A 55,089-nucleotide genomic window follows, 5' to 3' on the forward strand; every position below is an offset into this window, starting at 1 on the left:
AGGTGGTCGGTGAGGTACTCCTCGTTGTTCTCCCACAGCCCGCGCGCGAGGTGCGTGCGCACGATGCCGGGCGCGACGGCGTTGACGCGCACGGCCGGTGCGAGCTCGGCGGCCATTTGCCGGGTCAGGTGGATGACCGCGGCCTTGGTGGCGTTGTAGTACCCGATCCCCGGCTCGGTGAGCAGCCCGCCGACCGACGCCACGTTCACGATCGCGCCGCCCCGGGCCGACATCGACGCCTTCCAGACCAGCTGGCTCCACAGTACGACGCCGAACTGGTTGAGCCGGACCGTCTTGTCGGCGCGGACCGGGTCGATCTCCATGAGCGGGCCGAAGTACGGGTTGGTGCCGGCGTTGTTCACCAGGACGTCGACGGCGCCGAAGCGCTCCACGGCGGCCTCGACGACCGCGGCGGCCTGCTCGGGCTCGGCGGCGTGGGCCGCGTGGGCGAGCACACCGGCAGCCGGGTGCGCCGCGGTGATCTCGGCGGCGACCTCCTCCAGCGACTCGATCTTGCGGGAGGTCAGCACGACGTTGCAGCCTTCGGCGGCGAAGGCGAGGGCGGTCGCCTTGCCGATGCCCCGGGAGGCGCCGGTGACGATGACGGTGCGGGCGTTGGTCATGCCCGCACGTTACTAGCCGGTACGAGCGGCGCTGGCCTCAGACCGCGCGGACGATCGCCGCGATCCGCTCGGCGGCCTCGCGGGCCGTCTCCTGCGTGCCGGCCTCGACCATCACCCGGACGAGCTGCTCGGTGCCCGAGGGCCGCAGCAGCACCCGGCCGGTGCCGCCGAGCTCGGCCTCGACCTGCTTGGCGGCGTCGAGGACCTGCGGCGACCGGGCGGCGGCCGCGCGGTCGGTGACGGGCACGTTGATCATCACCTGAGGCAGCCGGTGTACCACGGAGGCCAGGTCCTTCAGGCCCCGTCCCGTGGTCGTCATGCGTCCCATGAGGTGCAGCGCGGTCAGCACGCCGTCGCCGGTGGTGGCGTAGGCCGGCATGACGATGTGCCCGCTCTGCTCGCCGCCGAGCGCGAGTCCCTTGGCCCGCAGCTCCTCCAGCACGTACCGGTCGCCGACCTTGGTCTCCAGCAGCCGGATGCCGGCCTCGGCCATGGCGAGCTTCAGGCCCAGGTTGCTCATGACGGTCGCGACCAGGGTGTCCTCGGTGAGGCTGCCGGACTCGCGCATCGCCACGGCCAGGATCGCCATGATCTGGTCGCCGTCGACCTCGGTGCCGTCGGCCGCGACCGCGATGCAGCGGTCGGCGTCGCCGTCGTGGGCGATGCCCAGGTCGGCGCCGTGCTCGACGACGGCGGCGCGCAGCTGCTCCAGGTGGTTGGAGCCGCAGTCCTCGTTGATGTTGAGCCCGTCGGGGTCGGCGTTGATCGCGACGACGGCGGCGCCGGCCCGGCGGTAGGCCTCGGGGGCGGCCGAGGAGGCGGCGCCGTTGGCGCAGTCGACGACGACCTTGAGCTCGGCGAGCGGGCTGGGCAGCGAGGTCAGCAGGTGCCGCACGTAGCGGTCCTCGCCCTCGGCGTAGTCGGTGACCCGGCCGATCCCGGCGCCGGTGGGGCGGGTCTGGCTGCCGCCCGCCATCAGCCGCTCGATCTCGTCCTCGACCTCGTCGGGCAGCTTGTGCCCGCCGGCGGCGAAGAGCTTGATCCCGTTGTCGGGCATGGGGTTGTGCGAGGCCGACAGCATCACGCCGATGTCGGCGCCGAGCACGCCGGTGAGGTACGCCACGGCCGGGGTCGGCAGCACACCGACCCGCACGACGTTGGCGCCGGCGCTGGTCAGGCCGGCCACGACGGCCGCCTCCAGCATCTCGCCGCTCGCCCGCGGGTCGCGGCCGACGACGGCGACCGGCGCGTGGGAGTGGTCGTGTTCGAACAGCGCCTGCGCGGCCGCGATGGCGACGGCCATCGCGAGCTCGGGAGTCAGGTCGGCGTTCGCCCGTCCGCGCACCCCGTCGGTGCCGAAGAGTCGCCCCATTGCGTACCTCCCATGGTCGCACTTCCGCGCAGGCAAAATCGGCCGGGCGCGCACCTCCCAGGGTGGCACCCGGCCGACAGGCGTGGTTAGCGCTTCGAGTACTGCGGAGCCTTGCGGGCCTTCTTCAGACCGTACTTCTTGCGCTCGGTCGCACGGGCGTCACGAGTCAGGAAGCCGGCCTTCTTGAGCGCGCCGCGGTCGTCGGCGTCGTTCTCGACGAGCGCGCGGGCGATGGCGAGCCGCAGCGCACCGGCCTGGCCGGTGGTGCCGCCGCCGCGGAGGTTGGCGTAGACGTCGAACGCCTCGGCCTTCTCCACGATCACCAGCGGCTCGCGGACCGACTGCTGGTGGACCTTGCTCGGGAAGTAGCTCTCCAGCTCGCGGCCGTTGAGCTGGAACTTGCCCGTGCCGGGCACCAGGCGGACCCGGACGATGGCCTCCTTGCGGCGGCCCACGGTCTGGATCGGCTGGCCGGCGCGGCGGGCCCGGGTGGGGGCGGTCGCCGTGGCGGTGGCAGCAGCGGGCGGCGCCGGGGTCTCGACGGTCGCGACAGCGGCCGGCGTCGGGGCGTCGATGGTCTCGTCGGTCACGCTCTGTCCTTCGTCCGCGCTCACTGCGCGATCTGCTTGATCTCGAACGGCTGGGGCAGCTGAGCGGCGTGCGGGTGCTCGGCGCCCGCGTAGACCTTCAGCTTGCGGATCTGGCGCGCGCCGAGGCGGTTGTGCGGGAGCATGCCCTTGACGGCCAGCTCGATCGCCCGCTCGGGGTGCTTGGTCAGCAGCTCTTCGTAACCGACCGCCTTGAGACCACCCGGGTAGCCGGAGTGGCGGTAGGCGACCTTGGTCTGCCGCTTGTTGCCGGTCAGCGCCACCTTGCCGGCGTTGATCACGATGACGAAGTCGCCGGTGTCCACGTGCGGGGCGAACGTCGGCTTGTGCTTGCCGCGCAGCAGCGTCGCAGCGTGCGTGGCCAGGCGGCCGAGCACGATGTCGGTGGCGTCGATGACGTGCCACGTGCGCTCGATCTCACCCGGCTTCGGGCTGTACGTACCCACAGGTCTACCTTGTCTTCCACGTCGTCGGTCTGGGGTGCGCTCTCGATGGCGGCGCTATGCGCGCACGACCACCCAGCGTACCCGAACGATGGGGACGCCTTGTCATCGCACAACAGCAGTCCACGATACTCGGCGTCCCCCCACGGGACAAAATCGGGGTTACACCCCGGCCAGGCGGCCCGGGCGATGGCGCAGATAGACCACCCAGGTGACGGCGAAGCAGATCGCGTAGAACGCCAGGAATGCGAGGTATGCCCCGTCGCCGGTCTTGTAGGCGAGGAACGACTCGCGGAACGCGAGGTTCACCAGCACGCCACCGGCCGCGCCGATCGCCCCGGCGACCCCGATGAGCGCCGTCGCCAGCCGCCGGGCCTCGTTCTCGTCCTGCGCGTACTTGGCCTTGAAGATCGCCGGGATCATCTTGTACGTCGATCCGTTGCCGATCCCGCTGAAGACGAACAGGAACACGAACCCGGTCACGAACAGCGGCAGCGAGTGCTGCCGCGAGGCGACGAGGACGGTCGTCGCCCCGGCCGCCATCGCGACGAAGTTCCAGAACGTGATCCTGGCCCCGCCGTAGCGGTCGGCGAGCAGGCCGCCGACGGGCCGGATGAGCGAGCCGAGCAGCGGCCCGATGAAGGTGAGGTAGGCCGCCTTCACCGGCGTGTCGAACTCGGCCTTGAACTGCACCTGCAGGACCTGCCCGAACGCGAAGCCGAAGCCGATGAAGGAGCCGAAGGTCCCGATGTACAGCAGGGACATGATCCAGGCGTGCCGGTCCTTGATGACGTCCCGCATGGCGTGCCTGTCGTTGGACGCGTGCCGGAGGTTGTCCATGTACAGCGCGGCGAGCACGGCGGCGACGACGATGAGCGGCAGGTAGATCAGCACGATGAGCCGCGGGTGGGCGGCGCCGGCGGTGGCCAGCACCAGCAGCCCGACGAGCTGCACGGCCGGCACGCCGATGTTCCCGCCGCCGGCGTTGATGCCCAGGGCCCAGCCCTTGAGCCGCTGCGGGTAGAAGGCGTTGATGTTCGCCATGGAGCTGGCGAAGTTGCCGCCGCCGACGCCCGCGATCGAGGCGACGACGAGCAGCGTGGTGAAGCTGACGCCCGGCTCCAGCACGAGGCCGGCGGCGACGGTGGGCACGAGCAGCATCAGCGCGCTGAAGATCGTCCAGTTCCGACCGCCGAACGTCGCCACCGCGAACGTGTAGGGCAGCCGCAGCGCCGCCCCGACCAGGGTGGGCGCGCTGGTGAGCAGGAACTTCTGGGCGGCGTCGAACCCGTACTGCGGCCCGAGGAACAGCACGAAGACCGACCACAGGCTCCAGATCGAGAACCCGATGTGCTCGGACAGGATGGACACGATGAGGTTGCGCCGGGCGATCTTCGCCCCGGCCTGCTCCCAGAAGCCGGTCTCCTCCGGGCGCCAGTCGTCGATCCAGCGCCCGCTGCTGCGAGCCGGCGCCTCTTCCACGGCGATCGTCATGGTGCGGGACGCTATGGACGCGTCGTTACCGCGGCCCGCACCGTTTGTTGTCGCCGCTGCAACGTCTTCCCCGCCTTTGCTCCCGGCGGTGTTGTGAGATCCCGCCGTCGCCCGGCGGCCGTCCATGATCGAGGGAACCTCGTGGTTGCCGGGGCAGCCGGCTCCTTCCCTCGATCACGGACGCGGCGCCGACCGCGCGCCTGCCCTCCCCGCGGAGGCGCCCGCCCGAGGACGGGGCGCCCGCCGTGCGGAGAGAGCAGGGAACAGCGGTCAGGACTTGGTGAACGTCCAGGTGCCGGTGTCGGCGCCACCCTGCGGCGGGGAGAGCTTCAGGGTGTTGCCGCTGCAGTCGTACTGGCTCTTCTTGAGCACCGGCTGGGCGTCCACCGCGCCGCCGGTGTCGGCGGTGCCGGTGCCCGTGAACTCGCTGATCGGCATCTTGTCGGCCACCCGCACGGCGGCCGGGGCGGACAGGTCCACCGTCACCGTCAGGCTCGAGAAGTCGACCGTGCCCGTGGGCTCCAGGGTGCCGGTGCTGGTCGTCGGGGTCTTCACCGTGCCGTTGACCTTGCCGCCGTAGGCGAAGGTGCCCTTCACCTCGTTGCCGGAGACGGAGAACGTGAAGGTCACCGGCTGCATCGGGCCGAAGTCGACCTGCGTCTTGCCGGCCGCGTCGATGGTCAGCAGGGTGCCGCCGCCGCCCGTGAACGTGCCGTTCACCGGGCCGCTCAGCTTGCCCGTCAGGTTGCTCGCCTTCCACGTGCCGACCAGGCACGAGGCCGCGGCCCCGGTGGCGTCGGTGCCGCCGGCGCCGCCGCTGGCGGAGGCGCTGCCCGAGGGGGCCCCCGCCGACGGTCCGCCCGACGCACCCGCCGAGGTCGACGAGCCCGGCGTCGCTCCGTTGCCACTGCATCCGGCGAGCCCGATGCCGAACACCGCAACAGCCGCCAGGGCGGCCTTGCCGGTCGTGCGCATCTGCTTCCTCCTCGCTGTTCCATAGGGGTCCGTGCTCCTGTTACCCCGCTGCGGACCGTCGCCACCCTACCGTGGGACGATCTGGCACATTCGTCCATCGACCGGGGCCGCATCGACCTGGAGCGACCCACGCTCGACCGCGATCGGCAGCGATCGACAGCGATTGCGCCACGGTTCGGTAACGTCCTGCTCAAGTGCCGTGTGAGGCGCTCTTAGCAGGTAGGAAACATTCGGGACTTTGGAGCGAAACCGCCCCCGGGCAGCCTCTTGGCCATGTCCGAAGCGGTCGCCCTGTGCCGTCCCGCCACCCCGCGTGCGGTCGGGGTCGCGCTCCGCAGCCGCGCCACCGGGGGGCGAGCATGAACGATGCGATGCACGTGATCGTCGTCGGCCACGGGATGGTCGGCCACCGCTTCGTCGAGGCGTTACGGGCGCGGGACACCGAGGGCCGCTGGCGGGTGACCGTCCTCGCGGAGGAGGGCCGCCCCGCCTACGACCGGGTGCGGCTGTCGGCGTTCTTCGACGGCGCCACCGCCGAGGACCTGACCTACGCCGTGCCGGACGGCGTCGACCTGCGGCTCGGCGAGCCGGCGCTGTCGATCGACCGGCACGCCCGGAAGGTGACCACCGCGCGGGGCGTCCACGAGTACGACGCGCTGGTCCTGGCCACCGGGTCGTCGGCGTTCGTGCCGCCGATCAGCGGCGTCGACGCGCCGGGTGTCTTCGTGTACCGCACCCTCGACGACCTGGAGGCGATCCGCGCCCACGCGCGGGGCAAGGAGGTCGGCGCGGTCATCGGCGGCGGGCTGCTCGGCCTGGAGGCCGCCAACGCGCTGCGCCTGCTCGGCCTGCGCACGCACGTGATCGAGTTCGCGCCGCGGCTCATGCCGGCGCAGGTGGACGAGGCCGGCGGCGCCGTGCTCCGGCGGTACGTGGAGGAGCTCGGGGTCCGCGTGCACCTCGGCGCGGGCACGACCGCGATCCGCCAGACGTCCTCCGCCGGCCGGCTCGGCCTCACGCTGTCCGACGGCGCCCACGTGCCGGCCGACATCGTGGTGGTGGCCGCCGGCATCCGGCCGCGCGACGAGCTGGCCCGCACGATGGGCCTGGCGACGGGGGCGCGCGGCGGGGTGGTCGTCGACCGCGGCTGCCGGACCGAGGACCCGGCCGTCTACGCGGTCGGCGAGTGCGCCGAGATCGACGGGCGCTGCTACGGCCTGGTGGCGCCCGGCTACGCGATGGCCGAGGTCGTCGCGGACCGGCTGCTCGGCGGGGCGGCCGAGTTCCCCGGCGCCGACACGTCGACGAAGCTGAAGCTGCTCGGCGTCGACGTGGCCAGCTTCGGCGACGCGCTGCGGGACGACCTGCTCGACGTGGTGTACCTGGACCCGGCGAACGGGCGGTACGCGAAGCTCGTCCTCTCCGACGACGCGCAGACGCTGCTCGGCGGCATCCTGGTCGGCGACGCCGGCGCCTACCCGACGCTGCGGGCCAGCGTCGGCGGCCCGCTGCCCGGCCACCCGCTGAGCCTGCTGGCCCCGCCGGCCGACGGGGAGAGCCGGGCGGTGCTGCCCGACGGCGCCCAGGTGTGCTCCTGCAACGCCGTCACCAAGGGCCAGGTCAAGGCCGCGATCGCCGACGGCTGCGGCGACATCGCCGAGCTCAAGGCGTGCACCCGGGCCGGGACCAGCTGCGGCTCGTGCGTGCCGCTGCTCAAGCAGCTCCTCGCGGAGAACGGGGTGGCGGCGAGCAGGGCGCTGTGCGAGCACTTCACGTACTCGCGGGCCGAGCTGTTCGACATCGTCAAGGTCCGGAACATCCGCACGTTCTCGCAGCTGGTGACCGAGCACGGCAGCGGACGCGGGTGCGACGTCTGCAAGCCGACGGTGGCCTCGATCCTGGCGTCGCTGCACAACGACTACGTCCTCGACGGCGAGCAGGCCTCACTGCAGGACACCAACGACCACTTCCTCGCCAACATCCAGCGCAACGGCACGTACTCCGTCGTCCCGCGCATCCCGGGCGGCGAGATCACGCCGGAGAAGCTCATCGTCATCGGCGAGGTCGCCCGGGACTTCAACCTCTACACGAAGATCACCGGCGGGCAGCGCATCGACCTGCTCGGCGCCCGCGTGGAGCAGCTGCCGGCGATCTGGGGCCGGCTGGTCGCGGCCGGGTTCGAGTCCGGGCACGCCTACGGCAAGGCGCTGCGCACGGTGAAGTCGTGCGTCGGGTCGACCTGGTGCCGCTACGGCGTGCAGGACTCCGTCGGGCTCGCCGTGGAGCTCGAGCTGCGGTACCGCGGACTCCGCGCCCCACACAAGATCAAGTCGGCGGTGTCCGGCTGCGCCCGGGAATGCGCCGAGGCCAAGGGCAAGGACTTCGGGATCATCGCCACCGACAAGGGCTGGAACCTCTACGTCGGCGGCAACGGCGGCTTCCGCCCCCGCCACGCCGACCTGCTGGCCGGCGACCTGTCGACGGAGGAGCTGATCCGCGTCGTCGACCGGTTCCTCATGTTCTACATCCGCACCGCCGACCGGCTGCAGCGCACGTCGGCCTGGATCGAGGCGATGGACGGCGGCCTGGAGTACCTCCGGGGCGTCCTCGTCGACGACACGCTGGGCATCGCCGGGGAGCTCGAGGCGATGATGGCCGCCAACATCTCGGCCTACGTCGACGAGTGGAAGGCCACCGTCGACGACCCCGAGCGGCTGGCCCGGTTCGTGTCGTTCGTGAACGCCCCCGACACCCCCGACCCGACGATCTCCTTCGTATCCGAGCGCGGACAGCCCGTGCCCGTCGTCCTGGGAGCCCGCCCATGAAATGGACCGTCGTCTGCCCCTACCCTCGGCTGGAGCCCGAGCGCGGCGTCGCGGCCCTGGTCGACGGGGCACAGATCGCCGTGTTCCGGGTCTTCGACGGCGGCGTGCACGCCATCGGCAACCTCGACCCGATCAGCGGCGCGGCCGTGCTCTCCCGGGGCATCGTCGGCAGCCGCGGCGACGTGCCGGTCGTCGCCTCCCCGATGCACAAGCAGGCGTTCGACCTGCGCAACGGCGAGTGCCTCGACGCGCCCGGCGTGCGGGTGCCGGTGTACCCGGTCCGGATCCGCGACGGGCTGGTCGAAGTGGCGGTCGAGACGTGAGCGCGAGCAGCACGCTGGAAGCGCGCCCCGACTCCGGCGAGGACCTGCCCCTCGCGGGCTTCACCGTCGCCGTCACCGCCGACCGCCGCCGTGACGAACTGAGCGCCCTGCTGGAACGGCGGGGCGCTCGCGTCGTGCTCGCCCCCGCGCTGCGGATCGTGCCGGTCGCCGACGACACCGAGCTCAAGGCCGCGACGATCTCCTGCGTCGACATCGCGCCCGACATCGTCGTCGCCACCACCGGCATCGGGCTGCGCGGCTGGATCGAGGCGGCCGAGGGCTGGGGCCTCGGCGAGGCGCTGCGCTCGCGGCTCGGCGAGTCGTACCTCATCGCCCGCGGCCCGAAGGCCAAGGGCGCCGTCCGCGCCGCCGGCATGCTGGAGGCCTGGTCGCCCGACACCGAGAGCTGCGACGAGGTCCTCGACTACCTGCTCGGCGGCGGGTTGCCGGGCGGCATCGCCGGCCGCCGCATCGCCGTACAGTTGCACGGCGAGCCGCACCCGGAGTTCACGTCCGCGATGCGCGACGCCGGCGCGATCGTGGTGGAGATCCCGGTGTACCGCTGGGCGCCCCCGGTCGACCCCGCACCCCTACGCCGCCTGGTCGACCTCGTCTGCTCCCGCCTCGTCGACTCGGTGACGTTCACGTCGGCACCGGCCGTCGGATCGTTGCTGCGGGTCGCCGGCGCCGAGGCCCCCGACGTGCTGGAGGCACTGCGCACCGACGTGCTGGCGGCCTGCGTCGGCCCCGTCACGGCGGCGCCGCTGAAGCGCCTCGGCGTGCCGGTCGCCGCCCCGGCCCGGGCCCGGCTCGGCGCCCTGGTCCGGATCCTCGTCGACGAACTGCCGAAGCGGGCCCCCACCCTGCACGTGGCCGGCGCCGCGGTCACCCTCCGGGGGCACGCCGCGATCATCGACGGCACGCTCAAGCCGCTGGCGCCGGGTCCCATGGCGGTCCTGCGGGCGCTCGCCGCCTCCCCCGGCCGGGTCCTCTCCCGGGCGGCGCTGCTGCGCGAGCTGCCCCGCGGGGCCGACGAGCACGCCGTGGAGATGGCGGTGGCCCGGCTGCGGGCGGCGCTGGGCGGCTCGGCGTTCGTCCAGACGGTGGTGAAGCGCGGCTACCGCCTCCGCGTCGACTGACCCCGCACTCCAGAGCCCCACCGCGGCGCACCGCGCCGCACCGCGCCGCCCCCACCGCGTCGATCTTGCAGTTGTGGTGCCTGCCAAACCCGGACATCCTGGGAGTGTCGCGGCACCACAAGTGCAAGATCGACGCGGCGCACGGGCGGCGGGGAAGCGCGGTGCGCAACGGGGGTTACTGGAGGTAGTGCTCGACCTCGTCGATCGAGTGCGCCTCGACCTCGTCCGGGGCGACGCCCTGCAGCTTCGCCGCCCGGCGCCGGCGCATCAGGTCCCACAGCTGGTCGAGCTGCTCCTCGATCGCCCGGAGCCGGTCGTGCTCCTCCTGCTCGGTGATCTTGCCCTGCTGCAGCTGCGTGCGCAGCTTGTGCTCGTCGTCGACCAGCGTCGAGATCTGGTGGATCAACGTCTTCTCGTCCATGCCATGCATCATCCACCAGAGCCGGGTGATCGCGGTGTGGTCACCGCAACGTCAGCGCCGACCAGCCGAACTGGTCGATCGGGCCGGCGCCCGAGCCGATCCGCCACTCGGCGGCGTCGCCGATCGCCCGCCCCACGAACCCCTTCGCCCACGCCACCGCGTCCGGCGGCGGGTCCCCGGCGGCGAGCCGGGCCGCGATCGCCGTCGCGAACGTCGGGCCGCTGCCGTCGATGTTCCGGCTGGTGATCCGCGGGCTGTGCAGCATCCGGGCCGCCCCGTCGGCCCACAGCACGTCGATCGCCTCGCCGCCGGCGACGAAGTCACCGCCGGTGACCACCACGTACTGCGCCCCGCCCGCCGCCAGTTGGGCCGCCGCGCCGGCCATGTCGGCCGGGGTCACCACCTCCCAGCCGAGCAGGGCCGACGCCTCCTCGCGGTCCGGCGTGACGACCACGGCGTGCGGCAGGAGCCGCTCGAACGCCGCGATCAGCCCCCGCCTGGAGCCGCTCCTCGTGGTGAGGACCGGGTCGACGACCAGGTTCGGCAGCGCACCGGTGCGGGCCCGGGCGGCGACCGCGACCACCGCCTCGGCGGTCGGGAACATGCCCGTCTTGACCGCGGCGACCGGCAGGTCCTCCAGCACGCTGCCGAGCTGGGCGGCGACGACCGTGGTGGGCTGCGCGTACACGTCGCTGGTGCCGCGCGTGTTGCGGGACAGCACCGCCGTCACCACACACGCGGCGTGCATCCGCAAGGCCGCAAGGGTCCGCATGTCGGCCTGGAGCGCGGAGCCGCCGGACGAGTCCGTCGCGCCGATGGTGAGCACCACAGTCGGTTCCACGGTGCCGAGCTGACCACGCCTCGTGACCGGCGCGCCGCACATTTCGTCCGCCAGGCCCCCGGCTAACCCCGCCCCTCCCAGACCGGCTCGGGCACCTCGACGACCTCGCCGTCGGCGCGGAACAGCAGGAACCGGTCGAACGAGCGGCTGAACCAGCGGTCGTGCGTCACCGCGATCACCGTGCCGTCGAAGCTGCGCAGCCCCTCCTCCAGGGCCTCGGCGCTGGCCAGGTCGAGGTTGTCGGTCGGCTCGTCGAGCAGCAGCAGCGTGGCACCCGACAGCTCCAGCAGCAGCACCAGGAACCGGGCCTGCTGGCCGCCCGACAGGGTGCCGAACCGCTGGTCGGCCTGGGCCGCCAGCTCGTACCGCGACAGCGCCGGCATCGCCTGCGGCCGCGGCAGCCCGGTCCGCCAGTCGTCACCCCGCCACAGGATCTCGGCGAGCGTCCTGTCCAGCAGCTCCGGCCGGTCGTGCGTCTGCGAGAAGTGGCCGGGCCGCACCCGCGCGCCGAGCCGCACCACGCCGTCGTGCAGGACCGGCGCCAGCTGCGCCCCGATCGGCGTCTCCACCGGATCGGTGCCGCCGCGGGCCAGCAGCCGCAGGAAGTGCGACTTGCCGGTGCCGTTGCCGCCGAGAACCGCCAGGCGGTCGCCGTACCAGAGCTCGAGGTCGAACGGGTAGGTGAGCCCGTCGAGCTCCAGCTGCTCGCACACGACGGCGCGCTTGCCGGTCCGCCCGCCCGCGAGCCGCATGCGGATGTCCTGGTCCTTCGGTGGCGCCGGCGGCGGGCCGGCCTCCTCGAACTTGCGCAGCCGGGTCTGGGCCGCCTGATACCGCGACGCGAGGCCGTCGTTGTAGGCGGCTTTCGTCTTGTACATCAGGACGAGCGCCTTGAGCTTCTCGTGCTCCTCGTCCCAGCGGCGGCGCAGCTCGTCGAGCCGCTCGTGGCGGGCCGCCCGCGCCTCGTGCCAGGACGCGAAGCCGCCGGGATGGACCCACGCCGAGCCGCCCTCGACGGCCACCACCCGGTCGGCGGACTGGGCCAGCAGCTCACGGTCGTGCGAGACGTACAGGACGCTCTTCGGCGACTCCCGCAGCCGCTCCTCCAGCCAGCGCTTCCCGGGCACGTCGAGGAAGTTGTCGGGCTCGTCGAGCAGCAGTACCTCGTCCTCCCCGCGCAGCAGCAGCTCCAGCGCGAAGCGTTTCTGCTGCCCGCCCGAGAGGGTCCGCACGGGCCGGTCCCGCGACTCGTCCCACGACAGGCCCAGCGCGGCCACGCTCGCGGTGTCGAACAGCACCTCCGCGTCGTAGCCGCCGGCCTCGCCCCAGGCGGCGAGCGCGTTGGCGTACCGCAGCTGGGCCTTCTCGGCCTGCTGGCCGTCGGCCTGGTGCATGACCTGCTCGGCCTTGCCCAGCCGCTCGCCCGCGGCCTGCAGCGCCGGCGGCGACAGCTCCAGGGCCAGGTCGTGCAGCGTGCGGTCGTCACCGATCATGCCGATGAACTGCCGCATCACGCCGAGGCCGCCGGAGCGCGCCACCGCGCCCGTGTGCACCGGCAGGTCACCGGCCACCATCTTCAGCAGCGTCGTCTTGCCGGCCCCGTTCGGCCCGACGAGCGCCACCTTCGCGCCCTCACCGACCCGGAACGAGACCTCGGAGAACAGCTCCCGGCCGTCCGGCAGCGTGTGCCCGACCCCTGCCACGTCGACGTATCCCACGGTCAGGCATTCAACGCGACGGCGGTACCGGAGTCGCTCCGTTTTTTCTGCACTTTGAAGATCCGGAATCCCTTGTGGTTGGCGTGGCGCTCGGCCGTGAAGCCCTGCTCGACGAGCCAGCGCTGCAGCGAGTCGGCACCCAGGTTCTTGGCCACGACCAGCCACGCCACGCCGTCGTCGGCGAGCCGCGGCAGCCACCGCAGGAGCAGCGCGTGCAGCTCGGGCTTGCCGACGCGGATCGGCGGGTTGGACCAGATCTGCGCAAACCTGACACTCGGCGGTACCTCGTCCGGCGTGACCGCCACCACGTTCTTCCCGGCGGTGTTCTCCCTCGTCAGGTCCAGCGCCCGCTGGTTCACGTCGACGGCGTAGATCGTGGCCCGCGGCGCGGCGGCGGCCAGCACGGCGGTGATCGGCCCGTACCCACAGCCCAGGTCGAGCAGCGCCCCGGTGGCCTCCCGGTCCGGCAGCGGCGCCTCTCTCAGCAGTACCGCGGTGCCCGGGTCGAGGCCGCGCCAGGAGAACACGCCGGAGGCCGTGGCCAGGCGGAACTCCCGATCGGCCACGGTGAACACGACCTCGTGCCGCTCGTGGGCGACCGCGGGGTCGGCCGTGAAGTAGTGCTCGCCGGACACCATGTCACGCATTGTCCCCGCCCAGGTGACGGCCACTCCGTAGGGCCACCCGTTCGGATTGTGCGAAAGATTGCCGATACGCCACCACATGCGGGTGTCGGCTACCCTGTGCGACATGACTTCTGGGAACGAGCAGCGCCGGAAGCGGCGCTCCGACTCGTTCCGCCGGGACGAGGCGGACGAAGCCGACAACTGGCTGGCGGGGCTTCGCGGCAGCGGCAGGGGCGAGCCGGACCCGTTCGCGGCGCCGCCGCCGCCCGAGCCGGCGCCGTTCGAGCACCCGGCGTTCGACGCTCCGCCGCGGGGCGGCCGGCGCCGTCCGCGCGAGGACGCCGACGACTCGCCCAGCGGTGTTTTCAGCCCGGCCATGCTGCCCCCGGCGCCGCCGCCGTCGCGGCCGCCGGCGATCGACCCGACGCAGGCCATGGGCCGCCGCCGGCGCGACGACTCCGGAGAGTCGCCGAGCGGTTCGTTCCGCAGCGCTCCTCCCGCGGATCCCGGCTCGTTCCGGCAGCCTCCCGCCGCGCCGGACACCTTCCGGCAGGCTCCTGATGCTTTCCGGCAGCCGCCGGCTGCTCCTGACGCTTTCCGGCAGGCTCCGGCCGCGCCGGACACCTTCCGGCAGCCGCCGGCTGCTCCCGACGCTTTCCGGCAGCCGCCGGCGGCCGAGCCCGGCTCCGGTGGGCGGCGGCGGGCGCGTGAGATCGAGCCGGCCGGTCGCCCGTCGGAGTCCTACGACCACGGGCCGGAGCTGACCCCGATCATCAAGCCGCTGGCCGACTACACCCCGGCGCAGCCCTCGACCGAGCCGCCGCCGCTCGTCCCGATCTTCCCGTCGATGCGCCCCGACGCGTCCCCGACCACGGGCGTCCCGTCCGGCCGCCGGGGCCGCCGCGCCGCCGAGGAGGCGGACGAGCCGGGCGGCCGGCGACCGGCGCGCGACCAGGAGCCGGGCGGCCGCCGCCGGGCTCGCGAGGACGCGGGCGGCCGCTTCGCCGAGCCGGCCACGGGCGACGTGGGCCGGCGCTTTCCTGAACCGGCCACCGGTGACGTGGCCCGCCGCTTCGGCGAGCCGGCCACCGGTGACGTGGGGCGGCGTCTCGGCGAGCCGTCGACCGGTGACGTGGGGCGGCGCTTCGGCGAGCCGGCGACCGGCGACGTGGGTGGCCGTCGGCGCCGTGACGGCACCGGCGAGTTCCCGGGCGAGTTCGGCGGCCCTCGGGGCCGGGCGGACGAGACGACGGCGTTCCGCCGGCAGCGGCCGGGCGAGTTCGGCGACCCCCGCCGGCCCGGCGACTTCGACGGCCCCAGCACCGGCAACGGCCACCGCGGGCGGACGGCCTCGGCCGGCTTCGCCGCGAGTGCCCCGCCGGAGGTCGACGCCCCCCGGCGCCGCCCGTCCTTCGAGTCGTTCGACGACCCGCCGCACCAGCGCCGCGCCCTGGACGACGCGATGCCCGGCCGCGGGCACGACGACCCGTCGGGCGCGCGCCGCCGCGGTACCGGCGAATTCACCGGATCGGGCGCGCGGGCCTTGCGCGAACGCCCCGGCGGACCTGGCGGGCCCGGCCGGCCGCCCGGTCGCCCGGGCCGGGGCGGCACCGGCTCCCACCCCCGGGCAGCGGTCATCGAGTCCGGCCGCCCGGAGCACCGCCCGCACCGCTGGGTGGCGTTGCTGAGCGCGGTCGCGGTGCTGGTGGTGCTGGCCGCGTGCGGCATCGGCACGTGGTTCATCTTCCGCGACGAGCGCGACGGTCCGGAGTCGGCCCGATCGAGCACGACGGCGGGCCCGAAGAAGCGCGACATCAGCAGCCGCAAGGTGGACCCGAACCCGCTGACCGAGGCGGAGGTCTTCCCGAGCAACAACATCGTGGCCGCCCCGAACGAGCCGCCGTACGTCATCCTGTCGACGAAGGCCTCACCGGACTGCAAGACCGCGGCGACGGACGACCTGGCGGCGCTGCTCATGAACGCGGGCTGCAGCGAGGTCGTGCGGGCGACGATGAAGTCGCCGAACGAGGAGTACCTGATCACGGCCGGCCTGTTCAACCTGGACACGGAGGAGGCCGCGGCGAAGGCCTTCGACTCGGTGAAGCCGATCGTCGACGGCCAGAAGGGCCGCTTCTCGGGCATGAGCGTGGGCGCCGGCACGGGCACGGACGCCCTGGTTCGCGCCCCGACCCAGCTGGGCTGGAACTACAAGGGCCACTTCATCGCGTACTGCGTGATCGCCCGGGTGGACGGCAACGCGTTCGCCCCGGACGACCCGTACCCGAACCAGATCACGTTCGACATCGTCGAGACGTACCTGGAGAACGGCATCATCGGCAACCGCGCGATCATCCAGCCGGACGCGACACCGGCGGCGTCGTTGCCGGCAGCACCGGGCTCCCAGCCCCCGGCAAGCTGACGCTACGTCGGAAAAACGCCGGGCGGCGGGCGCGGGGAACCCCCTCTCCCGGCGATCACCTGGTGTCGCGGCGGCGTCAGGCGGGCACGTCCCGGCGCCGCCGGGTGCGTTCGGCCCGCTCACGAAGGGCGGCCACGTCGGCCGGGTACAGCACCTCGACCAGCGTCAGCCCATGCGCGGGCACCACAGCCACCTCGTCGGCCCGCACGGTGCGGCTGAGGAGGCTCCCCGGCCACGACGGCGGCCGCCGCCCGTCCCCCACCGGCAGCTGCGCCCCCACCAGGCTGCGCACCATCGACCAGCAGAACGCGTCCGCCTGCACCGTCGCGACCAGGACGCCGTCGGGGTCGCGGCGCCAGGACAGGTTGCTCACGGCGCGGATCGTGGAGGCGTGCTCCTTGCGGCGGCAGAACGCCGCGAAGTCGTGCTCGCCCACCAGCCCCGCGGCCGCGGCGTTCAGCAGCGCGAGGTCCAGGGGCCGGGGCCAGGCCAGGGTGTCGCGGCGGCGCAGGGGCGAGGCGCCGTACGGGGTGTCCGCGACGCGGTACTCGTAGCGGCGGGACAGCGCCGAGAAGCGGGCGTCGAACTCCGGGGGTGCGACCGTGGCGGCCAGGACACGGACGTCGGGTGGGAGCAGGCCGGCCAGGCGGCGGACCAGGGAGTCGCCGAACGCATCCCAGCGGTCGGTGGGAACGTCGACGTGGCACACCTGGCCCGTCGCGTGCACGCCCGCGTCCGTGCGGCCGGCGACCGTCAGACCCTCGACCGAGCCGAACAGGCGCTCCAGGACGGCCAGCAGCTCGCCGGCCACGGTGCGGCGTCCGGGTTGGACGGCCCAGCCTGAGAAGTCGGTGCCGTCATAGGCCACGTCGACGCGGATTCGTTTGCTCATCAACGTACACCCTCCAACCAAACGGCCCGACACCTCCATTACGGAGAGTGTCGGGCCGTCCGAGATAGGGCCCTGATCAGGCCTTGGCCTCGTCGTCCTTCGAGTCGTCGTCGGAGGCGTCGGAGGAGTCGGAGGACGAGGAGGGCGCGGAGGACGAGGAAGCGGCGGTGGGAGCCGACGACGGCGTCTCGTCCTCGTCACCCGCCAGGACCGCGATCGAGTCGGCCTTCGCGGCCTTGCGAGCGGCGGCCTTGCGCGGCGTCGTCGTCGCGACGACCTCCAGCTCCTCGACCAGCTCGATGATCGCCATGGGGGCGGCGTCGCCCTTGCGCGGGCCGGTCTTCACGATCCGGGTGTAGCCACCCTGACGGTTGCTGAAGCGCGGCGCGATCTGGTCGAACAGCGTGTACACCACGTCCTTGTCCCGCACCACGGAGAGCGCTTGACGGCGCGCGTGCAGATCGCCGCGCTTGGCCTTGGTGATGAGCTGCTCGGCGAGCGGGCGCAGGCGCTTGGCCTTGGTCTCGGTGGTCGTGATGCGCCCGTGCTTGAACAGCGAGGTGGCGAGGTTCGCCAGCATCAGCCGCTCATGCGCGGGGCTACCGCCGAGGCGGGGACCTCTGGTGGGCGTGGGCATGGTTGGGACTCCTCTAGTACAACAGCTCGCTCAGAGCTGTTCGGTCTCGCGGTAGTCGTCGGTGTCGTAGTCCACGTCGCCGAACGCGTCCACGACGTGGGCCGGGTCGAACGTCGGGGCGGAGTCCTTCAGACCCAGACCCATCCCGGCGAGCTTCATCTTGACCTCGTCGATCGACTTCTGACCGAAATTCCGTATGTCGAGGAGGTCGGCCTCCGTGCGGCTGATCAGCTCGCCGACGGAGTTGATGCCCTCGCGCTTGAGGCAGTTGTACGAGCGGACGGTGAGGTCCAGCTCCTCGATCGGCAGCGCCAGGTCGGCCGCGAGCTGTGCGTCCTGCGGCGACGGGCCGATGTCGATGCCCTCGGCGGTCTCGTCGAGCTCGCGCGCCAGGCCGAACAGCTCCACCAGCGTCGAGCCGGCCGAGGCCAGCGCGGTGCGCGGGGTCAGCGACGCCTTGGTCTCGACGTCGATGATGAGCCGGTCGAAGTCGGTGCGCTGCTCGACGCGGGTCGCCTCGACGCGGTACGTGACCTTGAGCACCGGGGAGTAGATGGAGTCGACCGGGATGCGGCCGATCTCCTGGCCCTGCTGCTTGTTCTGGTTGGCGGTCACGTAGCCCCGCCCACGCTCGACGGTCAGCTCCATGTCGAGCCGGCCCTTGCCGTTGAGGGTGGCCAGCTTGAGGTCGGGGTTGTGCACGGAGACGCCGGCCGGGGGCTGGATGTCGCCCGCCGTGACGTCGCCGGGGCCCTGCTTGCGCAGGTACATCGAGACCGGCTCGTCGTGCTCGGAGCTGACGCACAGCTCCTTGATGTTCATGACGAGCTCGACCACGTCCTCCTTGACGCCGGGGATGGTGGTGAACTCGTGCAGCACGCCGTCGATCTTGATGCTGGTCACCGCCGCGCCCGGGATGGAGCTCAGCAGGGTGCGCCGCAGCGAGTTGCCGAGCGTGTAGCCGAAGCCCGGCTCGAGCGGCTCGATGGTGAACTTTGACCGGACCTCGCTGATGGACTCTTCGGCGAGACTCGGCCGCTGGGAGATGAGCACTTTCGTTTCCTCCGATTCGTTGCGCGCCCGCTATATGACGCGCTCCGAAGGCGGGGCCGGGCCGGCCCCGCCCGTACTGCTTACTTGCTGTAGAGCTCGACGATGAGCTGCTCCTGGACCTGGGTGTCGATGACCTGCCGTGCGGGCAGGCTGTGCACCAGGACCTTGAACTCGCTCGGGATGAACTCCAGCCACGCCGGGACGGTCTTGCTGCCCGCGAGGCCCTGGGCGATCTGGAACGGCGTCAGCTCCCGCGACTTCTCGCGCACCTGCACGATGTCGTGCTCGCGCACGCGGTACGACGGGATGTCGACCTTCTTGCCGTTGACCTGGATGTGCCCGTGGCCGACCAGCTGGCGGGCGGCGTCGCGCGAGGTGGCGAGGCCGGCCCGGTAGATCACGTTGTCGAGGCGCGACTCGAGGATCCTCAGCAGCTCCTCACCGGTCTTGCCCGGCTTGGCCACGGCCTCGTCGAAGTAGCCCTCGAACTGCCGCTCCAGCACGCCGTAGATGCGGCGGGCCTTCTGCTTCTCGCGCAGCTGCAGGAGGTACTCGGTCTCCTTCGGCCGGCCACGGCCGTGCTGGCCGGGCGGGAAGGGACGCGACTCGAACGGGCACTTCGGCCCGTCGCACTTGCTGCCCTTGAGGAACAGCTTCATCTTCTCGCGCCGGCAGCGACGGCAGTCGGCACCTGTGTAACGAGCCATGTGTCAGTCTCTTCCCTTAGACCCGGCGGCGCTTCGGCGGACGGCAACCGTTGTGCGGCTGCGGCGTGACGTCGGAGATCTGCCCGACCTCCAGGCCGACGGCCTGCAGCGAGCGGATCGCGGTCTCGCGGCCGGAGCCGGGACCCTTGACGAACACGTCGACCTTGCGCATGCCGTGCTCCATCGCGCGGCGGGCAGCCGCCTCGGCGGCCAGCTGCGCGGCGAACGGGGTCGACTTGCGCGAGCCCTTGAAGCCCACCTGCCCGGCGGACGCCCACGAGATCACGGCGCCGGTCGGGTCGGTGATCGACACGATGGTGTTGTTGAACGTGCTCTTGATGTGCGCCTGCCCGTGGGCGACGTTCTTGCGTTCCTTGCGCCGGACCTTCTTGACAGCGGTCGCGCCGGCGCGAGCCTTCGGCGGCATTCTCTATGCGCTCCTAGTTACGTTTGCGGATCTCGGACCGGCTACTACTTCTTGCCCGGCTTCTTCTTGCCGGCGACCGTGCGCTTCGGACCCTTGCGGGTGCGCGCGTTGGTCCGGGTGCGCTGACCGCGCACCGGCAGGCCCTTGCGGTGCCGGATGCCCTCGTAGCAGCCGATCTCGACCTTGCGGCGGATGTCCGCGGCGACCTCGCGGCGCAGGTCGCCTTCAACCTTGTAGTTGGCCTCGATGTAGTCGCGCAGCTGCACGATCTCTTCATCGGTCAGGTCACGAGCCCGCTTGTTCGGGTCGATGCCGGTGGCGGCCAGGGTCTCGACGGCCCGGGTGCGCCCGATGCCGTAGATGTAGGTGAGTGCGATCTCGGTGCGCTTCTCGCGCGGGAGATCGACACCAACGAGACGTGCCATAAGTGGGCTGACTCCTCAGATGTGCGGAGGTCTGTGCCCGCTCCGCCCCCGTCTGCCCACAGACGGGCCCCGGCCTCCGACCGGGGGTGTGTCCACGCGCGCCGCTGTTCGCGGCGGCCCGTGGCTGGAACGGGCTGTAACAAAAGGCGCGGTGCCGGGGACTCAGCCCTGGCGCTGCTTGTGGCGCGGGTCAGTGCTGCAGATGACCATGACCCGGCCATGCCGCCGGATGACCCGGCAGTTGTTGCAGATCCGCTTGACGCTCGGCTTGACCTTCACGGTGTGCCTAACTCTCGCTGCGCGCCCACATTGGGGCCGCAGGCCCGACCGTTACCTGAAACCGAACCCGATTACTTGTAGCGGTAGACGATGCGCCCGCGAGTGAGGTCGTAGGGCGAAAGCTCCACGACAACACGGTCCTCGGGCAGGATGCGGATGTAGTGCTGTCGCATCTTCCCGCTGATGTGCGCCAAGACCTTGTGGCCATTGGCGAGCTCAACCCGGAACATCGCATTCGGGAGTGGCTCGATCACTCGGCCCTCGATCTCGATGGCCCCATCTTTCTTCGGCATGTCCTCCGCTACCTGACATCGGGTCTGGTGGGTGACGCTTGCATCCGTTTCACGAGGTCACCGACGTGTGCCGGAGATCTCGAGCCAGCCGCGGCTCCGAACATGCCACTAGAAGCGCGTGGAGGCATGCCGGAGTGGACGCTTTGCGCCAATGCGCAAGTCTACGCACGAAAGCGCGTTGCTCCAAATCGGGGTCAGCTGTCGCGGTACCGCTTCTGCTGGCGAGGCGGCTCGTTGCCGAGCACCTTCATGCTGAACGTCGTCGCGAGCAGCACCGCACCCCACGGGCCGGCGACCCACATGGGCCAGAAATAGACGGCCTCACCATTGGAGATGCTGACCAGGATCCAGATCACGATGTTGACCGAGACCGCCACCAGCCAGGCGCTCCACACGCCGATCAGCCAGCGCGGGTTACGCGGCTCATCGGGCGACTCCTCGTCGTCGGCCGCCGGGCGGATCGACTCGGTCCGCGCCACCTGCGACTGCGACCCCGGGTGGAAGCCCGGAAGGTCCTTGAGGATCTTGTCGAGGTCGCCGTACGTCCGGGCCGCGTAGGCCTCCTTGAGGCGGTCGTCATACTCGCCCAGGGACAACCGGCCCTCGTCGAGCGCCGCCTTCAGGCGCTCCGCCACGAACTGCCGGTCGACGTCGGCCGCACGCAGATCTTCCCGACGGTCTGCCACTGCTCCCCCTTCACCCCGCGTTCGGGTGCAGACAGCATCCCATCCGCACGTCGCCGGTTCCACCCCGGGACCGGGCCCTGTTGCACAACTCGGGGCCGGGCTGCGGCGGACCAGTTCCTCCTGGCGGCAGGGCCTAGGCGCCGCTGACCGCCGGCTCCCGCGCCGTCACGAGATCGCCCAGGCGGGACCGCCCGCCGTCCTCGGCCGTGAGCACCCACACACCGTCGTCGCAGATCGCCATCGTGTGCTCGACGTGCGCGGCGACGGAGCCGTCGACGGTCACGACGGTCCAGCCGTCGTCGAGCTCGGCGACCTTCGGCCGGCCACGCGTGATCATCGGCTCGATCGCGAGCGCCATGCCGGGCCGCAGCATCGGGCCCTTGCCCGGCCGGCCCTTGTTCTCGACGAACGGGTCCTGGTGCATGGCACTGCCGATGCCGTGCCCTCCGTAGCCTTCCACGATCCCGTACCGCCCCGCCTTGCGGACCGACGACTGGATCGCGAACGAGATGTCGGTGAGCCGGCCCTTGCCCGAGCGCGCGCCCCGGGCGGCCGCCGCGATGCCCGACCACATCGCATCCTCGGCGACGCGGATCAGCCGGCGCTGGTCGGCGTGGACCTCGCCGACCCCGACCGTGATCGCGGCGTCGCCGTGCCAGCCGTCGAGCTCGGCCCCGCAGTCGATGGAGATCAGGTCGCCCTCGCGCAGGACCTGCCGCGGGCTGGGGATGGCGTGCACCACCTGGTCGTTCACCGACGAGCAGATCGACGCCGGATACCCGTGGTACCCCTTGAACGAAGGAATGGCGCCGGCCGCCCGGATGGTCTCCTCGGCGATGCGGTCGAGGTCGGCGGTGGACACCCCGGGCACGACCGCGGCCCGCATCCGGGCCAGGGCGTCCGCGACGACGAGCCCCGCGCGGCGCATCAAGCCGATCTGTTCCGGGGTCTTGAGCTCGATCTCGACCTGGTGGGCCATGTGGAGCTTTCAGCCGCCGTACGAGCGGAGGGCGTCGATCGCGCGGACGGTGACGTCCTCGACCGGCCCCGTGGCGTCGATGCCGACCAGCTTGCCCTGCGCGCCGAAGTAGTCGACCAGGGGCGAGGTGTCGCGCGCGTAGACCTTGAGGCGCTCGGCGATCGTCTCGGCCTTGTCGTCGTCGCGCTGGAACAGCTCCCCGCCGCAGCGGTCGCACACCCCGTCGTGGGTGGGCGCGTCGAACTCGACGTGCCAGATCTTGCCGCAACCGCGACAGGTCCGGCGGCCGGAAAGCCGCCGGATGACCTCTTCGTTCTCCACGACCAGCTCGAGCACGATGTCGAGCCCGGTGCCCAGGTCGGCGAGCAGCTTGTCGAGCGCGTTGGCTTGCGGCACGGTGCGCGGGAACCCGTCGAGCAGGAACCCGTCGGCCGCGTCGCCCTCGGCGAGCCGGTCGGACACCATGTTGATGGTGACCTCGTCCGGCACCAGCTGACCGGCGTCCATGTACCGCTTCGCCTCCACGCCGAGCGGCGTGCCCTGCCCGACGTTGGCCCGGAAGATGTCGCCGGTGGAGATTTTGGGCACGGCGAGGTGAGCGGCGATGAACTCGGCCTGGGTCCCCTTGCCCGCCCCGGGGGGACCTACCAGCACCAGCCTCACTACCGGAGGAACCCTTCGTAGTTGCGCTGCATGAGCTGGCTCTCGATCTGCTTCACCGTCTCGAGGCCCACACCAACAATAATGAGCACCGCGGTGCCACCGAACGGGAAGTTCTGCAGAGCCTGCCCGCCACCCACGATACCGATGAGCAGGTTGGGCAGGATGGAGATGATGCCCAGGTAGAGCGCACCGGGAAGCGTGATGCGGCTGAGGATGAAGTCAAGATACTCGGCCGTGGGCTTGCCGGGGCGGATACCGGGCACGAACCCGCCGTACTTCCGCATGTTGTCCGACACCTCGGTGGGGTTGAAGGTGATCGAGACGTAGAAGTACGTGAAGAAGATGATCAGCATGAAGTACAGGATGATGTGGGCCGGCTTGTCCTGGGCCACGATGTTGCGGTTGATCCACAGGATCGTCTTGTTCGTCGTGTCGGAGCCGGCGAACGAGGTCGCCAGCTGCGGCAGGTAGAGCAGCGACGAGGCGAAGATGACCGGGATGACACCCGCCTGGTTGACCTTCAGCGGGATGTAGGTCGAGGTCCCGCCGTACATCCGGCGGCCGATCATGCGCTTCGCGTACTGGACCGGGATGCGGCGCTGGGCCTGCTCCAGGAAGACCACGAAGGCGATGACCACGACGGCCAAGCCGACGATGACGAAGAACGTCGTCTTGTTGTCCTGCCAGATCTGCAGGCCCTCGCTGGGGAGGCGGGCCGCGATCGAGGTGAAGATCAGGACCGACATGCCGTTGCCGACGCCGCGGTCGGTGACGAGCTCGCCGAGCCACATGATGACGCCGGTGCCGGCGGTCATCGTGATGACCAGGACGGTGAGCGTCAGCCAGAGCGGCAGCTTGCCGGTGTCCGGGATGATCGGGTACTGCGACTGGTCGCACGCGCCGCCGAACAGCTGGCCGGACCGCGCCAGGGCGACGAACGCCGAGGCCTGCAGGATGCCGAGCCCGAGGGTCAGGTAGCGCGTGTACTGCGTGATCTTCGCCTGGCCGGACTGGCCCTCCTTGCGGAGCTGCTCGAGGCGGGGGATCACGACCGTCAGCAGCTGCAGGATGATGCTGGCGGTGATGTAGGGCATGATGCCCAGCGCGAACACCGACAGCTGCAGCAGCGCACCGCCGGAGAACAGGTTCAGCAGGGTGAAGACCTGGTTGTCCTGCCCGTTCTCCAGGATGTTGAGGCACTTCTGCACGTTGCCGTAGGAGACGCCGGGGCTGGGCAGCGTGGCGCCGAGCCGGTAGATGGCGATCATGAACAACGTGAAGAAGATCTTCTTGCGCAGGTCAGGCGTTCGGAACGCACTGGCAAAGGCGGAGAGCAACGTGATCCTCCTGCGCAAGGCGGCCGGATGGCCGACGAGGTGGGGTCCTGGTGGTGCTTGTGACACTGTCGAACGTATGAGTCGAACGTGTTTCTGCGCAACGGACTCTAACAGGATGTCGAGTGCACATCACGCCCGGCTCAGAGGCACCGCGTGGCGCCCACCGGTCCGGTGGACGCCACGATAGCGCTCTATGCGGTTTCGCCGCCCAGCAGCTTGACCGAGCCACCGGCGGCCTCGATCTTCTCGCGGGCCGTCGCGCTGAACTTGTGCGCGCTGACCTGCAGCTTGACGCCGCCGAGCTCGCCGTCGCCGAGGACCTTCACCAGCTCGCCCTTACGGACGGCGCCGGCGTCGACCAGCTCGGCCACGCCAACCTCGCCGCCCTGCGGAAAAAGCTCCGCGAGGCGTGCAAGGTTCACAACCTGGAACTCGATCCGGTTGCGGTTCTTGAAGCCCTTCAGCTTCGGCAGGCGCATGTGGAGGGGCATCTGCCCACCCTCGAACGCCGCCGAGATGTTCTTGCGGGCCTTGGAGCCCTTGGTGCCACGACCGGCGGTCTTGCCCTTGGAGCCCTCACCGCGACCCACGCGGGTCTTCTCGGTCTTGGCGCCCGGGGCGGGCCGGAGGTGGTGCAGCTTGATCGTCATCGGATTACTCCACCTCTTCCACGGTGACCAGGTGCGTCACGGTGTGGATCATGCCGCGGATCTCCGGGCGGTCCTCCTTGACGACCACGTCGCGGATCCGCTTCAGCCCGAGCGACCGCAGGGTGTCCCGCTGGTTCTGCTTCGAGCCGATCTCGGACCGGATCTGGGTGACCTTGAGACGAGCCATGGCTATGCCCCCGCTCCGGCCCGCGCGGCCAGCATGGCGGCCGGCGCGACGTCCTCGACCGGCAGGCCACGGCGCGCGGCCACCGCCTCCGGCGCCTCGAGCTTCTTCAGCGCCGCCACCGTCGCGTGGACGATGTTGATCGCGTTCGACGACCCGAGACTCTTCGACAGTACGTCGTGGATGCCGGCGCACTCCAGGACGGCGCGGACCGGGCCACCGGCGATGACGCCCGTACCGGCGGAGGCCGGCTTGAGCAGCACCACACCGGCCGCGTCCTCACCGATCACCGGGTGCGGGATCGACGCCGCGAGCCGCGGCACCTTGAAGAAGTGCTTCTTGGCCTCCTCGACGCCCTTGGCGATGGCCGCGGGCACCTCCTTGGCCTTTCCGTAGCCGACGCCGACCGTGCCGTCGCCGTCACCGACGATGACCAGGGCGGTGAAGCTGAAGCGACGACCACCCTTCACGACCTTGGCGACGCGGTTGATCGCGACGACCCGCTCCAGGTGGGGGGTCTTCTCGGCGGGCGCGTTGCCGCGGCCGCCACCCTCGCGACGATTCTCGCGACGGCCGCCACCTTCTTGGGTGCTACCGGACCCGCCGCCCCTGCGCTGAGGACCAGGCATGAACGTTTCCCTTCTTAGAACTCGAGTCCGGCTTCGCGGGCGGCGTCCGCCAGGGCCGCGATGCGGCCGGCGTACTTGTTGCCGCCACGGTCGAAGACGACCTTGCCCACACCCGCGGCCTTCGCCCGCTCGGCGAGGAGGGTGCCGGCCTTCGCGGCCAGCGCCTTCTTGTCGCCGTCGGTGCCCCGGATGGTCGCGTCGAGCGTCGAGGCCGACGCCAGGGTGTGCCCCTTGAGGTCGTCGACGATCTGCGCGGTGATGTTCCGCAGCGTTCGGGTGACCACCAGGCGGGGACGCTCGGCGGTGCCACTGACGTGCTTGCGGATGCGGAAGTGCCGGCGAGCACGCCCCGTGCGGCGCGCGGCGGCAACGCCGCCGGAGTTGCGGCGCTTGAGCAGCGTGGCGCTCATTTCTTACCAGCCTTTCCGGCCTTGCGGCGGATGACCTCGCCCTGGTACCGCATGCCCTTGCCCTTGTACGGCTCCGGCGGGCGGATCTTGCGGATGTTCGCGGCGACCTCGCCGACCTGCTGCTTGTCGATGCCGGCGATGTGGAACAGCGTCGGCTTCTCGACGGTGAACGTGATGCCGGGCGGCGGGGTGACGACGACCGGGTGCGAGAAGCCGAGCGCGAACTCGAGGTCCGAGCCCTTGGCGGCCACGCGGTAACCCGTGCCGGCGATCTCGATGCTCTTGCGGTACCCCTCGGTGACGCCCACCACCATGTTCGAGATCAGCGTGCGCGACAGGCCGTGGAGCTCCTTGGCCTTGCGCTCGTCGTTGGGGCGGACGACGTTGAAGCTGCCGTCCTCGGCCCGCTCGACGGTGATCGGCTCGGCGAGGGTGTGGCTCAGTTCGCCCTTGGGGCCCTTGACGGTGACGACCGGGCCATTGACGTTGACCTCGACGCCGGCGGGCACCGTGATGGGCTTACGTCCGATTCGCGACATTGGAGACCTTCCTCACCAGACGTAGGCGAGGACTTCCCCGCCCACCCCTCGCTTGCGGGCCTGCCGGTCGGTGAGCAGCCCTTGGGACGTCGAGATGATGGCCACACCGAGGCCGCCGAGCACGCGCGGCATCTCGACCGACTTCGCGTACACCCGAAGGCCCGGCTTCGACACGCGGCGGATGCCGGCGAGGCTGCGCTCACGGTTCTGGCCGTACTTGAGGTCGACGACAAGAGTCTTGCCGACCTTGCCCTCGTCCGGCTCCTGCACCTGCCACGAGGACACGTAGCCCTCGGACTTGAGCACCTCGGCGATGTTCGCCTTGATCTTCGAATATGGCATCGACACCCGGTCGTGGTACGCCTGGTTGGCGTTGCGCAGACGCGTGAGCATGTCTGCGATGGGGTCGGTCATGGTCATTGCTTGTCAGCCTTTCTCGCCGCGGTTCCTCGCCTCACGGGCGGGCCTGCGGCGAAGGAGGATTACCAGGAGGCCTTGGAAACGCCGGGCAGTTCGCCACGGTGCGCCATCTCGCGGATGCACACGCGGCACAGGCCGAACTTGCGGTAGACGGCCTTCGGCCGGCCGCAGCGCTGGCAGCGGGTGTACGCGCGAACCGCGAACTTGGGCTTCGCGGCGGCCTTGAGGACGAGCGCCTTCTTCGCCATGGTCAGTTCTCCCTAGTTCTCACGGAAGGGGAAACCGAGCAGCTTGAGCAGCGCGCGGCCCTCCTCGTCCGTGCGGGCAGTGGTGACCACGGTGATGTCCATCCCTCGCGGCCGGTCGATCTTGTCCTGGTCGATCTCGTGGAAGACCGACTGCTCGGTGAGGCCGAAGGTGTAGTTGCCGTTGCCGTCGAGCTTGCGCCCGTCGAGGCCGCGGAAGTCGCGGATACGGGGCAGCGCGATCGACAGCAGCCGGTCGAGGAACTCCCACATCCGGTCGTTGCGCAGGGTGACCTTCGCGCCGATCGGCATGCCCTCACGCAGCTTGAACTGCGCGATGGACTTGGTGGCCCGGCGGACCTGCGGCTTCTGGCCGGTGATGGTGGCCAGGTCGCGGACGGCGCCGTCGATGAGCTTCGAGTCGCGGGCAGCCTCGCCGACACCCATGTTGACGACGACCTTGACCACGCCCGGCACCTGCATCGGGTTGGCGTAGTTGAACTGCTCACGCATGGCGGCCGCGATCTCGTCGCGGTACCGCTGCTTGAGGCGAGGGTTCACCTTCTCGACCGTCGTCATCACAGATCCTTACCGGAGCGGCGCGACACGCGGGTCTTCACGCCGTTCTCGTCGATGCGGGACCCGACCCGGGTGGGCTTGTTGTCCGAGTCGACCACCATCACGTTGGAGATGTGGATGGGGGCTTCCTGCGTCACGATCCCGCCGGTCTTGGAGCCCCGCTGGGTGGTGCGGATGCGGGTGTGCTTCTTGACGCGGTTGACGCCCTCGACGATGACCTTGTCCTCGCGCGGGAGGGCGGTCAGCACCTTGCCGGTCTGGCCCTTGTCCTTGCCGGCGAGGATCAGGACGGTGTCGCCCTTCTTCACCTTCATGGCTACAGCACCTCCGGCGCGAGCGAAATGATCTTCATGAAGCGCTTGTCCCGGAGCTCACGCCCGACCGGACCGAAGATGCGGGTGCCACGCGGGTCCCCGCCGTCCTTGATGATCACGGCGGCGTTCTCGTCGAACCGGATGTACGACCCGTCCGGGCGGCGCCGCTCCTTGGTGGTCCGGACGACGACGGCCTTGACCACGTCGCCCTTCTTCACGCCGGCGCCCGGGATCGCGTCCTTCACCGTGGCCACGATGATGTCGCCGATGCCTGCATAGCGGCGACCCGAGCCACCGAGCACACGGATGCACAGGATCTCCCGGGCACCCGTGTTGTCGGCGACGCGCAGCCGCGACTCCTGCTGAATCACGCTTATCTCCTAATGTCTGCCAGTTCTCGGCGCCGCCGGAGCGGCGCCGAGCTTGGCGGAACGACGGCCTTACTTGGCCTTTTCGAGGATCTCCACGACCCGCCAGCGCTTGGTCGCCGACAGCGGCCGGGTCTCCATGAGCAGCACGCGGTCGCCGATGCCGCACGCGTTCTGCTCGTCGTGCGCCTTCAGCTTGCTGGTGCGGCGCATGACCTTGCCGTACAGCGGGTGCTTGACCTGGTCCTCGACCGCCACGACGACGGTCTTGTTCATCTTGTCGCTGACCACGAGGCCCTCGCGGACCTTGCGGCGGCCGCGCACCTCGGTGCCCGGCTCGGTCGTCTGCTCGCTCATGCTCATGCCACCTCAGCCACAGCGTCGGGCGCGGCCGAAAGACCCAGCTCGCGCTCACGCATGATCGTGTAGATCCGGGCGATGTCCCTGCGGATGACCTGCAGTCGCCCATGGTTGTCCAGCTGGCCCGTGGCCGACTGCACGCGGAGGTTGAACAGCTCCGCCTTGGCTTCCCGCAGCTTCTCGACCAGGCCCTCGTCGGACAGCTCACGCAGCTCGGTCGCCTTGATACCGGCGGCCATCAGACATCAGCCCCTTCACGCGTGACGATCCGGCACTTCAGCGGAAGCTTGTGGATCGCGCGCCGCATTGCTTCCCGGGCGATCTGCTCGTTCGGGAACGACATCTCGAAGAGGATCCGGCCCGGCTTGATGTTGGCCACCCACCACTCGGGAGAGCCCTTGCCGGAACCCATCCGGGTCTCGGCCGGCTTCTTGGTGATCGAGCGGTCCGGGAAGATCGTGATCCAGACCTTGCCACCACGACGGATGTGCCGGGTCATGGCGATACGGGCCGCTTCGATCTGCCGGTTGGTGATGTACGCGGGCTCGAGGGCCTGGATACCGAACTCACCGAAGACCACGCGCGTGCCGCCCTTGGCCGGACCGTGGCGGTCCGGGTGGTGCGGCTTGCGGAAGCCCTTCGGGGGCTTGCGTGGGATCAGCATTGGTCAGCCCTCCTGCTGCGTCTCTGCCGGAGCCGGCGTCGGCTCAGCGGCGGGCGCGCTCTCGCTGGCAGCCCCCGCGGCGTGCGCCGCGGCGGCGGCCCGGCCCGCCTCGGTACCACCGGCGGTCGTGCCGGACGAGCCGGAACGCCCGCGACGCGGCCGCTCGGGCCGGTCGGCACGCTCACGACGGCCACGCGGGGGCGCGGCCTCGGCCGGCGCCTCGCGACCCGGAACGGCGTCGCCCTTGTAGATCCAGACCTTCACGCCGATGCGGCCGAAGGTGGTACGGGCCTCGAAGAAGCCGTACTCGATGTTCGCGCGGAGCGAGTGCAGCGGCACGCGACCCTCGCGGTAGAACTCGGTGCGGCTCATCTCGGCGCCGCCGAGACGGCCGGAGACCTGCACCCGGATGCCGCGCACCAGCGTGTTCTTCATCGCCGACTGCATCGACTTGCGCATCGCGCGGCGGAAGCTGACCCGGCTGGACAGCTGCTCGGCGACCGCCTGGGCGACGAGCTGCGCGTCCGACTCGGGGCTCTTCACCTCGAGGATGTTGAGCTGCACCTGCTTGCCGGTGAGCTTCTCCAGCTCGGCGCGGATGCGGTCGGCCTCGGCGCCCTTGCGGCCGATGACGATGCCCGGGCGGGCCGTGTGGATGTCCACGCGGACCCGGTCGCGGGTGCGCTCGATGTCGACCTTGGCGATGCCGGCCCGCTCCAGGCCCTTGGACATCATCCGACGGATCTTGACGTCCTCGGCGATGTAGTCCTTGTAGAGCTTGTCGGCGTACCAGCGGGACTTCCAGTCGGTGCTGATGCCGAGCCGGAACCCGTGCGGGTGAACCTTCTGACCCATTACTCGGTCCCTTCCTCGGCGTCAGCCTTCGGCGCTGCCGCCTTCTTGGCCGGAGCCTTCTTCGCCGCCGTCTTCTTGGCGGGCGTCGACTCGACCTCGTCGGTCTCGTCCGTCTCCGGCGTCACGGCCTTCGCGGCCTTGGTCGCCTTCGCCACGCCGGCCTTCGCCGCGCGGGCCTGGGCGGCCGGGACGCTCTCGACCACGATCGTGATGTGGCTGGTGCGCTTGCGGATCCGGTACGCCCGGCCCTGCGCCCGCGGACGGAACCGCTTGAGCGTGGGGCCCTCGTCGACGTAGGCCTCGGCGACCAGGAGCGAATCGGGGTCGAGACGCTCGTTGTTCTCTGCGTTGGCGATCGCGCTCGCGAGCACCTTGTAGACCGGCTCGCTCGCCGACTGCGGCGCGAACTGCAGCACCGTGAGCGCCTCGCGCGCGGGCAGGCCGCGCACGAGGTTCACCACACGGCGCGCCTTCATCGGCGACACGCGCACGTGGCGCGCGATCGCCCGGGCACCGGGCAGCGCCGCCTCGCTCTTCGTTGGCATCGGGAAATCCTCTTGATTCCTATCGGCTGCCTTAGCGGCGGCGGCTCTTCCGGTCGTCCTTCTCGTGACCCTTGAACGTGCGGGTCAAAGCGAACTCGCCGAGCTTGTGCCCGACCATCGCCTCGGTCACGAACACGGGCACGTGCTTGCGTCCGTCGTGGACGGCGATCGTGTGACCGAGCATCTCGGGGACGATCGTCGACCGGCGCGACCAGGTCTTGATGACGTTCTTGGAGTTCTTGGCGTTCTGGACTTCCACCTTCTTGATGAGGTGGTCGTCAACGAACGGGCCCTTCTTGAGGCTGCGAGGCATTGCTCAGGCTCCTTAGCCGCGCTTCCGGGTGGCGTAACGCCGACGGACGATGAGACGGTCGCTCGGCTGGCCCTTGCGCCGCGTGCGGCCCTCCGGCTTGCCCTTCGGGTTGACCGGGTGGCGGCCACCAGAGGTCTTGCCCTCACCACCACCGTGCGGATGGTCGATCGGGTTCATCGCGACACCACGGACGGTCGGGCGCTTGCCCTTCCACCGCATGCGGCCGGCCTTGCCCCAGTTGATGTTCGACTGGTCGGCGTTGCCGATCTCGCCGACGGTGGCCCGGCAGTGCACGTCGACGCGCCGGATCTCACCCGAGGGCATGCGGAGCGTGGCGTACTGACCCTCGCGGCCCAGCAGCTGGATGCCGACGCCGGCCGAGCGGGCCAGCTTCGCGCCACCGCCCGGGCGCAGCTCCACGGCGTGGACCGTGGTGCCGACCGGGATGTTACGCAGCGGCAGGTTGTTGCCCGGCTTGATGTCCGCGCCGGCGCCCGCCTCGACCCGGTCCCCCTGCTTGAGGTCCTTCGGGGCGATGATGTACCGCTTCTCGCCGTCGGCGTAGTGCAGCAGCGCGATGCGCGCGGTCCGGTTGGGGTCGTACTCGATGTGCGCGACCTTGGCGGGGATCCCGTCCTTGTCCGCACGGCGGAAGTCGATCAGCCGGTACTGGCGCTTGTGGCCGCCGCCCTGGTGGCGCGCGGTCACCCGCCCGTGGACGTTGCGACCGCCCTTGTTCGGCAGCGGGACGAGCAGCGACTTCTCCGGCGTCGATCGGGTGATCTCGGCGAAGTCGGCAACGCTCGAACCACGACGACCGGGCGTCGTCGGCTTGTACTTACGGATAGCCATCGTCTATACCCCTCAGCTGACCGGTCCGCCGAAGGCTTCGATCCGGTCACCCTCGGCGAGCTTGACCATCGCCCGCTTCGTGTCCTTGCGCTTGCCCCAACCCGTGCGGGTCCGCTTGCGCTTGCCTTCGCGGTTGATGGTGTTGACCGACAGGACGCGGACGTTGAAGATCTGCTGGATAGCGATCTTGATTTCCGTCTTGTTCGCGTCCGGGTGCACCAGGAACGTGTACCAGTTGCGGTTGAGCTCGCTGTAGCTCTTCTCCGAGACCACCGGCTGGATGATCACGTCCCGCGGGTCGGCGATCGTCGCCATGGCTCAGCCCTCCTCGTTGCTGTCGGCGTCGGCGCTGTCCGCACCGAACTCGGCCGGCACCCCGAGGAACTCGTTGAGCGCCGCGGTCGTGAAGACCACCTCGTCCGAGATGAGCACGTCGTGCGTGTTGAGCTGGTCGGCGACCAGCAGGTGCACCGACTGCTCGTTGCGCAGGCTCAGCCAGTTGGCCTCGTCGTCGCGCGCGAGGACCACCAGGACCCGGCGCGCCTCGGTGATGCCGCGCAGCACCTTGAGCGCTTCCTTGGTCCTCGGGGTCTCGCCCTCGATGAAGGTCTCCACGACGTGGATGCGGCCCTCGCGGGCGCGGTCGGAGAGCGCGCCGCGCAGGGCGGCGGCCTTCATCTTCTTGTTCACCCGCTGGGTGTAGTCACGCGGCACGGGGCCGTGGACCACGCCACCACCGGTGAACTGCGGCGCGCGGATCGAGCCCTGACGGGCGCGGCCGGTGCCCTTCTGCTTGTACGGCTTCTTGCCGCCGCCGGCGACCTCGCCGCGCGACTTGGCCTTGTGCGTGCCCTGGCGGGCCGCGGCCAGCTGCGCCACGACGACCTGGTGCATCAGCGGGATGCTGGCCTGGGCGTCGAAGATGTCGTCCGGCAGCTCGACGGTGCCGTTGGTCGCGCCGTCGACCGTCTTGATGTCAACGGTGGTCACTTGGTGATCCCACCCTTCTGCGCCTTCGCCTCGGTCTTGGCCGCGGTGCGCAGCAGCACGAGGCTGCCCTTCGGGCCCGGGATCGCGCCCCTGACGAGGATCAGGCCCTCTTCGGCGTCGACCCGCTGCACGGTCACGTTCTGCACGGTGTAGCGCACGCCACCCATGCGGCCGGCCATGCGGACGCCCTTGAAGACGCGACCCGGGGTCGCGCAGGCGCCGATCGAGCCGGGCGAGCGGTGCTTGCGCTCGACACCGTGGCTGGCCCGGAGGCCGTGGAAGCCGTGGCGCTTCATGACGCCCGCGAAGCCCTTGCCCTTGCTGCGGCCGGTGACGTCGATGCGCTGGCCGGCGGCGAAGGTGTCGGCGGTGATCTCCTGGCCCAGCGCGTACTCACCGGCGTCGGTCGTGCGCAGCTCGACGATGTGCCGGCGCGGCGCGACGTCCGCCTTCGCGAAGTGGCCGGAGCGCGGCTTGTTGACCTTGCGCGGGTCGATCTGACCCCACGCCAACTGGACCGCCGAGTAGCCGTCGTTGTCGGGCGTGCGCACCTGGGTCACGACGCACGGGCCGGCCTGCACCACGGTCACTGGGACAACCTTGCCGTTGTCCCAGACCTGGGTCATGCCGAGCTTCTCACCCAGGATGCCCTTGACTTGCCTGTCCATAAGTCCGAGTCCCTACAGCTTGATCTCGATGTCGACGCCAGCCGGCAGGTCGAGCCGCATGAGCGAGTCGACCGTCTTGGGGGTCGGGTCGATGATGTCGATCAGACGCTTGTGCGTGCGCATCTCGAAGTGCTCGCGCGAGTCCTTGTACTTGTGCGGCGAGCGGATCACGCAGTAGCGGTTGATCTCAGTGGGCAGCGGCACCGGCCCAGCGACCTGGGCCCCGGTGCGCGTGACCGTCTCGACGATCTTCCGCGCCGAGGAGTCGACGACCTCGTGGTCGTAGGCCTTGAGCCGGATGCGGATCTTCTGTCCCGCCATGGTGGCTTCAGTTCCCTCTCTCATGCGGGGCCTTGCAACCCCGCGAACCCCGAAGGGTCCGGTGCCGCCTATTGGTGTTTGTCCGACCCCCGCGGTCGGGCGTGTCGCGGCCAAGGGCCAGGCTCCGCCGCATACGTCCTCTGCGGGACCGCCGGCGACTTTGGAGACCTACCCCAGGGCGTGCCACGCCCGGATCGCGGAGATGCGCGCCAGTGCAGGACTGACGCCGCGCGGAAGCGGCCGAGACTCATTGAGCAGCCTCGACCGCCCCGCGACGCAACCCGACCATTATGCCGCACGGACTGCGACAAAGTGAAATCGGGGTACCTTCAGGGAGTTACTTGATGATCTTCGTCACACGACCGGCGCCGACGGTGCGGCCACCCTCGCGGATCGCGAAGCGGAGGTTCTCCTCCATGGCGATCGGCTGGATGAGCTGCACGGACATGGTGGTGTTGTCACCCGGCATGACCATCTCGGTGCCTTCCGGCAGCGTCACGACGCCGGTGACGTCGGTGGTGCGGAAGTAGAACTGCGGACGGTAGTTCTGGAAGAACGGGGTGTGCCGGCCACCCTCCTCCTTGGAGAGGATGTAGACGGTCGCCTCGAACTCGGTGTGCGGGGTGTTGCTACCCGGCTTCACCACGACCATGCCGCGCTCGACGTCCTCGCGCTTGATGCCACGCAGGAGCAGACCGACGTTCTCGCCGGCACGCGCCTCGTCGAGGATCTTGCGGAACATCTCGATCGCCGTGCAGGTGGTCTTCATCGACTTGGCCTTGATGCCAACGATCTCGACCTCCTCGTTCGGCTTGAGGATGCCACGCTCGACGCGGCCGGTGACGACCGTGCCACGACCGGTGATCGTGAAGACGTCCTCGACGGGCATGAGGAACGGCTTCTCGGTCTCGCGCTCGGGCTGCGGGATCGCGGTGTCGACCGCGTTCATCAGCTCCAGCAGCGCCTCGGTCCACTTCGCGTCGCCCTCGAGCGCCTTGAGCGCCGAGACCCGCACGACCGGAGCGTCGTCGCCCGGGAACTCCTGGGTCGACAGCAGCTCGCGGACCTCGAGCTCGACGAGCTCCAGGAGCTCCTCGTCCTCGACCATGTCGCTCTTGTTGAGCGCCACGACGATGTACGGCACACCGACCTGGCGGGCCAGCAGCACGTGCTCGCGGGTCTGCGGCATGGGGCCGTCGGTCGCCGCCACCACCAGGATCGCGCCGTCCATCTGCGCGGCACCGGTGATCATGTTCTTGATGTAGTCGGCGTGACCCGGGCAGTCCACGTGCGCGTAGTGCCGGTTCGCGGTCTGGTACTCGACGTGCGCGATCGAGATCGTGATGCCGCGGGCCTTCTCCTCCGGCGCCTTGTCGATCTCGTCGAACGGCGTGTACGGGTTGAGGTCCGGGTACTGGTCGTGCAGCACCTTGGTAATGGCCGCAGTCAGCGTCGTCTTACCGTGGTCGATGTGACCGATGGTGCCGATGTTGACGTGCGGCTTAGTCCGCTCGAACTTCGCCTTCGCCACTGGTGTCCTCCTGTGGACTTCTTGGTTCGCGGTACGCCGACGCTGGAAGCGCCGACGCACCCTGTCGACTTGGGTCTGGCGGCTGAAGCCTCAGGCCCGCTGACACAGCCTCACGGCCACTACCGGGGGACTTACTCCCCGGTTGCCTTCGCGATGATCTCCTTCGCCACGTTCGCGGGAACCTCGGCGTAGGAGTCGAACTGCATCGAGTAGCTCGCCCGGCCCTGGGTCTTCGACCGCAGGTCGCCGACGTAGCCGAACATTTCCGACAACGGCACGGTGGCGCGGACGACACGGGCGCCGCCGCGCTCCTCCATCGCCTGGATGGTGCCCCGCCGGGAGTTGAGGTCGCCGATGACGTCGCCCATGTTCTCCTCGGGCGTCGTCACCTCGACGGCCATCAGCGGCTCGAGGAGCACCGGGTTGGCCCGGCGAGCCGCGTCCTTCAGCACCATCGAACCGGCGATCTTGAAGGCCATTTCCGACGAGTCGACCTCGTGGTACTGACCGTCGAGGAGCGTCAGCTTCAGGCCCACCAGCGGGAAGCCCGCGAGCACGCCGTACTGCATGGCGTCCTGCGCACCGGCGTCGACCGAGGGGATGAACTCCTTCGGGATGCGGCCACCGGTGACGGCGTTGACGAACTCGTAGGTCGGGCCGTCGGCGGTCTGCTCCAGCGGCTCGAGCCGGACGATGACCCGCGCGTACTGGCCGGAGCCACCCGTCTGCTTCTTGTGGGTGTACTCGACCTTGTCCGCGGTCGACTTCACCGTCTCGCGGTAGGCCACCTGCGGCTTGCCGATGTTGGCCTCGACGTTGAACTCGCGCCGCATGCGGTCGACGAGGATGTCGAGGTGCAGCTCGCCCATGCCGGCGATGACCGTCTGCCCGGTCTCCTCGTCGTTCTTGACGCGGAAGGTCGGGTCCTCCTCGGCCAGCCGCTGGATGGCGACGCCCAGCTTCTCCTGGTCAGCCTTGGTCTTCGGCTCGATCGCCACCTCGATGACCGGCTCCGGGAAGGTCATCGACTCGAGGATGACCGGGTTGCCCGGGTCGCACAGCGTGTCACCGGTGGTGGTCTGCTTGAGACCCTGCACGGCGATGATGTCGCCGGCGCCGGCGCTGCTGCGCTCCTCACGCTTGTTCGCGTGCATCTGGTAGATCTTGCCGATCCGCTCCTTGCGGTCCTTGGTGGAGTTGACCACCTGGGTGCCGGAGTCGAGCGTGCCGGAGTAGATGCGCACGTAGGTGAGCTTGCCGAGGTGCTTGTCCGTCTGGATCTTGAACGCAAGGCCGGAGAACGGCTCGCTGACCGATGGCTTGCGCAGCAGCGGCGTCTCGCCGTCCGTCGCGATGCCCTCGATCGCCGGGATGTCCAGCGGCGACGGCAGGTACTCCACGACGGCGTCGAGCATGGGCTGGACGCCCTTGTTCTTGAACGCCGAGCCGCACACGACCGGGTTGAGCTTGCCGGCGATGGTCGCCCGGCGGATCGCGGCCTTCAGGTCCTTGACGTCGATCTCCTCGCCGTCGAGGTAGCGGACCATGATGTCGTCGTCCGCCTCGGACAGCGTCTCGAGGAGCTTCTCCCGCCACTCGTTGGCCTGGTCGACCAGGTCGGCGGGCACCTCCTCGATCGCGTAGTCCTCACCCTTCTGGGTCTCGCCACGCCAGGTCAGCGCGCGCATCTCGATCAGGTCGACGACGCCGATGTGGTCGCCCTCGAGCCCGATCGGGATCTGCAGCACCAGCGGGGTGGCGTTGAGCCGGTCGACCATCATCTGCACGCAGCGGAAGAAGTCGGCACCCGTGCGGTCCAGCTTGTTGACGAAGCACATACGCGGGACGTTGTACTTGTCCGCCTGACGCCAGACGTTCTCGGTCTGCGGCTCCACACCCGCCACGCCGTCGTAGACCGCCACCGCGCCGTCCAGGACGCGCAGCGACCGCTCGACCTCGACCGTGAAGTCGACGTGGCCGGGCGTGTCGATGATCTGGATCGTGTGGCCCTTCCACTCGCACTTGGTCGCGGCGGAAGTGATGGTGATGCCCCGCTCCTGCTCCTGCTCCATCCAGTCCATGACCGCCGCGCCCTCGTGGACCTCGCCGATCTTGTACGTGATGCCGGTGTAGAAGAGGATGCGCTCGGTCGTCGTCGTCTTACCGGCGTCGATGTGCGCCATGATGCCGATGTTGCGGACCTTGGCGAGGGCGGCGTCTGCGGCAGCCACTTCGAATCCCTACTTCGTCTCTCGTCGGATGCTGGGGAAGCGTCGCTTACCAGCGGTAGTGCGCGAAGGCCTTGTTGGACTCCGCCATCTTGTGGGTGTCTTCGCGGCGCTTCACCGAAGCACCGAGACCGTTGCTCGCGTCGAGCAGCTCGTTCATGAGCCGCTCCACCATGGTCTTCTCCCGGCGGGCCCGGGAGTAGGTGACGAGCCAGCGCAGGCCCAGCGTGGTGGCCCGGGGAGGGCGGACCTCGACCGGCACCTGGTAGGTCGCGCCACCGACGCGGCGGCTGCGGACCTCGAGGGTCGGCTTCACGTTGTCCATGGCACGCTTCAGCGTCACGACGGGGTCGGTGCCGGTCTTCTCACGCGCACCTTCGAGCGCGCTGTACACGATGCGCTCGGCGAGCTGGCGCTTGCCCTCGACCAGGATCTTGTTGATCAGCTGGGTGACGAGCAGGGAGTTGTAGACCGGGTCCGCCACGAGCGGCCGACGCGGCGCGGGGCCTTTACGCGGCATGTCAGCTCTTCTCCTTCTTCGCGCCGTAACGGCTGCGAGCCTGCTTGCGGTTGCGGACACCCTGCGTGTCCAGCGAGCCGCGAATGATCTTGTAGCGCACGCCGGGGAGGTCCTTCACACGACCGCCACGCACCAGCACGATCGAGTGCTCCTGGAGGTTGTGACCGACACCCGGGATGTAGGCCGTGACCTCGATGCTGTTGCTCAGCCGGACACGGGCCACCTTGCGCAGCGCCGAGTTGGGCTTCTTCGGCGTGGTCGTGTACACACGCGTGCAGACGCCCCGTCGCTGCGGGCTTCCCTTGAGCGCCGGCGTCTTGGTCTTGCTCAGCTTCGCCTGGCGGCCCTTGCGGACCAGCTGCTGGATCGTAGGCACTGGGCCTGCCTCTCCCTTCGGCCTCCCGGCCGCACGTCTTCTTCTTCGCTGTCTGCACGGCGTGGACCGGCACCCGCGGTCGGGCGTGTCGCCCAATCCGCGACCCGGCCCGTTTGATCCCAGCCCGGGGTTGTGGTCCGCACCCACCCTCAACTCCCGCGGAGGCGGGCCGATGTGGGCGCACGCACGAGTTGCCCGGCCAAGCCGGGCACGAGGGGAAAGAGTACCCACCGTGAGGACGCTGGTCAAAATGAGGACCCGACCCTACGACGGAACACTCTTCACGCTAAGAGTACCTGGTCGCGAATCGACACGTCCCGCGGGCTCCCGATAGTGCCCTCAGGCCGCCAGTAGCAACGCGATCAGGATGGACAGCAGGGCGAACCCGGCGCCGACCGAGCCGAGCACGAGGCCGGTGATCGCCATGCCCTTGCCGCTCACGCCGCGGCCGGCCAGCCGGATCTGCCGCATGCCGAAGATGCCCAGGCCGATCGCGCCGAGCCCGAGGAAGACCGACAGGGCGGTGAACGCGCCGCCGGCCGCGGGGCCCCAGCCGTCCGCCGCGCCGGCCACGCCCAGGCAGGTCACGAACAGCGAGACCAGGATCGAGGCGATGCCGGCCACCAGGCTGCCGATCGAGGGGCCGCTCGGCGCCGTGTGGACCAGCGGGTAGGCGACCCCGAACGGCGTGCCCTGCACCAGGTCGACGCGCATAGCCGCGACCGCCGTCGGCGGCGGTGGCGGAGGGGGCGGCGGGTAACCCGGCGGATAACCGTAATAGCCGGCGGGTTGCGGATGGGCCGGGTGCATCGGCGGCGGGCCGGGAGGGCCGGCCTGGCCGGGGTACCCGCCCGGGGGACCAGCGGGGTGGCCCACGTCAGTTCACCGTCGGGTCGAAGTCGGTGCCGCGCTGCCGCGCGTAGGCCAGCAGGCCGATGATCGCCAGCACGACCAGCATGGCGATGGCGAGCACGATGCCGGTCCAGGCCAGCCGGACGCCGGTGCGCAGCCGCCGCGCGCCGAGCAGGAACCCCTCGGCCGCGACCAGCTCACCGCGCGCCTCCCTGGCCATCAGCAGGGCGATGGTCGCCGGGATCACCCCGCCGAGGAACGGCCCGGTCACGACGGAGAGCAGCCCCAGGCCCAGCACGGCCGAGGACTTCGTCGCGCGGACCGGGTCCGGGTCGAGCGGGTGCCGGGTCGCAGACGTCACCAGACGACCTTATCCCGCGGAACGCGAAGAGGGCGGGGGCCCGGGCCCCCGCCCTCTTTCACGGACGTTCGGTGCTGGTCTAGCGGAACGAGCCCAGGTCGAAGTCGTCGAGCGGAACCGCCTGCCCGCTGGCCGGACCGAAGCCGTAGTCGGCCTCCGGGTATCCGGTCATCGAGTAGACCTTCGCCTTCGCCTCCTCGGTCGGCTCGACCCGGATGCTGCGGTACTTGCTGATGCCCGTACCGGCCGGGATGAGCTTGCCGATGATGACGTTCTCCTTCAGACCGATCAGCGAGTCGCTGCGCGCGTGGATCGCCGCGTCGGTCAGCACCCGGGTCGTCTCCTGGAACGAGGCCGCGGACAGCCACGACTCCGTCGCCAGCGACGCCTTGGTGATACCCATCAGCACGGGACGGCCGGCCGCCGGCTCGCCGCCCTCGGCGACGACGCGGCGGTTCTCCGCCTCGAACATCGCCCGGTCCACGAGCACGCCCGGCAGGAACTCGGTCGAGCCGGAGTCGATGACCGTCACCCGCTTGAGCATCTGGCGGATGATGATCTCGATGTGCTTGTCGTGGATGAGCACGCCCTGCGAGCGGTACACCTCCTGGACCTCGGAGGTCAGGTGGACCTGGACCGCACGCGGACCCATGATGCGCAGCAGCTCGTGCGGGTCGATCGTGCCCTCGGTGAGCTTCTCGCCGACCTCGACGTGCTCGCCGTCCTGGATGCGCAGCTTGACGCGCCGGCTGAGCTTGTCGTGGACGATCTCGTCGCTGCCGTCGTCCGGCACGATGATGATCTTCCGCATGCGCTCGCCGTCCTCGATGCGCACGCGACCGGGGGTGTCGGCGATGGGCGCCTTGCCCTTCGGCACGCGGGCCTCGAAGATCTCCTGGACACGGGGCAGACCCTGGGTGATGTCCTCACCCGCGACGCCACCGGTGTGGAAGGTACGCATCGTCAGCTGCGTGCCCGGCTCACCGATCGACTGGGCGGCGATGATGCCGACCGCCTCGCCGACGTCGACGGTCTTGCCCGTGGGCAGCGACCGGCCGTAGCAGGCGCCGCAGACGCCCAGCTTCGACTCGCAGGTGAGCACGCTGCGCACCCGGACGCTCTCGATCCCGGCGCCGACCAGCAGGTCGACCACGATCGAGTTGATGTCCGTGCCGCGCTCGGCGATGATCCGCCCGTCCTTGTCACGGGCGTCGTCGGCGAGGGTGCGGGCGTGGACGCCCGTCTCCGCGTGCTGGTGGATCCGCAGCTCGCCGTCGATGATCTCGCCGACCGCCATCGGGATGGCGCGGTCGGTGCCGCAGTCCTCCTCGCGGATGATGACGTCCTGCGAGACGTCGACCAGACGACGGGTCAGGTAACCCGAGTCGGCGGTCCGCAGCGCGGTGTCGGCCAGACCCTTGCGGGCACCGTGGGTGGAGATGAAGTACTCCAGCACGGACAGACCCTCCCGGTAGCTGGCCTTGATCGGCCGCGGGATGATCTCACCCTTCGGGTTGGCCACCAGGCCACGGATCGCGGCGATCTGGCGGAGCTGCAGGAGGTTACCGCGAGCGCCCGAGTTGATCATCTTCCACAGCGGGTTCTCGCGCGGCAGCGCGCTCTCCATCTCCTTGGCGACCTCGCCGGTCGCCTTGGTCCAGATCTCGATGAGCTCGCCGCGGCGCTCCTCGGCCGTCATGAGACCGCGCTGGTACTGCTTGTCGATCCGCTCGGCCTCCTTCTCGTAGCGCTCGAGGATCTCGCGCTTGCGAGGCGGCTGGATGACGTCCTCCATGCCGATGGTGACGCCCGACCAGGTGGCCCAGTGGAAGCCGGCCAGCTTGAGCGCGTCGAGGGTCGCCGCCAGGGAGACCTTCGGGAAGCGCTCGGCGAGGTCGTTGACGATCGCCGACAGCTGACCCTTGCGGATCTCGTAGTTGACGAAGCGGTACCCCACCGGGAGCGTCTCGTTGAAGAGCACCCGGCCGAGGGTCGTCTCGATCGTCACCGTCTCGCCCGGCTGCCAGCCCTCCGGCGCCTCCCACGGCGCGGCACCGACGCCGTTGTCGACCCCGACGATGCCCTTCAGGCGGATCCGGACCGGGGCCTGCAGGTGCAGCTCGCCCTGGTCGAACGCCATCCGCGCCTCGGCGTCGGAGCTGAACGTGCGTCCCTCACCCAGGAGGTTCTTCTGGATGTGGGTGAGGTGGTACAGGCCGATGACCATGTCCTGGGTGGGCATGGTGACCGGCTTGCCGTCGGCCGGCTTGAGGATGTTGTTGCTGGACAGCATGAGGATGCGGGCCTCGGCCTGCGCCTCCGCGGACAGCGGCACGTGCACGGCCATCTGGTCGCCGTCGAAGTCGGCGTTGAAGGCGGTGCAGACGAGCGGGTGGATCTGGATGGCCTTGCCCTCGACCAGCTGCGGCTCGAAGGCCTGGATACCCAGGCGGTGCAGGGTCGGCGCGCGGTTGAGCAGCACCGGGTGCTCCGCGATGACCTCCTCCAGCACGTCCCACACGACCGGGCGCTGACGCTCGACCATGCGCTTGGCCGACTTGATGTTCTGCGCGTGGTTGAGATCCACCAGGCGCTTCATCACGAACGGCTTGAACAGCTCCAGGGCCATCTGCTTCGGCAGGCCGCACTGGTGCAGCTTGAGCTGCGGGCCGACGACGATGACCGAACGGCCGGAGTAGTCGACGCGCTTGCCCAGCAGGTTCTGCCGGAAGCGGCCCTGCTTGCCCTTGAGCATGTCGGACAGCGACTTCAGCGGCCGGTTGCCCGGGCCGGTGACCGGACGACCGCGGCGGCCGTTGTCGAACAGCGCGTCGACGGCCTCCTGCAGCATCCGCTTCTCGTTGTTGACGATGATCTCCGGGGCACCCAGGTCGATCAGGCGCTTGAGCCGGTTGTTGCGGTTGATCACCCGCCGGTAGAGGTCGTTGAGGTCGCTGGTCGCGAACCGGCCACCGTCGAGCTGCACCATCGGGCGCAGGTCCGGCGGGATGACCGGGACGCAGTCCAGCACCATGCCGAGCGGCGAGTTGCTGGTGTTCAGGAACGCGGCGACGACCTTGAGCCGCTTGAGCGCCCGGATCTTGCGCTGGCCCTTGCCGCTGCGGATGGTCTCCCGCAGCAGCTCGGCCTCGTCGTCGAGGTCCAGGTTCTCCAGCAGCGCCTTGATCGCCTCGGCGCCCATGGCGCCCGAGAAGTACTCACCGAACCGGTCGCGCAGCTCGCGGTAGAGCAGCTCGTCGGTGATGAGGTTCTTGCGCTCCAGCTTGCGGAACGTGTCCATGACCTCGTCGAGGCGGTCGATCTCGCGCTGCGCGCGGTCACGGATCTGCCGCATCTCGCGCTCGCCGGCCTCCTTGACCTTGCGGCGCACGTCAGCCTTGGCGCCCTCGGCCTCCAGCTCGGCCAGGTCCTGCTCGAGCTTGGCGGCGCGCTTCTCGATCTCCGAGTCGCGGGCGTTCTCCGCCTGCCGCTTCTCAGCCGACACCTCGTTCTCGAGGGTGGCGAGGTCGCGGTGGCGGGCTTCCTTGTCGACGCTGGTGATCACGTACGACGCGAAGTAAATGATCTTCTCGAGATCCTTCGGCGCCAGGTCGAGCAGGTAGCCGAGCCGGCTGGGCACGCCCTTGAAGTACCAGATGTGCGTGACCGGCGCGGCGAGCTCGATGTGGCCCATGCGCTCGCGGCGGACCTTCGCCCGGGTCACCTCGACGCCGCAGCGCTCGCAGATGATGCCCTTGAAGCGGACCCGCTTGTACTTACCGCAGTAGCACTCCCAGTCCCGGGTGGGGCCGAAGATCTTCTCGCAGAAGAGCCCGTCCTTCTCCGGCTTCAGGGTGCGGTAGTTGATGGTCTCGGGCTTCTTGACCTCGCCGTGCGACCACTGGCGGATGTCGTCGGCCGTGGCCAGACCGATGCGGAGCTCGTCGAAGTAGTTGACGTCGAGCACTTCGTCTATGTCCTCACGATTCAGTTGCTCGGGTAATTGCTAGGCCGCGGGGCGCGGCGCCGGCCGTGGGACCGGCGCCGCCCGCGAATCAGACTTCCTCGACGCTGCTCGGCTCTCGCCGCGAGAGGTCGATGCCCAACTCCTCGGCCGCGCGGAACACCTCGTCGTCCGTCTCGCGCATCTCAAGCGCCACGCCGTCGCTGGAGAGCACCTCGACGTTCAGGCACAGCGACTGCAGCTCCTTGAGGAGCACCTTGAAGGACTCCGGGATACCCGGCTCCGGGATGTTCTCGCCCTTGACGATCGCCTCGTAGACCTTGACGCGTCCGAGGACGTCGTCGGACTTGATCGTCAGCAGCTCCTGCAGCGCGTAGGCCGCGCCGTAGGCCTGCATGGCCCAGCACTCCATCTCACCGAAGCGCTGGCCACCGAACTGCGCCTTACCACCCAGCGGCTGCTGGGTGATCATCGAGTACGGACCGGTGGAGCGAGCGTGGATCTTGTCGTCGACCAGGTGGTTGAGCTTGAGGATGTAGATGTAGCCGACCGCGATCGGGTCGGGCAGCGGCTCGCCGGAGCGGCCGTCGAACAGCCGCGCCTTGCCGCTCGCGCCGATGAGCTGGTTGCCGTCCCGGTTGGGCAGCGTGCTGCTCAGCAGGCCCGCGATCTCCTCTTCCTTCGCGCCGTCGAAGACCGGGGTCGCCACGTTGGTGTCCGGCTCGGACTCCCCCGCGTTGATGGACTTCAGCGCGCGCTTCCACTCGGCGTCGTCGCCGTCGATCTTCCAGCCCGTCTTGGCGACCCACCCGAGGTGGGTCTCCAGGACCTGGCCGATGTTCATCCGGCTCGGCACGCCGAGCGGGTTGAGCACGATGTCGACCGGGGTGCCGTCCTCCAGGAACGGCATGTCCTCGACCGGCAGGATCTTGGAGATGACACCCTTGTTGCCGTGGCGGCCGGCGAGCTTGTCGCCGTCCTGGATCTTCCGCTTCTGGGCCACGTAGACGCGCACCAGCTCGTTCACGCCCGGGGACAGCTCGTCGCCGTCCTCGCGGCTGAACGTCCGCACGCCGATGACCGTGCCGGTCTCGCCGTGCGGCACCTTGAGGCTGGTGTCGCGGACCTCGCGGGCCTTCTCGCCGAAGATCGCCCGGAGGAGACGCTCCTCCGGGGTCAGCTCGGTCTCACCCTTGGGGGTGACCTTGCCGACCAGGATGTCGCCGGTCACGACCTCGGCGCCGATCCGGATGATCCCCCGCTCGTCGAGGTCGGCGAGCATCTCCTCGCTGACGTTCGGGATGTCGCGGGTGATCTCCTCCGGCCCCAGCTTGGTGTCGCGGGCGTCGACCTCGTGCTCCTCGATGTGGATCGAGGTGAGGACGTCGTTCTGCACCAGCTTCTGGGACAGGATGATCGCGTCTTCGTAGTTGTGACCCTCCCAGGGCATGAACGCCACGAGCAGGTTGCGCCCGAGCGCCATCTCGCCCTCGTCGGTGCACGGACCGTCGGCAATGACCTGCCCCGCCTCGACCCGGTCGCCCTCGAAGATCACCGGCTTCTGGTTGACGCAGGAGCCGGAGTTGGAGCGGCGGAACTTGTGCAGCAGGTAGGTCCGGCGGTGGCCGTCGTCCTGGTGGATCGTGATGTAGTCGGCGCACATGTCCTCGACCACGCCGCCCACCTCGGCCACGACCACGTCGCCCGCGTCGACGGCGGCACGGTACTCCATGCCGGTGCCGACGAGCGGGGACTCGGCCTTGACCAGCGGCACGGCCTGGCGCTGCATGTTGGCGCCCATCAGTGCCCGGTTGGCGTCGTCGTGCTCGAGGAACGGGATCATCGCGGTGGCGACCGAGGTCATCTGCCGCGGCGACACGTCCATGTAGTCGACCTGGTCGGCGGGGACGTTGTCGACCTCACCGCCCTTCCGGCGGACGAGGATGCGGTCCTCGGCGAAGTTGCCGTCGCTCTTCAGGGGAGCGTTGGCCTGCGCCTTGACGAACCGGTCCTCCTCGTCGGCGGTCAGGTAGTCGATCTGGTCGGTCACCCGGCCGTCGACCACCTTGCGATACGGCGTCTCGACGAAACCGAACGGGTTGACGCGCGCGAACGTCGACAGCGCGCCGATGAGACCGATGTTGGGACCCTCGGGGGTCTCGATCGGGCACATGCGGCCGTAGTGCGACGGGTGCACGTCACGGACCTCGAAGCCGGCCCGCTCACGCGACAGACCACCCGGGCCGAGCGCGCTCAGCCGGCGCCGGTGGGTCAGGCCCGCCAGCGGGTTGGTCTGGTCCATGAACTGCGACAGCTGGGAGGTGCCGAAGAACTCCTTGATCGCCGCCACGACGGGACGGATGTTGATCAGGGTCTGCGGCGTGATCGCCTCGACGTCCTGGGTCGTCATGCGCTCGCGCACGACGCGCTCCATCCGGGACAGGCCCACGCGGACCTGGTTCTGGATGAGCTCGCCGACGGTGCGCAGGCGACGGTTGCCGAAGTGGTCGATGTCGTCGGCCTCGTAGCCCTCTTCGCCCGTGTGCAGGCGGCAGAGATACTCGACCGTGGCGACGACGTCCTCCTCGGTCAGCACGCCCTGGTTGATCGGGACGTCCAGCTCGAGCTTCTTGTTGAACTTGTATCGACCGACCTTGGCGACGTCATAGCGCTTCGGGTTGAAGAAGAGGTTGTCCAGCAGGTTCTGGGCGTTCTCCCGCGTCGGCGGCTCACCCGGCCGCAGCTTGCGGTAGATGTCCAGCAGCGCCTCGTCCTGGCCGGCGATGTGGTCCTTCTCGAGCGTCGTCATCATGAGCTCGGACCAGCCGAACTTCTCACGGATGCGCTCGGCGGACCAGCCGATGGCCTTGAGCAGGACGGTGACGGCCTGCCGGCGCTTGCGGTCGATGCGGACACCGACGGTGTCACGCTTGTCGATGTCGAACTCGAGCCAGGCACCCCGGCTCGGGATGACCTTGACGCTGGTGAGGTCGCGGTCGGAGGTCTTGTCCGGCTGCTTGTCGAAGTAGACGCCCGGGGACCGGACGAGCTGACTCACCACGACGCGCTCGGTGCCGTTGATGATGAACGTGCCCTTCGGCGTCATCATCGGGAAGTCACCCATGAACACCGTCTGGCTCTTGATCTCGCCGGTGGTGTGGTTGGTGAACTCCGCGGTCACGAACAGCGGCGCACAGTAGGTGAGGTCCTTCTCCTTGCACTCCTCGATCGGGGCCTTGACCTCGTCGAAGCGCGGAGCGGAGAACGACAGCGACATCGTGCCGGAGAAGTCCTCAATGGGACTGATCTCGTCGAGGATCTCCGCCAGCCCGGAACGGGCGTGCTGATCACCGGCCGAGCGGCTCTGCCAATTCTCGTTGCCAACCAACCAGTCGAACGAGTCGGTTTGGATCGCAAGGAGGTTGGGAACCTCAAGGTGTTCGGTGATCCTGCCGAAGGAGATCCGGCGGGGAGCGAAAGCGCTCGATTGACTGGTCTTCGCAGGGCGGGAAGCTGCCAAGATGCGTCCTTCCGAGGACCGGTGGTGCAGACAGGCCGTTTTGCGTGCAGGCTGACGACCCCCGAGGTGATGAGTGCCCACGAAGAGGCACCTCACGCCAGAGGTGAAGTCAGAAGACAGCGCAAACTAGCAGTGTAGCCGAAAGGCTAACCGCTGTCGAGCGGCCCCGTGCACGATGTTTCCAACGATCTTTCGCGAAGATCGTTTCTCCACCGGCCGAGCCGCTCGCGTCGGTCGTGGCCTGCAGCTCACCAGTCGATGCGCTCAGAGCCGGACCCAAGAAGGGCCGGGGCACATCGGTCGGGCCGCTGGCCGCCGCGTCCGCGGAAAGGCAGTGCCTGATTAGCGTGCCTGCCCGCCGGTCATCGCGTCAAGGGTTCCCACGCGCGTCGGGGCACCGTGACAGATATCTCGCAGTCCGACCACTAAGTGTTGTGGTCGACACCCCTAGATCTTGGGTCCTTACCATCGCACCAGCATCCGACCCGGTCGCGAAAACACGAACGGCCGCCGGCGAACCGGCGGCCGTCCCTATGGCGTTGTCGCAGGTTACTTGAGGGTAACCTTGGCGCCCTCGGCCTCGAGCTTCGCCTTGCCCTTGTCGGCGGTCTCCTTGTTGACCTTCTCGAGGACGGCCTTCGGCGCGGCCTCGACGAGGTCCTTGGCCTCCTTCAGGCCCAGGCCGGTCAGCTCGCGCACGACCTTGATGACCTGGATCTTCTTGCCGCCGTCACCCTCGAGGATGAGGTCGAACTCGCTCTGCTCTTCCTTCTCCTCGACCGGCGCGGCAGCGCCGCCGCCCGCAGCGATGGCAACGGGGGCCGCGGCGGTGACCTCGAAGACCTCTTCGAACTTCTTGACGAACTCGGACAGCTCGATCAGCGTCATCTCCTTGAACGCGTCGAGCAGGTCCTCGGTGCTCAGCTTCGCCATGGTGGCGGTTTCCTTTCCGAAAGTGTGATGTGGGGCACCGGCCTACTCGGCCGCGCCGCCGGATTCCTTCTCGCGCTTCTCCTGCAGGGCAGCCACGGTGCGGGCCGCCTTCGACAGCGGCGCCTGGAACAGGGCCGCGGCCTTGCTGAGGTTGCCCTTCATGGCGCCGGCCAGCTTGGCCAGCAGCACCTCACGCGACTCCAGGTCGGCCAGGCGACGGACCTCGTCCGCGCTGATGGCCTTGCCTTCGAACACGCCGCCCTTGATCACGAGCAGCGGGTTGGCCTTCGCGAAATCGCGAATGCTCTTCGCCGCCTCGACCGGGTCGCCGGAGACGAAGGCGAGCGCGGTAGGACCGGCAAACAAATCGTCGAGACCGCTGATGCCGGCATCCGTCGCGGCACGCTTCGCGAGCGTGTTCTTCGCGACGGCGTACGTGGTCTCCCGGCCCAGGCTGCGGCGCAGGGTCTTGAGCTGCGCCACGGTCAGCCCGCGGTATTCGGTCAGCACGGTGGCCGTCGAGCCCCGGAAGTGCTCGGTGAGCTCCGCGACCGCGGTGGCCTTGTCGTCTCGAACCGGCTTGTCCGCCATGTCCCTCCTCTCTCCTTGCTTCGGTGCTGGTCACACGATCGGAAAGCCCGCAGCAACGAAAAACGCCCCGGCGCAGGGGCGCACGGGGCTCGATCCGGCGCGCGGCGGCGCCGATTCTTGCTGTGTCCGGCCCTGCGCGGGTCGCCCGCGTTGATGCGGGACCTTCGACGTCCGCCTGTTTTGGACAGGAGAGCGTGACCAGCGGTCTTCGGGTTTCGAGTCATTTATACACGGCGCGTCCGGCCGCACCAAATCAGGGCCTGGTCAGGCGCATTCTCGCGTAGAAAACAATCACGATCCCGGTCCACGCGACGCCCCAGCCGGTCGCCAGCGCGACGGCCGCCAGGTCGGCCCCGCCGACCGTCTCGCGGGCGGCCGCCATCACGGGCGGCATGAGCCACGGCGCCGGCGAGCTCTTCAGGCCCAGGACGATCGCCAGGACGAGGCCGCCGACGAGCACGGCCAGGCCGCGCGCCGCCTGACCCGACACCGCGCGGCTGGCCAGGGCGCCGAGGGCCACCGCCGGCAGCAGGAGCAGCAGGTGCGCCCACACGCCGAGGGCGATGCCCTCGGCCAGGGGCGGGTCGCCGGCCTGCTGCGGGCCGGTCACCCCGCCGACCACCCACGGCAGCACCAACGCGATCAGGACCACCGGCAGGCCGGCAACGAGGGCCGCGAGGAGGCCGGCGGCTGTTTCCCGGAACGCACCGCCGACCGCCACCCGGCCGAGCCGTCGCTGGACGTCCGGCTCGACGTCGAGCAGGATCTTCGTCTGCCAGGCAAGCACGCCGAACAGGACGGCGGCGGAGACCCCGTAGGCCTCGCCGGCCTGGGCCTGGCCGCCGCCGTAGAGGATCGACAGCACCACGAGCGCGGCCAGCACGGGCGCCGCGGCCCGGCCGGTCTGCACGAAGCCGGCCAGCCGCATCCGGACGAGCGCGGTCATCGGGGCACCACCTCGTCCCGCACCCCGAGGACCTCGAAGCCGCCGGCCCGCAGCCGCTCCAGGGCCTCGGGCGCGTCGGCGGCCGCGACGGCCACCTCGATCACGCGCCGTGCCTCGAGCTGCGCGCCCTCGCGGACCTCGCCGTCGCGCACGTGCCAGCGGCGGGCACCGGGGAGCCGGCCGACCTCGCCGAGGTGGTCGCTGATCAGCACCGAGCCGCCGCGCGCCACCACCTCGCCGACGATCTGCGGGACGTGCTCGCGGGTCTGTGCGTCGAGGCCCTCCCACGGCTCGTCGAGCACCAGCAGGTCGGGCGGCACGAGCAGGGCCTGGACCAGGCCGACCTTCTGGGCCGAGCCCTTCGAGAGGCGGCTCAGCCGGACGTCGAGAAAGCCGGTGAAGCCGAGGCGGTCGGCCCACCGCTCGATCTGGGCCTCGTCACCGCCGCGGATCGCGGCCATGTGGCGCAGCAGGCCGCGGGCGGTGAAGGGCTGGTCGGCGGGGAAGCGCTCGGGCACCCAGCCAACGACCGGCGGACGGCCCTCGACGGCGCCCCGGCCGGGCCGCAGGACGCCGGCCGCGAGCTGCAGGAGCGTGGACTTGCCGGCGCCGTTGCGGCCCTCGACGACGGCGACCTCGCCGGGCGGGAGGGTCAGGGTGACGCCGCGAAGCGTCCACGCGGCGCCGCGCGCGTATCGGAACCAGACGTCCTGGAAACGCACCGGGACAGCGTGCCACAGACACGCTGTCCCGGTGTTACCCGTCTTGCCGGTGCTACTCGGCCGCGGTCGTGGTGACCGAGTCGTCCTCGAGCAGGTTGCGGATCTTGTTCGGGTCGACCGGGATGCCCGGGCCCATGGTGGTGGTGAGGAAGACCTTCTTGAGGTACTTGCCCTTGGCCGCCGACGGCTTGGCCCGGTTGACCTCGTCGAGGACCGCCGCGTAGTTCTCGATCAGCTGCTCGTCGGTGAAGCTGAGCTTGCCGATGATCAGGTGCAGGTTCGAGTGCTTGTCGACGCGGTAGGTGATCTTGCCACCCTTGATCTCGTTGACCGCCTTGGTGACGTCCATCGTGACCGTGCCCGTCTTCGGGTTCGGCATCAGGCCGCGCGGGCCCAGGATCCGCGCGATCCGGCCGATCTTGGCCATCTGGTCGGGCGTCGCGATCGCCGCGTCGAAGTCCAGCCAGCCTTCCTGGATCCGGGCGACGAGGTCGTCGGTGCCCACCGCGTCGGCGCCGGCGGCCTCGGCCTCGGCGGCCTTCGGGCCCTGCGCGAAGACGATGACGCGGGCGGTCTTGCCGGTGCCGTGGGGCAGGTTGACCGTGCCGCGGACCATCTGGTCGGCCTTGCGCGGGTCGACGCCCAGGCGCATGGCCACCTCGACCGTCGGGTCGAACTTCACGGTCGACGTCTGCTTGGCCAGCTTGACGGCGGCGGCGGGGCTGTAGAGCGCGTTGCGGTCGACGAGTTCGACGACCTTGCGGTAGTTCTTGCCGTGCTGCGACATGTCGCTGATTACTCCTGTGGTCTCAGTGCGGACGCCCGCCGGGGCGTCCTCCCACTAGCTGGCGGTGCTTCAGTCCTTGACGACGATGCCCATGGAGCGGGCGGTGCCGGCGATGATCTTCTCGGCCTCTTCGATGTCGTTGGCGTTGAGGTCGGACATCTTCTTCTCGGCGACCTCACGCAGCTGGGCCTTGGTGATCGAGCCGACCTTGTCCTTCTGCGGGACGCCGGAGCCCTTGGGCACGCCGGCGGCCTTGAGCAGCAGGCGGGCGGCCGGCGGCGTCTTGAGGATGAACGTGAACGTCCGGTCCTCGTAGACGCTGATCTGCGCCGGGATGATGTCGCCGCGCTGGGACTCCGTCTGGGCGTTGTACGCCTTGACGAACTCCATGATGTTCACACCGTGCTGACCGAGGGCGGGGCCGACCGGCGGCGCCGGGGTGGCCTGGCCTGCCGGCAACTGAAGCGTGAAGGTCTTGACGAGCTTCTTCTTCGGAGGCATGGCTGCTTTCGTCTTCCTGGGCTGGATTGGTTCGTGCCGTTTCGCAGGCACGCCGATGCGTCCGGCTTCGGAGCCGGACGCTCAAGCGTACCGCAGGCGAATTAGATCTTCGTGACCTGGTTGAAGTTGAGCTCGACCGGGGTCTCGCGACCGAAGATCGAGACGAGCACCTTCAACTTCTGCTGGTCGGCGTTGATCTCGCTGATGGTCGCCTGCAGCGAGGCGAACGCGCCGTCGGTGACGGTGACCGAGTCGCCGACCTCGAAGTCGAGGACCTTGACCTCGGGCTTGCCGGCCTTCTTGCCGCCCTCCTGCTGCACGACCGGGGCCAGCCACTTCAGCACCTCGTCGAGCGAGAGCGGGGCCGGGCGGTCGGCACGGTCGGTCGCGCCCACGAAGCCGGTCACCCCGGGGGTGTTCCGGACGCAGGAATACGACTCCGGGGTCAGCTCCATCCGGACCAGGATGTAGCCGGGGAAGACCTTGTTCTGCACCTGGGTGCGCTTGCCGTTCTTGATCTCGACCTCTTCACGAGTCGGGACCTCGACCTGGTAGATGAACTCTTCCATGTCGAGGCTCGTGATGCGGGTCTCGAGATTCGTCTTGACCTTGTTCTCGTAACCGGCGTAGGAGTGCACCACATACCAGTCACCGGGCGCGAAGCGCAGGGCGGCACGCAGCTCGGCGACGGGGTCCTCGCTGTCGGACACCACGCTGGTGGTGGCAGCCGTCAGCACCGTCGACGTTTCCTCGCGCTGCTCGTCGTCGGTCTCGGGCGTCTCGTCGAATTCCTGCACGCTGCTCACTTCCGTCTGTCTGGTCCTCGCCCCGTGGTGCGGTGCTGCCCGTGCGCGCTGCCGGACTACTCGTCCGGGCTGCCGTTCCCGAAGGCCCAGAGCACCGCCTTGGCGAAGCCGTAGTCGAGTCCGGCGACGATCGCGAGCATCACGATCACGAACACCACGACGACGAGCGTGTAGGTGGTCAGCTCTTTGCGGGTCGGCCAGATAACCTTACGCAGCTCGGCGACAACCTCGCGGATGAAGTTGATGAGCCGCGCAAAGATGTTGTTCGAACGTCCCTCTTTGGACTTGGTCTGCTTCTTGTCCGAGTCCTTGGTCTTGAGGTCCTTCGACTTGGTGTCCTTGGCACGGCCGTTCTTGCTCGCGCGCTCTTCGTCGTCGGCGTCGCCGTCGGCGTCGTCGTCCTCGGTCACCTCGAGGTCGTCGAGCTCGTCGGCGAACTCCTCCTCGATGGCCGCGTCTTCGGCGCTGAGCTCCTCTTCACGGCGATCGTCGGCGGGGTCGGTCCCGCGTCGCCTGCGTTCGGCCACTTTCGCCCTCTTCCGTGATCTCGCGAGTGCTCGGTCCGTGCACGACCGACGGCAAGACCCGGGGCCTCGTGCGGTTTCGGTGTGGTGTCGCCGGACCACCGGCGAAGAGCCGGCGGCGCGCGGTATGAACCAACCGTGACCGCTGCGGTCGTCGTCCCGATCATGTCGATCGGGCGCACCAGACCCAGGTCAGGCCTTCGGCGCAGGGGCGACAGGACTCGAACCTGCAACCTGCGGTTTTGGAGACCGCTGCGCTACCAATTGCGCCACACCCCTTCGTGACGATCACAACACACAGGTTGCTCACCCCACGGCGGACCAGTGTACGGGTTCGGGCCGGGATTCCCCAACCACCCCCCTCCTACGCGTGCGGGCGAACGATCGCCTTCGCCGCACCGAGCACTTTCTCCCCCTGGCAGGTGGCGGTGACGTCGATCTGCACCAGGCCGTCATCCAGGACTTTCTTCACCACGCCGGCCACGACGACCTCGGTCCCCTTGTCGTCGTCGGGCACCACGACCGGGTTGGCGAAGCGCGTGGAATATTCCACGATCGATGCCGTGCCGCCCACCCAGCAGGCCACGGCCTGGCCCGCCAGGCCCATGGTGAGCATGCCGTGGGCGATGACCCCGGGGAGCCCGACGGCGCTCGCCCGGCGGTCGCTCCAGTGGATCGGGTTGAAGTCGCCGGAGGCGCCCGCGTAGCGGACCAGATCCGCCCGGGTGACCCGGAACGTCTGCGGGGGGAACTCGGTGCCGACCTGCATCTCAGCCTTCCCCTCGGATCACGAGCCGGGTCCAGATGGTCACCACGAGCTCGCCCTGAACCGTCGACACCTCGTGGCGGGTGGTGAGGAACGCGTGGCCGGCCCGGCTGCTGATCTCCTCGACCGTCATGACGGTGACCAGGTGGTCGCCGGCGACGATCGGGCGCTCGTAGCGGAACGTCTGGCCGCCGTGGACGACGCGGCTGTAGTCCATGCCGAACGTGTCGTCGTCGACGAGCTGCTGGCCCGCGTTCTGGCTCAGGATGATCGCGAACGTGGGCGGCGCGATCACGTCGGCATACCCCTTGGCGCGCGCCTCGGCGAGGTCACGGTGCACCGGGTCGGCGGCGAATACCGCGTCGGCGAACTCGCGGATCTTCTCCCGGCCTACCTCGTAGGGCGGGGTCGGCGGGTACACCCGGCCCAGGTACGACTGATCGAGCGGCATGCAGTGCAATTTACCCGGAAGCAAACAGCGCCCCAGCCGGTGGGCCGGGGCGCTGTTTGACGTGAATGGCGCGCTGCTACTACCGCGTCTCGCGGTGCACCGTGTGCTTGCCGTCGCGGGGGCAGAACTTCTTCAGCTCGATGCGGTCCGGATCGTTGCGACGGTTCTTCTTGGTGATGTAGTTGCGCTCTTTGCACTCCGTGCACGCCAGCGTGATCTTCGGACGAACGTCGGTCGCCTTGGCCATGGCGAAGTGCCTTCCTTCAACGGGGAGTCAGATCCAGCGAACCAGCATAGCGGCTCACACAGACGGACGCCCAATCGGGCGTCCTATGGTGCTTCTGTAGCGGTGGCCGGACTTGAACCGGCGACACAGCGATTATGAGCCGCTTGCTCTGCCATCTGAGCTACACCGCCGCGGCGGACTCGATGTCTCAAGCCCGGTCTCGAGCCCCCTTACGGAATCGAACCGTAGACCTTCTCCTTACCATGGAGACGCTCTGCCGACTGAGCTAAGGGGGCGCATCAGGTGCGATCTCGCACATGCGCCCGCTAAGCGTACACGGCCCGCGCCCAGGCACGAAATCGACTTCCCCGGT

At 69.7% G+C, this 55,089-nt stretch carries 65 protein-coding genes, 3 tRNA genes and 1 pseudogene; 4 read left to right on the forward strand and 65 right to left on the reverse strand.

Annotated elements, in window-relative coordinates:
• The 6 genes from IEZ31_RS09275 to IEZ31_RS09300 all read right to left on the reverse strand — a co-directional run.
• A partial coding sequence (locus IEZ31_RS09275; protein ID WP_229834525.1) for a glucose 1-dehydrogenase occupies window positions 1-623 on the reverse strand: 623 nt, incomplete at its 3' end.
• A 37-nt stretch (window positions 624-660) separates the two neighbouring features.
• Entirely contained in the window at window positions 661-1,995 is a 1,335-nt protein-coding gene (gene glmM / locus IEZ31_RS09280; protein ID WP_190249351.1) for a phosphoglucosamine mutase, read from the reverse strand.
• A gap of 86 nt (window positions 1,996-2,081) precedes the next feature.
• Window positions 2,082-2,585, reverse strand: coding sequence for a 30S ribosomal protein S9 (gene rpsI, locus IEZ31_RS09285; protein ID WP_308429366.1), 504 nt, complete (start codon window positions 2,583-2,585; stop codon window positions 2,082-2,084).
• A 20-nt stretch (window positions 2,586-2,605) separates the two neighbouring features.
• Complete coding sequence (gene rplM / locus IEZ31_RS09290) at window positions 2,606-3,049, reverse strand: 50S ribosomal protein L13 (RefSeq protein WP_190249352.1); 444 nt, start codon at window positions 3,047-3,049, stop codon at window positions 2,606-2,608.
• A gap of 159 nt (window positions 3,050-3,208) precedes the next feature.
• Window positions 3,209-4,540 (reverse strand): nitrate/nitrite transporter, encoded by a 1,332-nt coding sequence (locus IEZ31_RS09295; protein ID WP_190249353.1) that lies wholly within the window; start codon window positions 4,538-4,540, stop codon window positions 3,209-3,211.
• A 270-nt stretch (window positions 4,541-4,810) separates the two neighbouring features.
• Entirely contained in the window at window positions 4,811-5,515 is a 705-nt protein-coding gene (locus IEZ31_RS09300; RefSeq protein WP_190249354.1) for a hypothetical protein, read from the reverse strand.
• 359 nt (window positions 5,516-5,874) lie between these two features.
• On the opposite strand from IEZ31_RS09300, the gene nirB reads away from it, so the two are divergent.
• Genes nirB through IEZ31_RS09310 form a run of 3 tightly spaced genes read left to right on the forward strand, consistent with a single transcriptional unit; the run spans window position 5,875 to window position 9,802 of the window.
• Window positions 5,875-8,340: a nitrite reductase large subunit NirB gene (gene nirB / locus IEZ31_RS09305; RefSeq protein ID WP_190249355.1), complete on the forward strand. Its 2,466-nt coding sequence runs from the start codon at window positions 5,875-5,877 to the stop codon at window positions 8,338-8,340.
• Window positions 8,337-8,663, forward strand: coding sequence for a nitrite reductase small subunit NirD (nirD, locus tag IEZ31_RS56210; protein WP_229834528.1), 327 nt, complete (start codon window positions 8,337-8,339; stop codon window positions 8,661-8,663). The genes nirB and nirD overlap by 4 nt, the downstream gene beginning before the upstream one ends.
• A gap of 44 nt (window positions 8,664-8,707) precedes the next feature.
• A complete protein-coding gene (locus IEZ31_RS09310; protein ID WP_229834587.1) occupies window positions 8,708-9,802 on the forward strand; it encodes a uroporphyrinogen-III synthase in 1,095 nt (364 codons plus the stop codon).
• Window positions 9,803-9,977: 175 nt separating this feature from the next.
• Here IEZ31_RS09310 and IEZ31_RS09315 read toward each other — a convergent pair whose 3' ends face one another.
• The 4 genes from IEZ31_RS09315 to IEZ31_RS09330 all read right to left on the reverse strand — a co-directional run bounded on the left by IEZ31_RS09315 (window position 9,978) and on the right by IEZ31_RS09330 (window position 13,417).
• Window positions 9,978-10,223, reverse strand: a complete 246-nt coding sequence (locus IEZ31_RS09315; RefSeq protein WP_190249357.1) for a DUF2630 family protein — start codon at window positions 10,221-10,223, stop codon at window positions 9,978-9,980.
• Between the two features lie 40 nt (window positions 10,224-10,263).
• Window positions 10,264-11,064 (reverse strand): bifunctional hydroxymethylpyrimidine kinase/phosphomethylpyrimidine kinase, encoded by an 801-nt coding sequence (gene thiD / locus IEZ31_RS09320; RefSeq protein WP_190249358.1) that lies wholly within the window; start codon window positions 11,062-11,064, stop codon window positions 10,264-10,266.
• A gap of 62 nt (window positions 11,065-11,126) precedes the next feature.
• Window positions 11,127-12,782, reverse strand: a complete 1,656-nt coding sequence (locus tag IEZ31_RS09325) for an ABC-F family ATP-binding cassette domain-containing protein (protein ID WP_190249359.1) — start codon at window positions 12,780-12,782, stop codon at window positions 11,127-11,129.
• Window positions 12,783-12,784: 2 nt separating this feature from the next.
• On the reverse strand, window positions 12,785-13,417 hold the full coding sequence (locus IEZ31_RS09330; protein ID WP_190249458.1) for a class I SAM-dependent methyltransferase: 633 nt from the start codon (window positions 13,415-13,417) through the stop codon (window positions 12,785-12,787).
• 115 nt (window positions 13,418-13,532) lie between these two features.
• Here IEZ31_RS09330 and IEZ31_RS09335 point away from each other — a divergent pair, with 115 nt between their 5' ends.
• Window positions 13,533-15,827 (forward strand): hypothetical protein, encoded by a 2,295-nt coding sequence (locus tag IEZ31_RS09335; protein WP_190249360.1) that lies wholly within the window; start codon window positions 13,533-13,535, stop codon window positions 15,825-15,827.
• Between the two features lie 76 nt (window positions 15,828-15,903).
• On the opposite strand, the gene truA is transcribed toward IEZ31_RS09335, so the two are convergent.
• From truA to IEZ31_RS09610, 55 genes and pseudogenes are all read right to left on the reverse strand, one after another.
• Complete coding sequence (gene truA / locus IEZ31_RS09340) at window positions 15,904-16,719, reverse strand: tRNA pseudouridine(38-40) synthase TruA (protein WP_190249361.1); 816 nt, start codon at window positions 16,717-16,719, stop codon at window positions 15,904-15,906.
• Between the two features lie 76 nt (window positions 16,720-16,795).
• Window positions 16,796-17,356 carry a 50S ribosomal protein L17 gene (gene rplQ, locus IEZ31_RS09345; protein ID WP_190249362.1) on the reverse strand — a complete coding sequence of 187 codons (561 nt, stop codon included), beginning with the start codon at window positions 17,354-17,356 and terminating at the stop codon, window positions 16,796-16,798.
• Window positions 17,357-17,386: 30 nt separating this feature from the next.
• A complete protein-coding gene (locus tag IEZ31_RS09350; protein WP_190249363.1) occupies window positions 17,387-18,409 on the reverse strand; it encodes a DNA-directed RNA polymerase subunit alpha in 1,023 nt (340 codons plus the stop codon).
• An 80-nt stretch (window positions 18,410-18,489) separates the two neighbouring features.
• Window positions 18,490-19,116, reverse strand: coding sequence for a 30S ribosomal protein S4 (rpsD, locus tag IEZ31_RS09355; protein ID WP_190249364.1), 627 nt, complete (start codon window positions 19,114-19,116; stop codon window positions 18,490-18,492).
• Between the two features lie 16 nt (window positions 19,117-19,132).
• The gene (rpsK, locus tag IEZ31_RS09360; RefSeq protein ID WP_033357646.1) at window positions 19,133-19,543 is read right to left on the reverse strand and encodes a 30S ribosomal protein S11; all 411 of its coding nucleotides are present in this window, start codon (window positions 19,541-19,543) and stop codon (window positions 19,133-19,135) included.
• A 44-nt stretch (window positions 19,544-19,587) separates the two neighbouring features.
• Window positions 19,588-19,968: a 30S ribosomal protein S13 gene (gene rpsM, locus IEZ31_RS09365; protein ID WP_190249365.1), complete on the reverse strand. Its 381-nt coding sequence runs from the start codon at window positions 19,966-19,968 to the stop codon at window positions 19,588-19,590.
• 162 nt (window positions 19,969-20,130) lie between these two features.
• Entirely contained in the window at window positions 20,131-20,247 is a 117-nt protein-coding gene (gene rpmJ / locus IEZ31_RS09370) for a 50S ribosomal protein L36 (protein ID WP_014440745.1), read from the reverse strand.
• Window positions 20,248-20,318: 71 nt separating this feature from the next.
• Window positions 20,319-20,540, reverse strand: a complete 222-nt coding sequence (gene infA / locus IEZ31_RS09375) for a translation initiation factor IF-1 (protein WP_007073013.1) — start codon at window positions 20,538-20,540, stop codon at window positions 20,319-20,321.
• Window positions 20,541-20,734: 194 nt separating this feature from the next.
• A complete protein-coding gene (locus tag IEZ31_RS09380; protein WP_190249366.1) occupies window positions 20,735-21,226 on the reverse strand; it encodes a DUF1707 SHOCT-like domain-containing protein in 492 nt (163 codons plus the stop codon).
• A gap of 133 nt (window positions 21,227-21,359) precedes the next feature.
• Window positions 21,360-22,205, reverse strand: coding sequence for a type I methionyl aminopeptidase (gene map / locus IEZ31_RS09385; RefSeq protein WP_190249367.1), 846 nt, complete (start codon window positions 22,203-22,205; stop codon window positions 21,360-21,362).
• 9 nt (window positions 22,206-22,214) lie between these two features.
• On the reverse strand, window positions 22,215-22,868 hold the full coding sequence (locus tag IEZ31_RS09390; protein WP_190249368.1) for an adenylate kinase: 654 nt from the start codon (window positions 22,866-22,868) through the stop codon (window positions 22,215-22,217).
• Window positions 22,868-24,205: a preprotein translocase subunit SecY gene (gene secY / locus IEZ31_RS09395; protein WP_190249369.1), complete on the reverse strand. Its 1,338-nt coding sequence runs from the start codon at window positions 24,203-24,205 to the stop codon at window positions 22,868-22,870. The genes IEZ31_RS09390 and secY overlap by 1 nt, the downstream gene beginning before the upstream one ends.
• Window positions 24,206-24,396: 191 nt before the next feature.
• The gene (gene rplO, locus IEZ31_RS09400; RefSeq protein ID WP_190249370.1) at window positions 24,397-24,855 is read right to left on the reverse strand and encodes a 50S ribosomal protein L15; all 459 of its coding nucleotides are present in this window, start codon (window positions 24,853-24,855) and stop codon (window positions 24,397-24,399) included.
• Between the two features lie 4 nt (window positions 24,856-24,859).
• The gene (gene rpmD, locus IEZ31_RS09405; RefSeq protein ID WP_190249371.1) at window positions 24,860-25,042 is read right to left on the reverse strand and encodes a 50S ribosomal protein L30; all 183 of its coding nucleotides are present in this window, start codon (window positions 25,040-25,042) and stop codon (window positions 24,860-24,862) included.
• A gap of 2 nt (window positions 25,043-25,044) precedes the next feature.
• A complete protein-coding gene (rpsE, locus tag IEZ31_RS09410; RefSeq protein ID WP_190249372.1) occupies window positions 25,045-25,668 on the reverse strand; it encodes a 30S ribosomal protein S5 in 624 nt (207 codons plus the stop codon).
• A 14-nt stretch (window positions 25,669-25,682) separates the two neighbouring features.
• A complete protein-coding gene (gene rplR / locus IEZ31_RS09415) occupies window positions 25,683-26,078 on the reverse strand; it encodes a 50S ribosomal protein L18 (protein WP_190249373.1) in 396 nt (131 codons plus the stop codon).
• Window positions 26,075-26,617, reverse strand: a complete 543-nt coding sequence (gene rplF, locus IEZ31_RS09420) for a 50S ribosomal protein L6 (RefSeq protein ID WP_190249374.1) — start codon at window positions 26,615-26,617, stop codon at window positions 26,075-26,077. Before rplF ends, rplR begins: the two co-directional genes overlap by 4 nt.
• A 12-nt stretch (window positions 26,618-26,629) precedes the next feature.
• Window positions 26,630-27,037 carry a 30S ribosomal protein S8 gene (rpsH, locus tag IEZ31_RS09425; RefSeq protein WP_190249375.1) on the reverse strand — a complete coding sequence of 136 codons (408 nt, stop codon included), beginning with the start codon at window positions 27,035-27,037 and terminating at the stop codon, window positions 26,630-26,632.
• A 62-nt stretch (window positions 27,038-27,099) separates the two neighbouring features.
• Window positions 27,100-27,285, reverse strand: coding sequence for a type Z 30S ribosomal protein S14 (locus IEZ31_RS09430; protein ID WP_190249376.1), 186 nt, complete (start codon window positions 27,283-27,285; stop codon window positions 27,100-27,102).
• 12 nt (window positions 27,286-27,297) lie between these two features.
• A complete protein-coding gene (rplE, locus tag IEZ31_RS09435) occupies window positions 27,298-27,861 on the reverse strand; it encodes a 50S ribosomal protein L5 (RefSeq protein ID WP_190249377.1) in 564 nt (187 codons plus the stop codon).
• Window positions 27,861-28,175, reverse strand: a complete 315-nt coding sequence (gene rplX / locus IEZ31_RS09440) for a 50S ribosomal protein L24 (RefSeq protein WP_190249378.1) — start codon at window positions 28,173-28,175, stop codon at window positions 27,861-27,863. Before rplX ends, rplE begins: the two co-directional genes overlap by 1 nt.
• A 2-nt stretch (window positions 28,176-28,177) precedes the next feature.
• Window positions 28,178-28,546, reverse strand: a complete 369-nt coding sequence (rplN, locus tag IEZ31_RS09445; RefSeq protein ID WP_033357657.1) for a 50S ribosomal protein L14 — start codon at window positions 28,544-28,546, stop codon at window positions 28,178-28,180.
• A gap of 69 nt (window positions 28,547-28,615) precedes the next feature.
• Window positions 28,616-28,900: a 30S ribosomal protein S17 gene (gene rpsQ, locus IEZ31_RS09450; RefSeq protein WP_190249379.1), complete on the reverse strand. Its 285-nt coding sequence runs from the start codon at window positions 28,898-28,900 to the stop codon at window positions 28,616-28,618.
• 2 nt (window positions 28,901-28,902) lie between these two features.
• Window positions 28,903-29,142, reverse strand: coding sequence for a 50S ribosomal protein L29 (gene rpmC, locus IEZ31_RS09455; RefSeq protein ID WP_190249380.1), 240 nt, complete (start codon window positions 29,140-29,142; stop codon window positions 28,903-28,905).
• A complete protein-coding gene (rplP, locus tag IEZ31_RS09460) occupies window positions 29,142-29,567 on the reverse strand; it encodes a 50S ribosomal protein L16 (RefSeq protein ID WP_190249381.1) in 426 nt (141 codons plus the stop codon). The genes rpmC and rplP overlap by 1 nt, the downstream gene beginning before the upstream one ends.
• A gap of 3 nt (window positions 29,568-29,570) precedes the next feature.
• A complete protein-coding gene (rpsC, locus tag IEZ31_RS09465) occupies window positions 29,571-30,422 on the reverse strand; it encodes a 30S ribosomal protein S3 (RefSeq protein WP_190249382.1) in 852 nt (283 codons plus the stop codon).
• Between the two features lie 95 nt (window positions 30,423-30,517).
• A pseudogene (rplV, locus tag IEZ31_RS09470) lies at window positions 30,518-30,967 on the reverse strand (50S ribosomal protein L22); the annotation flags it as partial.
• Window positions 30,968-30,998: 31 nt separating this feature from the next.
• Window positions 30,999-31,280: a 30S ribosomal protein S19 gene (rpsS, locus tag IEZ31_RS09475; RefSeq protein ID WP_190249384.1), complete on the reverse strand. Its 282-nt coding sequence runs from the start codon at window positions 31,278-31,280 to the stop codon at window positions 30,999-31,001.
• Between the two features lie 12 nt (window positions 31,281-31,292).
• Window positions 31,293-32,132, reverse strand: coding sequence for a 50S ribosomal protein L2 (gene rplB / locus IEZ31_RS09480; RefSeq protein WP_190249385.1), 840 nt, complete (start codon window positions 32,130-32,132; stop codon window positions 31,293-31,295).
• Between the two features lie 12 nt (window positions 32,133-32,144).
• The gene (gene rplW / locus IEZ31_RS09485) at window positions 32,145-32,447 is read right to left on the reverse strand and encodes a 50S ribosomal protein L23 (protein WP_033357665.1); all 303 of its coding nucleotides are present in this window, start codon (window positions 32,445-32,447) and stop codon (window positions 32,145-32,147) included.
• 3 nt (window positions 32,448-32,450) lie between these two features.
• Window positions 32,451-33,122: a 50S ribosomal protein L4 gene (rplD, locus tag IEZ31_RS09490; RefSeq protein ID WP_190249386.1), complete on the reverse strand. Its 672-nt coding sequence runs from the start codon at window positions 33,120-33,122 to the stop codon at window positions 32,451-32,453.
• On the reverse strand, window positions 33,119-33,790 hold the full coding sequence (rplC, locus tag IEZ31_RS09495; protein ID WP_190249387.1) for a 50S ribosomal protein L3: 672 nt from the start codon (window positions 33,788-33,790) through the stop codon (window positions 33,119-33,121). The genes rplD and rplC overlap by 4 nt, the downstream gene beginning before the upstream one ends.
• A 12-nt stretch (window positions 33,791-33,802) precedes the next feature.
• A complete protein-coding gene (rpsJ, locus tag IEZ31_RS09500) occupies window positions 33,803-34,111 on the reverse strand; it encodes a 30S ribosomal protein S10 (RefSeq protein ID WP_018347762.1) in 309 nt (102 codons plus the stop codon).
• 337 nt (window positions 34,112-34,448) lie between these two features.
• Entirely contained in the window at window positions 34,449-35,642 is a 1,194-nt protein-coding gene (gene tuf, locus IEZ31_RS09505) for an elongation factor Tu (protein WP_190249388.1), read from the reverse strand.
• A gap of 131 nt (window positions 35,643-35,773) precedes the next feature.
• A complete protein-coding gene (fusA, locus tag IEZ31_RS09510; protein WP_190249389.1) occupies window positions 35,774-37,873 on the reverse strand; it encodes an elongation factor G in 2,100 nt (699 codons plus the stop codon).
• A gap of 46 nt (window positions 37,874-37,919) precedes the next feature.
• On the reverse strand, window positions 37,920-38,390 hold the full coding sequence (gene rpsG, locus IEZ31_RS09515; RefSeq protein WP_190249390.1) for a 30S ribosomal protein S7: 471 nt from the start codon (window positions 38,388-38,390) through the stop codon (window positions 37,920-37,922).
• Window position 38,391: 1 nt separating this feature from the next.
• Entirely contained in the window at window positions 38,392-38,766 is a 375-nt protein-coding gene (gene rpsL / locus IEZ31_RS09520; protein WP_190249391.1) for a 30S ribosomal protein S12, read from the reverse strand.
• Between the two features lie 339 nt (window positions 38,767-39,105).
• The gene (locus tag IEZ31_RS09525) at window positions 39,106-39,480 is read right to left on the reverse strand and encodes a hypothetical protein (RefSeq protein WP_229834532.1); all 375 of its coding nucleotides are present in this window, start codon (window positions 39,478-39,480) and stop codon (window positions 39,106-39,108) included.
• A gap of 163 nt (window positions 39,481-39,643) precedes the next feature.
• Window positions 39,644-39,979, reverse strand: a complete 336-nt coding sequence (locus IEZ31_RS09530; protein WP_229834535.1) for a hypothetical protein — start codon at window positions 39,977-39,979, stop codon at window positions 39,644-39,646.
• A 79-nt stretch (window positions 39,980-40,058) separates the two neighbouring features.
• Complete coding sequence (locus IEZ31_RS09535) at window positions 40,059-43,946, reverse strand: DNA-directed RNA polymerase subunit beta' (RefSeq protein ID WP_190249392.1); 3,888 nt, start codon at window positions 43,944-43,946, stop codon at window positions 40,059-40,061.
• 88 nt (window positions 43,947-44,034) lie between these two features.
• A complete protein-coding gene (gene rpoB / locus IEZ31_RS09540; protein ID WP_190249393.1) occupies window positions 44,035-47,463 on the reverse strand; it encodes a DNA-directed RNA polymerase subunit beta in 3,429 nt (1,142 codons plus the stop codon).
• A gap of 549 nt (window positions 47,464-48,012) precedes the next feature.
• A complete protein-coding gene (gene rplL, locus IEZ31_RS09545; protein WP_190249394.1) occupies window positions 48,013-48,396 on the reverse strand; it encodes a 50S ribosomal protein L7/L12 in 384 nt (127 codons plus the stop codon).
• A 42-nt stretch (window positions 48,397-48,438) separates the two neighbouring features.
• The gene (gene rplJ, locus IEZ31_RS09550) at window positions 48,439-48,987 is read right to left on the reverse strand and encodes a 50S ribosomal protein L10 (protein ID WP_190249395.1); all 549 of its coding nucleotides are present in this window, start codon (window positions 48,985-48,987) and stop codon (window positions 48,439-48,441) included.
• Between the two features lie 253 nt (window positions 48,988-49,240).
• Window positions 49,241-49,933 carry a hypothetical protein gene (locus tag IEZ31_RS09555; RefSeq protein WP_190249396.1) on the reverse strand — a complete coding sequence of 231 codons (693 nt, stop codon included), beginning with the start codon at window positions 49,931-49,933 and terminating at the stop codon, window positions 49,241-49,243.
• A complete protein-coding gene (locus IEZ31_RS09560; protein WP_190249397.1) occupies window positions 49,930-50,655 on the reverse strand; it encodes an ATP-binding cassette domain-containing protein in 726 nt (241 codons plus the stop codon). The genes IEZ31_RS09555 and IEZ31_RS09560 overlap by 4 nt, the downstream gene beginning before the upstream one ends.
• A gap of 52 nt (window positions 50,656-50,707) precedes the next feature.
• Entirely contained in the window at window positions 50,708-51,442 is a 735-nt protein-coding gene (gene rplA / locus IEZ31_RS09565; RefSeq protein WP_190249398.1) for a 50S ribosomal protein L1, read from the reverse strand.
• A gap of 69 nt (window positions 51,443-51,511) precedes the next feature.
• Window positions 51,512-51,943: a 50S ribosomal protein L11 gene (rplK, locus tag IEZ31_RS09570; protein ID WP_190249399.1), complete on the reverse strand. Its 432-nt coding sequence runs from the start codon at window positions 51,941-51,943 to the stop codon at window positions 51,512-51,514.
• Between the two features lie 101 nt (window positions 51,944-52,044).
• The gene (gene nusG, locus IEZ31_RS09575) at window positions 52,045-52,680 is read right to left on the reverse strand and encodes a transcription termination/antitermination protein NusG (protein WP_373294551.1); all 636 of its coding nucleotides are present in this window, start codon (window positions 52,678-52,680) and stop codon (window positions 52,045-52,047) included.
• A 125-nt stretch (window positions 52,681-52,805) separates the two neighbouring features.
• Window positions 52,806-53,276 (reverse strand): preprotein translocase subunit SecE, encoded by a 471-nt coding sequence (gene secE / locus IEZ31_RS09580; protein WP_190249401.1) that lies wholly within the window; start codon window positions 53,274-53,276, stop codon window positions 52,806-52,808.
• A 203-nt stretch (window positions 53,277-53,479) separates the two neighbouring features.
• A tRNA-Trp gene (locus IEZ31_RS09585) sits at window positions 53,480-53,552 on the reverse strand.
• 85 nt (window positions 53,553-53,637) lie between these two features.
• Entirely contained in the window at window positions 53,638-54,042 is a 405-nt protein-coding gene (locus IEZ31_RS09590) for a MaoC family dehydratase (RefSeq protein WP_190249402.1), read from the reverse strand.
• A gap of 1 nt (window position 54,043) precedes the next feature.
• Complete coding sequence (locus IEZ31_RS09595; protein WP_190249403.1) at window positions 54,044-54,490, reverse strand: FAS1-like dehydratase domain-containing protein; 447 nt, start codon at window positions 54,488-54,490, stop codon at window positions 54,044-54,046.
• 79 nt (window positions 54,491-54,569) lie between these two features.
• On the reverse strand, window positions 54,570-54,737 hold the full coding sequence (rpmG, locus tag IEZ31_RS09600) for a 50S ribosomal protein L33 (protein ID WP_033357682.1): 168 nt from the start codon (window positions 54,735-54,737) through the stop codon (window positions 54,570-54,572).
• A gap of 97 nt (window positions 54,738-54,834) precedes the next feature.
• A tRNA-Met gene (locus tag IEZ31_RS09605) sits at window positions 54,835-54,907 on the reverse strand.
• A gap of 32 nt (window positions 54,908-54,939) precedes the next feature.
• Window positions 54,940-55,012: transfer RNA gene (locus IEZ31_RS09610), tRNA-Thr, on the reverse strand.
• Between the last annotated feature and the right edge of the window lie 77 nt (window positions 55,013-55,089).

The sequence above is a fragment of the Dactylosporangium sucinum genome, assembly GCF_014647515.1.
GTDB classification, from domain to species: Bacteria; Actinomycetota; Actinomycetes; order Mycobacteriales; family Micromonosporaceae; genus Dactylosporangium; species Dactylosporangium sucinum.

Coding starts and splice junctions, on each gene's coding strand:
- rpsH (WP_190249375.1), bottom strand. CDS start 27,037: ATGACCATGACCGACCCCATCGCAGACATGCTCACGCGTCTGCGCAAC.
- rpsE (WP_190249372.1), bottom strand. CDS start 25,668: ATGCCTGGTCCTCAGCGCAGGGGCGGCGGGTCCGGTAGCACCCAAGAA.
- rpsD (WP_190249364.1), bottom strand. CDS start 19,116: ATGGCTCGTTACACAGGTGCCGACTGCCGTCGCTGCCGGCGCGAGAAG.
- rplJ (WP_190249395.1), bottom strand. CDS start 48,987: ATGGCGGACAAGCCGGTTCGAGACGACAAGGCCACCGCGGTCGCGGAG.
- truA (WP_190249361.1), bottom strand. CDS start 16,719: ATGAGCAAACGAATCCGCGTCGACGTGGCCTATGACGGCACCGACTTC.
- rplP (WP_190249381.1), bottom strand. CDS start 29,567: ATGCTGATCCCACGCAAGCCCCCGAAGGGCTTCCGCAAGCCGCACCAC.
- nirB (WP_190249355.1), top strand. CDS start 5,875: ATGAACGATGCGATGCACGTGATCGTCGTCGGCCACGGGATGGTCGGC.
- rpsG (WP_190249390.1), bottom strand. CDS start 38,390: ATGCCGCGTAAAGGCCCCGCGCCGCGTCGGCCGCTCGTGGCGGACCCG.
- IEZ31_RS09555 (WP_190249396.1), bottom strand. CDS start 49,933: ATGACCGCGCTCGTCCGGATGCGGCTGGCCGGCTTCGTGCAGACCGGC.
- IEZ31_RS09590 (WP_190249402.1), bottom strand. CDS start 54,042: ATGCAGGTCGGCACCGAGTTCCCCCCGCAGACGTTCCGGGTCACCCGG.
- rpsC (WP_190249382.1), bottom strand. CDS start 30,422: ATGGGTCAGAAGGTTCACCCGCACGGGTTCCGGCTCGGCATCAGCACC.
- rplO (WP_190249370.1), bottom strand. CDS start 24,855: ATGACGATCAAGCTGCACCACCTCCGGCCCGCCCCGGGCGCCAAGACC.
- rplL (WP_190249394.1), bottom strand. CDS start 48,396: ATGGCGAAGCTGAGCACCGAGGACCTGCTCGACGCGTTCAAGGAGATG.
- rpmC (WP_190249380.1), bottom strand. CDS start 29,142: ATGGCCGCCGGTATCAAGGCGACCGAGCTGCGTGAGCTGTCCGACGAG.
- infA (WP_007073013.1), bottom strand. CDS start 20,540: ATGCCGAAGAAAGATGGGGCCATCGAGATCGAGGGCCGAGTGATCGAG.
- rpsS (WP_190249384.1), bottom strand. CDS start 31,280: ATGCCTCGCAGCCTCAAGAAGGGCCCGTTCGTTGACGACCACCTCATC.
- rplX (WP_190249378.1), bottom strand. CDS start 28,175: ATGAAGGTGAAGAAGGGCGACACCGTCCTGATCCTCGCCGGCAAGGAC.
- IEZ31_RS09525 (WP_229834532.1), bottom strand. CDS start 39,480: ATGCGCGTCGACCTGGTGCAGGGCACGCCGTTCGGGGTCGCCTACCCG.
- map (WP_190249367.1), bottom strand. CDS start 22,205: ATGGCCCACCAGGTCGAGATCGAGCTCAAGACCCCGGAACAGATCGGC.
- rplE (WP_190249377.1), bottom strand. CDS start 27,861: ATGACGACGGTCGAGAAGGTGAACCCTCGCCTCAAGCAGCGGTACCGC.
- rplR (WP_190249373.1), bottom strand. CDS start 26,078: ATGAGCGCCACGCTGCTCAAGCGCCGCAACTCCGGCGGCGTTGCCGCC.
- rplW (WP_033357665.1), bottom strand. CDS start 32,447: ATGGCGACGATCGCCGACCCGCGGGACGTGATCATCCAGCCGGTGGTC.
- rplK (WP_190249399.1), bottom strand. CDS start 51,943: ATGCCTCCGAAGAAGAAGCTCGTCAAGACCTTCACGCTTCAGTTGCCG.
- rpsM (WP_190249365.1), bottom strand. CDS start 19,968: ATGGCACGTCTCGTTGGTGTCGATCTCCCGCGCGAGAAGCGCACCGAG.
- IEZ31_RS09430 (WP_190249376.1), bottom strand. CDS start 27,285: ATGGCGAAGAAGGCGCTCGTCCTCAAGGCCGCCGCGAAGCCCAAGTTC.
- rplF (WP_190249374.1), bottom strand. CDS start 26,617: ATGTCGCGAATCGGACGTAAGCCCATCACGGTGCCCGCCGGCGTCGAG.
- nirD (WP_229834528.1), top strand. CDS start 8,337: ATGAAATGGACCGTCGTCTGCCCCTACCCTCGGCTGGAGCCCGAGCGC.
- IEZ31_RS09295 (WP_190249353.1), bottom strand. CDS start 4,540: ATGACGATCGCCGTGGAAGAGGCGCCGGCTCGCAGCAGCGGGCGCTGG.
- rpmG (WP_033357682.1), bottom strand. CDS start 54,737: ATGGCCAAGGCGACCGACGTTCGTCCGAAGATCACGCTGGCGTGCACG.
- rpsQ (WP_190249379.1), bottom strand. CDS start 28,900: ATGAGCGAGCAGACGACCGAGCCGGGCACCGAGGTGCGCGGCCGCCGC.
- IEZ31_RS09315 (WP_190249357.1), bottom strand. CDS start 10,223: ATGGACGAGAAGACGTTGATCCACCAGATCTCGACGCTGGTCGACGAC.
- glmM (WP_190249351.1), bottom strand. CDS start 1,995: ATGGGGCGACTCTTCGGCACCGACGGGGTGCGCGGACGGGCGAACGCC.
- IEZ31_RS09300 (WP_190249354.1), bottom strand. CDS start 5,515: ATGCGCACGACCGGCAAGGCCGCCCTGGCGGCTGTTGCGGTGTTCGGC.
- rpsK (WP_033357646.1), bottom strand. CDS start 19,543: ATGCCGCCGAAGGCTCGCGCCGGCGCGACCGCTGTCAAGAAGGTCCGG.
- IEZ31_RS09595 (WP_190249403.1), bottom strand. CDS start 54,490: ATGCCGCTCGATCAGTCGTACCTGGGCCGGGTGTACCCGCCGACCCCG.
- rpmD (WP_190249371.1), bottom strand. CDS start 25,042: ATGGCTCGTCTCAAGGTCACCCAGATCCGGTCCGAGATCGGCTCGAAG.
- rplC (WP_190249387.1), bottom strand. CDS start 33,790: ATGGACAGGCAAGTCAAGGGCATCCTGGGTGAGAAGCTCGGCATGACC.
- rpsJ (WP_018347762.1), bottom strand. CDS start 34,111: ATGGCGGGACAGAAGATCCGCATCCGGCTCAAGGCCTACGACCACGAG.
- rplQ (WP_190249362.1), bottom strand. CDS start 17,356: ATGCCCACGCCCACCAGAGGTCCCCGCCTCGGCGGTAGCCCCGCGCAT.
- IEZ31_RS09335 (WP_190249360.1), top strand. CDS start 13,533: ATGACTTCTGGGAACGAGCAGCGCCGGAAGCGGCGCTCCGACTCGTTC.
- rplA (WP_190249398.1), bottom strand. CDS start 51,442: ATGTCGCAGCACGGCAAGAACTACCGCAAGGTCGTCGAACTCGTCGAC.
- rplB (WP_190249385.1), bottom strand. CDS start 32,132: ATGGCTATCCGTAAGTACAAGCCGACGACGCCCGGTCGTCGTGGTTCG.